The sequence below is a fragment of the Brachyspira pulli genome (assembly GCF_036997785.1).
In the GTDB taxonomy this organism is placed as follows: Bacteria; Spirochaetota; Brachyspiria; order Brachyspirales; family Brachyspiraceae; genus Brachyspira; species Brachyspira pulli.
In genome coordinates this window covers 57,672-109,380 of record NZ_JAWLQI010000003.1, presented here as the reverse complement: position 1 = coordinate 109,380, position 51,709 = coordinate 57,672, and the positions used below count along the sequence as shown (strand labels likewise).

Sequence of the window (51,709 nt, the reverse complement as noted above, 5' to 3'; positions counted from 1 at the left end):
GACAGAAGAAGACAAAGCTATGTACGAAGGCTATTTGGATAAAATAGACAGTTCATCAGAAGCAGAATTATCCGAAGAAGAAAAAGAAATGTACAATAGCTATTTGAATACCTCTTCAAGTGATACATCAGTAGAAGAACCAAAAGAAGAAGTATCTCAGCAACCATCAGAGTTATCTACAGAAGAATCTGTAGCAAATATTACAGATAAGGAATTAGAGGATTTAGTAGAAATAAAAGATTCCGATCTTAATATATTAGAAAATATTATGAAAGGTCAAAATGACGATGATGATGGTGAAGAACTTATGCATATAGATAATGTTCTTAACAAAGAAAATATAAATAATGAAGAAGAAACTAAAGTTAAATCCGTTGAAAATTTTGATTCTATGGAAGAACTTTTAAATAAGGAGACTAATATGTCTGAAGAAAAAGAATTAGAAACTATTGAAAAAGAAAATTTAGATGGTAATGTAGCAGTTGAAGATGAGTTCAAATTGGGTGATGATGATGACGATGAGCCTATCTTGATAGAAGAAGAAAACAAAATTCCAGATGATGATGATTTTGATGGAGAAATAACTCAATCTGATTTGGATTATGCTATAAAATTATTTGAATCAGAAGAATCAAATGGAAATACTAATGAATTTAGTTCAAAACAAGATATATTACTTTCAGAAAGTGAAGCTAATAAATTCAAGAAGTTATTCGGATACTTTAAGAATATTGTAGAAAAGATGTCTCCTGAAGATTTGGGTGATTTCTCAAAAACAGAGTTTTATGATATGTATTCATCACTATTTAGAAAATTTGGTGATTAAACAATAAAAAAAGGGGCTTAATTTTAAGCCCCTTTTTTATTATATTATTTTACTTTATTTTTCAAAATATTAATTTTTATCTTTTAATAATACTAAATCTTCACCTTCTAATTCTTTAACTCTTACAGATACATATTGATCTTGAGGAACATTTAAAGCAAGCCCTACATAATTAGCAGATACAGGCAATTCTCTGCCGAATCTATCAACTAATACCAATAATGCTACTTTTTTAGGTCTTCCATAGTCAAATAAAGCATTTAAAGCCGCTCTAATAGTTCTGCCGGTATAAAGCACATCATCTACAAGCAGTATAGTTTTTCCAGTAATATCAAAAGGTATATCAGTTTCTTTAATTTCAGGAAATTCAGAAAGAGAAGATAAATCATCTCTATAAAGATTTATGTCTATTGCTCCGATAGGTATATCAGTTTTAATTTTTTCTTCTAAAAGTTTTTTTAATCTTATGCCTAAAAAATCTCCGCGTCTTCTTATTCCAACTATAGCTAGCTTTTCCATATCTTCTTTTTCTATAATTTCAGCTGCTAATCTAGGAAGCACTTTCTCATATTCTTCAGCTTTTAATAAAACTCTCATATTATACTCCTTATGATGTATTACTTTCTAAAATTATAACGATTAAAGAAAAAAAAGCAACATAATATTTTTTTACTTTTGCATAAAAAATATGTTAAGTGTTTTTTTACTTTACCGATATTATATATAAAGACAGTAAAAAAGATTAAAGTTAACATAAGAGTTGCTAATTTTATTTTACTGTTATATAATTGAAATAAACATATTAATTTAAGTGAGGAAATTATATGGCAGACGAAGAAAACTTAGACTTGGAAGAAGGCGAAGAAGAGGAACAAGCCGAAGCTGCACCAAAGAAAAAATTTGGTTTAAGCCCTATGATTGTCAAAATACTTATGGGAGTTGCTGCCATTTTAGTTGTGGCTTTAATATCTGGGCTTATAGCGTTTTTCGTTTCTAAAAGTGTAGGAAAGGCTGCAGGTGTACAAGGCGGTGTAGTTGATGATATGGTAAAACAGCCACCACCATCAATCTATCGTATCGATCCAGAATTTAATGTAAATACAGCTGATATGGATGTAGCAAGATATGTTAAAGTTAGTATAATATTAACTTATACAACTAATGTTAAACAGCTTGCAGTAGAGCTTCCTGAAAGATTTTACATGATAAGGGATAGAATTACTACAATACTTAGTTCTTATACTTATGATCAATTACGAACTAATGAAGGTAGGGAGCAGTTAAAAGCTGATATTAAACGAGAGATTAATAGTATGCTTAGAAATGGTCAAATAGATGGTATATTATTTGATAACTTCTTATTAAGCTAATGCTAATGGAAAAAATTTATAAGAGAAGGATACTTGTATGACAGAAGTATTGTCACAAAGCGAAATAGATGCGTTACTAAGTGCTATATCATCTGGAGAAAGTTTAGATAATATTGATACTAAGCGTGTAGAAGTAGAACATAGAAAAATAAAGATATATGACTTCAAACGTCCTGATAAGTTTTCAAAAGACCAAATTAGAACGCTTCAAATGATGCATGAAAACTTCGCACGTGTTACTACAACTTCATTATCAGCACAATTAAGAACATTAGTAGGTATTCACGTAGCAAGCGTAGACCAGCTTACTTATGAAGAGTTTATAAGAAGTGTTAGTAATCCTTCTACTTTGGCTATTGTTAGTATGGACCCTTTAAAAGGTAGTTCTATATTAGAGATTGACCCATCTATCACTTTTACTATTATTGATAGATTATTTGGGGGACCTGGTGAAAGTCCTAAGAACTTAAATAGAGAGTTAACAGATATTGAGTTATCAGTTATGGAAGGTATTATAGTAAGGATACTTGGTAACTTAAGAGAGGCTTGGTCTCAGGTAATAGATTTAAGACCACGTTTAGGTTCTATAGAAACTAACCCTCAGTTTGCTCAGATGGTTAGCCCTAATGACATGGTTGTACTTATTACTTTAGAAACTAAAGTAGCTGATGTTGAAGGTATGATGAACTTTTGTATACCATATATTACTATTGAGCCTATACTTTCTAAATTTTCTGCTCAATATTGGTATGCATCTATTAGAAGAGGAAGCACTAGCGAAAATTTAAAAATTATTAAAGAAAAATTACAAAATATATTTGTTGAAACTTCGGCGGAACTTGGATCTATGCAATTACCGCTATCAGACATTCTCAATCTTCAGAAAGGTGATGTTGTTAAATTTACTGATACGAAGATTACAGATCCTGTCATATTTAAGATAGGAAACAGAAAGAAATTCTTATGTCGTCCTGGTATATCAGGTAGCAGAATGGCTGTACAGCTTACAGGTGTTATGGATGGCGAGGCTGATATAACCGAAGACGATTTATTAAAAGAGGAGGATTAAGGTTATGATGAGTGACGGTGCATTATCTCAAGACGAAATAGAAGCTTTGCTAAAAGGTGCCGATGAAGCTTTTGGAGGAGACAGTGCTCCTAAAGCTAGTAATGGCGGAACTGTAGATAAACAACTTTTTAATGAAGCTGCTAAGTTGATAGCTGAAAATCAAGCTTTTTCACTATCTTCTATTTCTACTAAGACTGTATCCATTACTAATATTACTACTACAGTAGGTGATGTAAATAATTTACATCAAATGTTATCTGGTAAAATGATAGAGGCTAAAGTAGGTTATACTGGTTCTATCAATGGAAATGTATATTATTTCATGGGAGAAAATGAGGCTTTAATAGTTGCTTCTCTTATGATGGGACAAAAAGAAGCTGCTTTAAATGATATGGTAGCTCAAGTATTAAAAGAAGCTTTCTCACAAATGGTTGGAGTTTCTGACAGTGCTTTAAGTTCCAGATTCGGCGGAAGTTTTACTAACTCTCCTATAGAAACTTCTATATTGGAAGATGCTTTTAGTATTAATATACCTGGTTCTTTAGCTATAGTAAGCGGTTCTCTTTCTATTGAAGGCGAAGTAGAAAACGCTCCTTATGTGTTTGCTTTGGAGCTTCCTTTATTACAAAGCCTTTTAAGTTCTGCTTCTAATACAGCTGCAGCACCTACTGCAAGTGCAAATACAAGTAGTAATACTGCTTCTTCTAATAACTCTATGTCTGGACATTCTGATAATCAATCTTTTGATTCAGGTCCTCAATTAGGAGTACAGCATGCAGAATTTAATTCTTTAATGCCTGCTTCAGATGTACAAGGAACTGGAAACATCGGTTTGCTTATGGATGTAACCATGAACATGACTGTAGAACTTGGTAGAGCTACAATGACTATTAGAGATATACTAGGTCTTGGTGAAGGTTCTATCATAGAGCTTCAGAAACTAGCTGGTGAACCTGTAGATTTGCTTGTTAATGGTAAGTTAATAGCTAAAGGTGAGGTTGTAGTAATAGATGAAAACTTCGGTGTTCGTGTTACTGATATTATTAACCCTATGGACAGACTTACTAATAAACCTAGATAATTAAATTAAAAATTAGCTATAAATAAAAGCGGGGAATATTAATTTCCTCGCTTTTTTATTTTAAATTATCAATAAAATTTTTTTTAATAACTCAATTGAAATTATATCATAAACATATATAATATAGTCAAAAGATATAATATTTAAGAAGTATAATAAATGAGTGATAAAGTAGAAAATAAAAATCCTAACAATATACCTTCAGGTAATATTGGTTTACTTATGGATGTGACTATCACTGTCACAGTAGAATTAGGCAGAGCACGTTTAAGTATTAAAGAGATATTAAGTCTTGGTGAAGGTTCTATCATAGAGCTTCAGAAACTAGCTGGCGAACCTGTAGATTTGCTTGTTAATGGTAAATTAATAGCTAGAGGTGAAGTAGTTGTAATAGATGAATGTTTCGGTGTTAGAGTTACAGAGATTGTTGATTCTGTAAGTGAGATAGTTGCTGAAAAACCTAAAGAAAAAAATAAAAAATAATTAATTTCACATTCTTATATAAATCATTTTTTATGATATACTGAAAATTTTTAACTTTGTCATCTTTTTAGTCAACTTTTTCCCGCCGCATACGCTCTGCGGACTTCGTCAAAGTTGCAAAAAGTGCAAGGTATAAAATTAGTACTAAATAATACTAAAATTGTTTTACATGTAATATAAACTATTAATTTAAGCTAAAATATAGCCCTTTTGCTTCTTTGGGACAATACCACAGGCACTCCCTACGGTCGCAAAAGAAGTGGGGTGCTGCATAGCACACAGAGTGGTGGGCAAAGCCATGCAGATATTTAAAATTTAAAAAAATTATTTTTGACAAAATATAGTTGTTTAGGTATATATCCTATAAGTAATAAATTATAAATGATTTTTTTATATGTAAAAATAATAAATCTTTAATAAGTACTTATGAAAATTTTATTTATAAATTCTTTATTTTAAATAAAAAAAATTTTATTTGCTGCAACTTTAATTTAATACAATTCTTTACGATAATATAGTTACTATGAACAGCAAGAACCGTTTTATAATTTTTTCAGTAGTTATTATCGTTTTAATAATTGTTTCTTTTTCATCTCTTATAGTTACTGCAAATATGAGAGTGTCTGAGAATATAATAAGAGAAAGTGAAGTTAATAAAATTCCTTCTTCAAGTGAAAAATTTAGTGATATAATAGAAAATAGAAAGGTTAGAATACTTATAGATCCAGGACATAATGCTGCTACTAAAGGTGCATTGGGATATTTAGGTTATGAGTATTATATGAATTTGAGAGTTGCCAGAGAATTGGCAAAAATACTTTCTGAAGATGAGAGATTTGAATATTTTTTGAGCAGAGATGGTGCTTATTACAGCAGACCTATTAAAGAATATATGACTAATAATTATGCTGAGCTTTTGGGAATATATAATACAAAAGTTAAAGGTGAGGAGAGAACTGGAAATTTAACAAGATATCAAACATTAGAGATGTATGCTATAAGACACTATGCTATAGATAATAATTTTGATTTGCTTTTAAGTATACATTTTGATTATATGCCTTATATAAAAAGAAGAGCTAAAACTTCAGGTTTCCATGTTATAGTAAGTCCATATAATAGAGAATTTCCAGCTTCTATGCAGGTTGCTTATAAGTTATCTGAACGCATGCAGGAAAAATATAATATTTCTCCTGTAATAGGGCATGACAGAGTTCTTCCTAATACAGTATGGAAATTTTATGATAAAGAAGAATTGATTAAAGAAGGAATATCTTTGAGAGGACTTATTGTTATAGGCGATGCTTTTGAAAATGCTTATAATAAACAAGAAATAAAAAAAGATGTGCCTTCAGTTTTGATTGAAGCAGGATTTATACATGAATGGCGGTTTGGAAGCAATAAAGCTGTAAAAGAATTAGCTTATCAAATGTACGAAGCTTTGGTTGATGTATATACTACAAAATAAACTATTAAACTGTTATTTATATTGATTAAATATTAATATTTTGTTAAAATAGTTTTCAAATTAGGTAGTAATTGGATTATGCATAAAAGAAAAAATAAAGTTAAATATATTAATAAAAAACCTTCTGCAATTTATTTGTTTTTTAGAAAAATAATTAGATTCTTCACTCATAGAATCTATTTTATGTTTATACCGCATTCTAAAAAGAAAACAAAAACTTTATCAATACCAGTTTATGCATTAATTTTTATTGTATTAATAATAATTGGTGCTTTGCTTTCTACTTTTTCTTTTCTTACAAAAAATACTGTACTTGCAAGTAAAACAGAAGTGTTAAGCGGAAGTTATCAGGATAAATTAGCTGAAATAAACTCATTGGAAAATATTTTTAATTCTGTAGCTACTAATGATTATTATAGAAATGATATGTCCAATATGGTTAATCTATTAAAAATAGATGATGAGAGTATGAAGCTTTCTACCAATCATTATATAGATAATATTTTGCTTCTTAATTCAAGAGCAGAGGAACTAGAAAAGTTAAGATTATATTTAGATGAATTAAAAGCTAATATCACTTCAAAGAATAATGCTTTAGAGCCTATACCTTCAATACTTCCTATAGATTCAAGATATGCAGTTATATCTATGCCTTATCAAAAAGGTTCTATAGTATCAAAAGGTGTAGGATTTGAAACTATTGCGGGAACTTTAATAAGGGCTACTGCTTCAGGTACTGTAAATGATGTTTCTTATGATAAAGATACTGGATTTACCATTACTATATATCATAGATTTGGGGTTGTTACTAAATATACAGGTTTAGCCACTTCTTTAGTTTCTGAAAAAATGACTGTTAAAAAAGGTGAGATCATTGGAAACGCCAAGACGGGTATTTTTGAATATGAATTAAAAATAGCGTCTTCTTATGTTAATCCTTTATTATTTACTACTGTAGAAAATGAAGATAGAGAATAAAAATTTGAAAAATGGCATAAAGTATGCAGCACTTGGTGTTGAATTTGGAAGTATGGTTCTAGGTTTAGCTTTTGTAGGACATTATGTTGATAAACATTTTGAAAGTAAGCCATTATTTACTATAGTAGGAATATTTATTGGATTTGTCTCGGGAATATATAGACTTTACCAAATATCTAAAACTTTTGACAAATTGAATAAGAAATAGAGGAGAGATTATTTATGGAACCTATAATTACTAGCTTATTAGATACAGATTTATATAAATTTACCATGCAGCAATGTGCTTTAAGGCAGTTTTCGGATGTTTGGGTGCGCTATGTATTCAAAAGCAGAAATATTTTAGAATGGACTTCCGATATGCATGAGGAGTTTTTGAAGCAGATAAAATATTTTTGTAATTTAACTTTTCAGAAAGAAGAGCTTGAATATTTATCTTCTCTAAGATTCATAAAAAAAGATTATATAGAATTTTTAAAATTATACAGACCATTGGAAGAACATATAAGAGCTTTATTTGATAATAATAAATTAACTGTAGAAATAGAAGGTCCTTGGTATCAGACAATTCTTTGGGAAATTCCAATTCTTGCTATGATTAGTGAAATTTACTATACATATACAGTTTGTAAAGATGATGATGGAAAAAGAGCTTATGAACAAGCTGAAATTAATTTGATAAAAAAGATAGATGAAAAATTAATTCCAATGCATAAAGAGGATAATGGATTTAAGCTTTCAGAATTTGGTACTAGAAGAAGATTTTCTTTTAAATGGCAGGATAAAGTTGTTGATATACTAAAGAAAAAATTACCCCCTTCTTGTTTGGTTGGAACAAGCAATGTTTATTTTGCTAAGAAGTATGATTTACTTGCTGTTGGAACTAATGCTCATGAATATTATCAAATTGGTCAGGCTTTAGATAAGGTAAGACTTGCTGAGAGTCAGAAATTTATGCTTCAATCTTGGGTTAATGAGTACAGAGGAGATTTAGGTATAGCATTATCAGATACATTAGGAACTGATAAATTCTTAAAAGATTTTGATTTATATTTTGCTAAACTTTATGATGGAATAAGGCATGATTCTGGAGATCCTATTACTTGGGGTTATAAGGTTATAAATCATTATAAAAGTCTTAGAGTAGATCCTAAAACAAAAACTCTACTTTTCAGCGATAGTCTTAATTTTGACAAGGCTTATGTAATATATAAAGAATTCAAAGATGAAGCAAAAGTAACATTTGGAATAGGTACTTATATTACTAATGATTTTGAACCTGTTGCTAAGCCTTTAAATATAGTTATGAAGCTTCAAAGTGTTAATGGTAAGCCTGTTGCTAAATTATCTGATGATGATGGAAAAACTATTTGTGAGGATATGAATTTCCTTAATTATTTGAAAATTGTTGCTAAAGAATAAAAATAATAATATATAAAATTTATTTATAAAAATACAGGGCGGGAATTAAGTTTTTGAATTTCATTACATTTGCCCGCCCTTTATCTTTATTATTTTTTATGATATTTTTGTATTATTTTCTTTAAAAAGTTAAACAGTTATTTTAGCTGCCCGCCCAAGATTTTTTAAATTTGTTACTTATTAACCGCACTCAGAATGAAGCTAAAAATATAAATTTATTTGAAATACAATATTTTTTATATTATGAATTTGATTCACCGTGCGTTAAATAAATTCTAAATTTAATCAACACTTGGGTGGGTGCTAAAAAATCTGATTAAGTTATAAAGATGATTAATATTAAAATTCAAAATTTATTAATAAAGAATAAAGGGTGGGGTGTGTCAATAAATTTTCTAATACTAAATATGATTAGAAATATATTTAGTATTAGAAAGTAATCAGTTACATATATAATATATTTTTATTCATGTTCTAATAATCTTTTATAGAAAAATTCTATACCAAAAGCTCCTAAAGGTGCGGTTATTAATATGGCAAGCACCGCTATTGTGAGTATGATTTCGCCTGATGCAAAACCTAATGATAAAGGAATTGAACCTATAGCAGCCTGCACTGTTGCTTTAGGACAATATGCTATCATAGAAAATATTCTTTCTTTTTTGTTGAGTTTAGTTTTTATTAATGAAACAATCACTCCTAACATTCTAAATATTAAAGCTCCGAATATTAAAATAATACCTGTAAGTCCAGTATTTAAAGCATAATTTATATTTACAGCGGCACCTACTAATACAAAAAGCATAATTTCAGCAGCTACCCATAGTTTTGAATATTTTAATGAAAGTCTTTTTGCTAGTTCTGCTTTTTTACTTTTTAAATATGCTCCTGTACTCATAACAACCAAGAGTCCTGAAAAGCCTATTATTCCTCCAAATAATTTTGAAATGGAATTTTCTATTGTTACAAGTATGAATGATATACTCAATATTATAACCACTTTGGCACTGTCTCTTATATGAAATCTTGTAAAGAATTTTGCCAATACAAATGCAATCAATATCCCTGCTAAAAGTCCAAAGATAATAGAAGTTGGTATTTTTATGAAGTCAAGTGCAGAAACAGTTCGCCTTTAACAAGAGAAGTAAAAGAAGCGAATAATACTATTACAAAAATATCATCAACTGAAGCACCTGCCATAAGTAATTGAGGTATGCTTTTATTAGTACCGTATTTTTCTTCCATAAGTTTTAACATTTTTGGAACAAGTACTGCAGGAGAAACAGCAGCAACTACAGAACCCATTAAAGCAGCTTCAAGTAAAGTGATATCAAATAGTTTAGGAGCTATTAAAACCATTCCTATTATTTCAAAACTTGCAGGTACAAAGCACATTAATACTGCAGGGCGTCCTACTTTTTTTAAATCTTCTATATCAAGATTAAGTCCTGCACGAGTAAGTATTATAATTAGTGCCAATTCTCTTAAATCTGCTGATATTGAAAGTATTGAATTATCTAATAGATTCAAACAATATGGTCCAAGTATAATTCCTGTTATAATAAGCCCTAAAAGTGAAGGAAGTTTTAAAAGTGAAAATATTTTTCCTAAAATCATTCCGCATAAAAATATTAATGCCAAGCTAAGAAGCATAAAAGTAAATCCTTTTTTAATTGTATTTGATTTTTTATTATGAATAAGAGATTTTAGAAAATATAAAAACTACTATCTGCAAATTCATAAATACTTAAATTATCATTTTTTATCAATTATAATTTAAGTTTATAAAAATCATAAAATTTGCAGAAGTCATCAGCTTTTATATTTTATTGAAATTAAATATCAAGCGGTTTGATTATTTAAAAGAAAAATAATCTAAGGAGACCTCATTCCTTATTTGTGAAAAGCATTTTATCATAAATATTTTTTATTTCAAGTTTTTATTCTTTTTTAGAATTAATAATTTATGCTGCCGCACGTTAAGAGAATCTTTTTTAATAATTCAATTTTTTTATTATTGATATTTTTTTATTTTTGTATTGTTAAACGTGCGGTTGTAAAAAATCATAAAGTTAAAAAAATTAGGGTGGGTGTTATATTTTTTATTTATGTATTAAAGGAATTATGTTATTAGAATATTTAAAAAATTAATAAAGTAATAGGGTGGGCATTCGTAATTAATTTTCTAAGAAATTTAATAAAAAAACCCGCCCTTTTTCTTTTTTATATAATTTTGTATTTATTAATAAAAATTTCTTTTTTACTAAATTTGAAACGGCATTACCCACCCAAGTTTAAATTAGATTTAGAATTTATATTACCGCACGATATATAGAATCTTTTTTAAGAGTTTGTTTTTGAATTATAATAATTTTTTTATTTTTGTGTTATTAAGCGTGCGGAAAATGTTTTTTTACTGAAATTTCAAGTTAAAAATACAAATTAACATTAATATTTTTGAATATATCTAAAATGTTATATTTAAGTAAATTTTTTTGATGTATAAATTTTTTTTATTGTACTTGATATTTATTTATTATCTAATATACTTATAATTATTACTTAATTTCTAAGATTGGAGTATAAAAAGTGAAACATATCAAATTATTAGCTATTTTCTTGATTTTTAGTTGTTCTATATTCGCATTAACTGCTGGTGAAACAGATTTATTTAATGCTATTAATGAAAAAAATGCAGATAATGTATCGAATATACTTTCTAATTCTATGGATATTGATATAAATGTGTTGGATGCAGAAGGATATACTCCTTTACATAGAGCTATTTATAATAAAGATTTAGATACAGTAAATATACTTTTAGAAAATGAAAATATAGATATTAATTCTAAATTGGATATAAAAGTTAGTATAGACGGTTGGTATTTAGGAGGAGCTACTCCTTTAATATTAGCTTCATATATAGGAGCTTCAGATATAGTAACAGTTTTGCTTGATAATAATGCTGATATCAAAGCAAAAGACGATGTTGACGGCAGTATGGCTATACATATGGCATCAGCTAATGGAAATGATGAAGTAGTAAAAGTACTTTTAGAAAAAGACCCAACTACAATAAATGATGTAGATAATAGAGGAAATACTCCATTACATTGGGCAGCTATGAAAGATAGACCTGAAACTGTTAAATTATTAATGGAAAATGGTGCTGATATAGAATCACAAGATGCTGACGGCTGGACTCCTTTGCATTATGCTGCTGCTTTCTCTTCACTTCAAACAGTTCAAACACTTGTAGAATTAGGTGCTGATAAGACAAGTAAAACTAAAGATGGAAATGAGCCTGTATATTATGCTAGACGCGATGATGTTAAGAATTATTTGACAGGAAATGTTGCTATGGCAGAAGGAGAGGAAACTACAGATGAAGAAACTCTAAACGAAGAAACTTCAGATGAGGAAATGGCAGTAGCTGATAATGAACAAACAGATGAAGAAACAATGTCAGAAGAAGTTGTTACAGATGAATCTACAACAGAAGAAGGCCCAACTCAGTATGTTAATAATACAGAATTAGATGTTAAACAGCTTGAACTTTTAGTAGCTATAAAAAATAATGATATAATAGCAGTAAATACTTTAATGAAAGAGGGAGTTAATCCTAATTTTGTAGATGAAAACGGATATTCTCCTTTACATTTAGCTGTTATGAACAATAGTTTAGATTCAGTTGAGGCTTTGCTTGCTTATAAAGATATAGATAAAGAAATCAGACTTCCTTATGAAGCTACTTTAGATAATTGGTATTTAGGCGGAGCTACTCCTTTAATAGTTGCTTCTTATATAGGAAATGCAGATATAATGTATGCACTTATCAATGCTGATTGTAATATAAGAGCTAGAGATGATATAGACGGTGCTATGCCTATACATGTTGCTTCAGCTAATGGAAATGATGATGCAGTAATATTATTATTAGAAAAAGATAAAACTTTAGTAAATGAAACAGACAATAATGGAAATGACACACCATTACATTGGGCAGCTATGAAAGATAAACCTTCTACAGTAAATGTACTTTTGAAATATGGTGCTGATACAAAAATACAAAATACAGACGGAAATACACCTTTACATTATGCTTCTATGTATGCAGGTTCTGAAGTTATAAAAAATATAGTTGCTTCAGATCAATCTAGCGTAAATATGGCAAATAATGAAAATATGTATCCTATACACTATGCTGCTTTAGAGAATAATGTTGATGCTTTAGTAACATTAGTAAATGAAGGTAATGCTGATGTTAATATGAAAGATTCAACAGGAGATACAGCTTTACATTATGCTGCTGCTTATGGCAATATAGACAGTGTTATGGCATTAGTAGAAAAATGTAATGCTGATAAAACATTAAAAGACAATGAAGGTTATACAGCTGCTGATTTAGCTTCAGATAATGGTTATGATAATATAGCTAGTTATTTGAGAGGCGATTCTAAGTATATACCAGAAAATAATGACAAAAATACTGATGAAAATATAGATAAGAATACTGACAGTAAAGAATTAATACTTCCAGAATATAAGAAAAGACCAGATTTGAATAAGAAATGGTGGTAATTAATTTTTTATTTATTATAATTGTGTGATTAAAATAATAGGCTTGGAATTTATTATTAAATTTCAAGCCTTTATTTTTTATATTTGTAAATAAATTTTGTTATATAAGTGATTTGGTATCTAATGAATTATGTATGTAACTAATTGTACGTATAATACATTATTTATGATTTTTTTGATATTTTATTATAAATATAGTAAATTATTTCATTATTGTGAATTTTATAAAATAAATTTTATTGGTAATCATAAAAAAATATGTATAATAAATTTGCATTAGAAACAAATATATAATACAATATAAGATAATATATTAATTGAGAGGAATGAAGAATATGTTTAAAGGCACTACAATATGTGCAGTATGCAGAGACGGCGTTACTGCAATAGCAGGAGATGGACAGGTAACATTAGGCGAAACAGTAATGAAGCCTAATGCAGTAAAATTAAGAAAATTATACGGCGGTAAAGTTATATCAGGTTTTGCTGGTTCTACTGCTGATGCTTTTACATTATTTGAAAAATTTGAAAAAAGATTACAGGAGTTTTCAGGTGATTTGACTAGAGCTGCTGTTGAACTTGCACGTGAATGGAGAACAGATAAGATGCTTAGAAATTTACAGGCTCTTATCATAGTTGCCAGTAAAGATAAAATGCTTTTACTTTCAGGTAATGGAGATGTTATAGAAAGTGAGAATAATATATTAGCTATAGGTAGCGGTGGGCAGTATGCTAAAGCAGCTGCTATGGCATTATGTGAAAATACAGATCTTTCAGCTAAAGAAATAGCAAGAAAGGCACTTGAAATAGCTTCACAGATATGTATATACACTAATAGCAATATTTCTTTGGAGGTTATAGAATAAATATGTCATTTGATGCGAAATTAGAAAGTGAACTTACACCTAGAAGAATAGTAGAATCATTAGATCAATATATAATAGGTCAAACAGAGGCTAAGCGTTCAGTTGCTATAGCTTTAAGAAATAGATATAGAAGACGTCATTTACCAGAAGAATTAAAAGATGAAGTTGCTCCAAAAAATATTATCCTTATAGGGCCTACTGGAGTTGGTAAGACAGAAATAGCTAGAAGATTAGCAAAATTAGTAAATGCTCCTTTCATCAAAGTAGAAGCTACTAAATATACAGAAGTAGGATATGTAGGACGCGATGTTGAGAGTATGGTAAGGGATTTGGTTAATGTTGCTATATTCGATTTAAAAACAGCTATGATGAAAGAAGTAGAAAAAGAAGCTACTGAAATAGCTTTGGATAAATTGGCAAAACTTTTACTTCCATCTGTTAAAAAAGAAGATGAGGCAAATATTTCTAGTGAAGAAATGGAAAAGAAGAAAAATGCCAAAGAACAGATGAAAAAACGCATAGCTAATGGTGATTTTGATGAAAGTTATGTTGAATTAAAGATAACAGGCGGTGGAAATAGAATGTTTGGTATAATTCCAGGCATGGGATTTGAAGAAAGTGATATGATTCAATCTATGGTTGGAAGTATTATGCCTCCTAATAAGAAACATAAACGTTTAAGAGTAAAAGAAGCTAAAAAATATCTTATAAATGAGGCTTCAGAATCTCTTATAGATATGGATAAAATCACTTCAGATGCTTTGAGCCTTACTGAAAATATGGGTATAATATTTTTAGATGAGATAGATAAAATAGCCAGCGGCAATAAAACAGACAGTGCTGATGTTGCAAGACATGGAGTACAGAGAGATTTGCTTCCAATAGTTGAAGGAACAACAGTTAATACAAGATATGGCCCTATAAAAACAGATCATATATTGTTTATTGCGGCAGGTGCATTCCATGTTAATAAACCTTCTGATTTGATTCCAGAACTTCAGGGAAGATTCCCTATAAGAGTGGAATTAAAGGCTTTATCTAAAGAAGATTTTAAAGATATTCTTGTAAATCCTAAGAATGCTATAACTAAACAATATCAGGAACTTCTTAAAACAGAAGGAGTAACTATAGAGTTTGAAGATGCTGCTTTAGAGGCAATAGCAGATATGGCTTATAATATTAATACTAATGTTGAAAATATAGGAGCAAGAAGACTTTACACTATTATGGAAAAAGTTTTTGAGGAAATTTCCTTTACAGCTGATGAACATAAAGGTGAATTTATTAAGATTAATGCCGACAATATTAAAGATGCTATGAAGGATATAGAGGATAATAGAGATATTAGCAGATATATTTTATAATAGTGTTTTGATTTACAGTATAGATTTTTTGTTTTTTTTTTATAAAATTATATAGTGTATAGTTAAAAATATAATTGGAGTTTATAATATGGATAATAACAATAATAATGAACAACAAGATAGTACTGTATTTATTAAGTGGGTGCCTTTGTATGAAACTAGACATAAACTGATAGACAGTCAGCATAAGGAATTAGTTAATATAGTTAATGAACTTTATATGGCTACAGTTGATAATAGTGCCAATACAAATGAGGCTTTCATTAAAGCTATTAAAAAATGTATTGATTATACTCAATATCATTTCAAAACAGAAGAAAAAATAATGGATCTTATTAATTATTCTGATGCTGAAAACCATAAGGCTATGCATAAGAGTTTTTATTTAGAAATAGTTGATCAAATCAGGAAATATGAAGAAGGTCAGCCATTCGTAGCAAATAAATTTATTAAATTCTTAAAAGATTGGCTTTTAGAGCATATCGGTTTCCAAGATAAGAAATTTGTAAATGAAATCAAGGAAGCTTTAAAGAAAAAAGAAGGTAATCAATAAATTTGCTTGATATTTAAGATTTATAACATTATTATTCTTTATAATAAATAATAAAAATGGAACATAGGAAAATTTATAAGTGTCAAAAAGTAATTCATATACCGTTGGGGTAATCATATTAAGTATTATTAGTGCTATACTTTTATCTTTGGCTTTTCCACCATTAAATTTATTTCCTATATCTTTTATTGCTTTTGTTCCGCTTAACATTATTATATATAAATCAGATAAAATTAGATATTATATAATAGCAGCATCCATATTTGTATTCCTATTTTTCGGATACCTGCTTATGTGGGTAACTTCCTTTATGCTTAAGGAAACAGAGGCTATAGTTTCTTTTCTGACATTATTTACTATACTGTTTTTAATAATATTCTTATTTTATTTCCCAGCTATGCTTTTAAGCGGATTTTTATCTAAGAAATTACCTCAGTTTAGATTTTTAGCTATACCGCTTGTATTTACATTTATGGAATATATGAGAAATGTAGGATATCTTGGTTTTCCTTGGGGAATTATAGGATATTCTCAATGGAATTTCTCTTTATTTATACAGTCAGCAGATATATTTGGTGTATTAGGTGTTAGTTTCTTTGTGTATTTTTCTAATGCTGTCATAGCTCATTACCTAGTATTATTTGTAGAAAAAAATGATAATAAGAAAAAAAATAAAAGAGCTTATATACCAGCTTTAGTATTTGTAGTATCATTTGCAGTTGTAATGATATATGGTGCTATAAGGATTAATGTAGAAGAATCAAAAAGAGTATTGCAGCCTAAAACTAAAATAGCTTTGATACAGAAATCTTTTGATCCAAATATATATTGGAATAATATTTATACTGGAGAACCATTTAGGAAGAATTCTAAAGGCATACAAGGTTTTGCTGAAAAGTTTCTTTTAAAACCTGAAAAATTTGTTAGTGAGGAAAAACCTGATGGAGTAACACAGAATGGTACTGTATCAGTGAAACGTGTAGCTAATTTGGCAAGAGATGCGGCACTTTCTAAACCTTCTTTGATAGTATATCCTGAATCTGTTACATTAGATTCTTATGGTTTTTATATATCTGAATATAAAGAAATTTTTGATTATGGACTAGCTTCAAATTCTATGTATCCCGGAGTATATAATACTTATCTTTTATATGATATGATTAGATATACTCAAACTTATCATTTATTAGGAACCACAATTATAAAAGAAGATACCAATAAAGATGCTTATAATCCTTATAAGTATTATAATGGTATGGAGTTTATTAATGATAGGGGTAATGTAATAGGTGAATATTCTAAGATTAAACTTGTACCTGGAGGAGAATCATATCCTTTTCAAGATAATGAATTCTTACTTAATACTTTCCCTTTCAAAAATATAATAAATTTCATGTATGCTCAATTTGATAAAGCAGGTGCAAATAGATGGGATAGAGGTAAAAGTATTACAGTATTTAATCACCCTAATGGTTATACTTTTTCAGGCATTATATGTTTTGAAAGTGCATTCGGTGATTTTGTTAGAAAATTTGTATATGATGGGGCACAAACTTTAGCTGTTATAACAGAAGATGCTTGGTCTTATAGCGATGAGTCTTTACTTCAGCATTTTTATATGTCCATATTTAGGGCTATAGAAAATAGACGCGATATAGTTCATAATGGTAATTCTGGCGTTACTGGACATATATCAAGTACTGGTAAAATCATAGCTACACTTCCTTTCTGGAAGCCTGATTATATGGTGGCTAATGTTGCTCTTAATAGTGCTACAACAATATATACTAAATTCGGTGAATGGTTTGTTGCTCTTTGTTTCATAGGAATTTGTGTACTTTTATTTTTTGCTACTACAAAAACTTTAATTGAATTAAAAGAAATAATTAAAAAACGCTTCTTTGCTAAAACATTAGAAACAGTACCAGTTGCTCCGGCAGCTCCTTCAGCTAAAAAAGTTGATGAATATATTAACAATGATTCTAATAATGATTTACCTAGTTTAGATGATATAGAAGAATTAGTTAAAAAAGATATAGTAGCAGAGAAAAATAATGTTATTGAAAAAGATAATGCAGTTCAAAAAGATAATATAATTAAAAAAGACAATACTATTGAAAAAGATGTTAAAAATAACATAAATGAAAACATTATTGATAAAAAAGAAAATCAGCAAGTTAAAGAAACTCAAAAATCTATAAAAGCAGAAAATAAGGCTATTACTGTTGATAAGCCTTTAGTGAAAGCGGAGAAAGAAGCTGATAAAAAAATAGATATTTTTTCTGATAAAAAGTATATGGCTGATGATACTACCAAAAGCTATAGTATATTTGATGATACTAAATACACATCAGATATTTCATCTACTTTGAGTACAATTATTGAAGAAAATGAAAAAGTTTTTGATAAAGGTAAGGTTATGAAGAAAAATAATAAAATGAAAAAAGATGATAAATAGAGGAAAAGCATGTTAGGGGCTATTAGAGTACTTATAGCGACAGATTCCAAAAATATTTCTGGACTGCTTAATAACATTTTAGCGAATTACTATAGAATAAATGTTGTTGGAGTAGTTTATAATGGTATAGAGGCCTATAAGTCTATAGTATCTCTCAAGCCTGATTTTGCTGTTATGGATGCAGATCTTCCTTTGATGGGCGGTTTAGAAATTCTAAAATTATTAAAAAAGGAAAATATAAAGATTAATATTTTAATAATGAGTTCTTTAGCACATAATCAAGATGCATCTATGAGAGGTTTTGATTTAGGTGTTTTGGAATTTATTCAAAAGACTAGAAATATTTCCGCCGAATTTATTAAAGATAATATTCTTAGCAGGATAATAGAAATATCTAAAAAACAATCAGATGATTTAGAATATGTACCGGAATCTAATATAGATTATAATTTTAATTTTCTTAACAATACGCCATCGCCAACTACTACTACCACTATTGCTTCAAATACTAATAAAACAACAGTTGATGACAATGAACAAACATATCTTAATAAATTTGATGATAATGTTAGAATAATACCTTTTAATCAAAAACAGGTTGCATCAGCTATATCTAAAATTCTTAAATTTGATTTAAAGCCTCCAAAGTTGGTCGCAATAGGAATATCTACAGGAGGCCCTAGAGCTTTGAGGATTATGCTTCCTAGTTTGCCTAGTGATTTTCCGCTTCCTATACTTATATCGCAGCATATACCTAAAGAATTTTCTTCATCTTTAATATCTAGTTTACAGGATATATGTAAGATAAGAATTAAAGAGGCAACTGTTGATGAAGAATTAGCTCCTTCAATAGTTTATATATCTCCCGGTGATAAGAATATGGGAGTGTATATGGACTCTAAAGGAAAAATAAGAATTAAATTTTATCCGGATACAGAGCATAAATTTATTTATACTCCTTGTGTTAATTATTTATTTGAAACCATTGATAATGTATTGGTTGATAAAGCTGTAGCTATTGTTATGACAGGTATGGGTAATGATGGTACAAATGGTATGATTAGCTTATACAAGCATGGTAATTTATGTATAGCACAAGATAGAGAAAGTTCTACTGTATTTGGAATGCCTAGAAGTGTTATAGAAAATAAAGCTGTGCATGTGGTTTTATCTCTTTATGATATTGCAGAGTTTTTAATACAATATATGAGGTTGAAAAGAGTATGAAAAATATTTTAATAATATTTTGTTTTATGACATTGATGCTTTTTACTTCTTGTAAAAAAGAGTATGAGGCTAATAGTGAATATAGTATTTATGAGTATGAAAATTATATTTCTAAATTGATTTCAAATAAGGATACATTGGAATTTACTTCTAATTTTGTTTTGAATTTAGATGAGAATGTTGTTAAGACTTTAAATGAAATGTCTTTAATATATGAGCTTACTCCAGTTAATATTATAGAATCTATAAAAAATATGGGAGCTTTATATCAGAGAATATTTTCAAATAATGATGATGCTCTTTGTAATTATTTGCCTAAAGAAGGCGGTTATTATGATGTAAGCATAACTTATAAAAAATATAAAGATGTTGTAATAGCACAATTTGAATATCCTTCTTTTAATGAGATATCTGAAAATTCTATTGAATTTGTTGCTATTTATTTGAATGATAAATGGAATTTACTTACTATTAATTTTTTAAATATTTAAGGATTCTTCTCAATGAAAAAAATTTTTATTGCATTAATAATGATTGTATCGCTTCTATTTGTTTCTTGTTTGGAAGATTTGGATAGTACTAAGAAAAAATCTTTATTTGTTTTTTATGATGAAATGAAAAATGAAATATTAAAAGATAATATAAATTGGATAGAAAAAAATTCTAATATAGACAATATAGAAAATATTAAAGATATTTTAATAGATAATAATGATTCTGTAAAAAAATTGATATCATCTTCAAATGGAGAATACTCTGTTACTATTAATTATACAATAGGTGATAATACAAGTCCTTATAAAGGTTATTATATTATTAGAAATTCAGAGTTTTCACCTACTTATTATTATATAAGAGTTGTAAATGAATCAAATAAATGGAAAATAGAATCTATTGATAAATTGCCTTTAAAATAATAAAACTATTTTTTATTCTTGCAGCGAAGTACATTTTATGAAGCGTCAGTCTTTAATTATCAAATAAATTAATTTGCAGCTATTACCAATGTTGTGCGGCTCAATATTTATTTTATATAAAAAATATTAATAGTTAAAAATAATAGTGATATTTACAAAAAATATTAAATATACTAAAATAAAAATAACTATTTAATATTTTTTTAAAATAAATAAGGAAAATAATATGTATACGATAAAAGCCCCATGTAAAATAAATCTTTCTCTTGATATAACTTCAAAAAGAGAAGACGGATATCATTTGATTGAATCTTTATTTCATACAGTTAATTTATATGATATTATAAATATTGAAAAATCAGATGAATATAAAATATCAACTTCAGGTAAATTTGCTTTGAAAGATGAAAGCGAAGATAATATAGTAACAAAAATATTTAAATATTTCAAAAATGACATGGGACTTAAAGATAATTATAATATACATATAGAAAAAAACATACCTACAGGTGCAGGACTTGGAGGAGGTTCTTCAGATGCTGCTAATGTTATTAAGTTTTTTTTAAATGAATTAAATATTAAAGCTGATAATAGTTTGATAGAATCCTTTTCAAAATTCGGTGCTGATATTCCTTTCTTTATAAAAGGAGGCTGTGCTTGGGTTTCAGGAATAGGTGAAAAAATAATAAATTATGATTTTACTTTGCCTTATGATATAATATTAATTTTTCCTAATATTCATGTTTCTACAAAATTGGCTTATTCAAAATTTGTAAAAGAAGATTTTAATAAATCAGATATATTTGCCATAAAGAATATGTTTGATAATAAAAATATTGATTTTAAAAGTATAGTTTCTCATACATATAATATATTTGAAAAAAATGTATTTAATTTGGAAAATAAAATAGAATCTATAAAAATACAAGCAGAAAATATATTAAATAGAAAAGTATCAATGAGCGGTTCTGGTTCTTCACTTTTTGCTTTATATGAAAGAGATGATAAAAATATAGACAGTGATTTAGAAAAATTAAAATCTCAAATGAATATAGACATTTATAAATTGAGTTTGATTTAATTGTATTTACTTTTTTTTATGTTATAATTGGGCTTTATTATAAAAAAAATTAAAGAAATAAGATTTATAAAATGATAAAAAGAATATTTGTTATATTATTGATATATGCTTCTTTAACTTATGCAGCATCTACATCTTCAAAGCATTCATTGTCTATTTTGGACACAACAAGCACAAGATCAAAAGGTATGATGAAGTCAGGATTTTTAATTGGTAATGATTCTTCATCTATATTTATGAATGCTGCTTCCTTGATGGGAGTATTAAGAGACAGCGTTAATTTAAATTATACTGTTACATCAGATCCAAAAAATGAATATATATTCAATGCTTCCTATGCTCATATAGGGGCTTCTTATGCAGTGGGCGTTGGTTTTGCTTCCGAGATTAATAAAATATATTCTTATGATAATTCTGGAATAAAAAAGAATGATATATACAGCGGATTATATTTGATAAATGTTGGTGCCGCTTATGCTATTAATGATAATGCTTTTATAGGCGGAAATATAAAAACAGTAATTAATAATAGCGAAAAAGATAATAACTTTGGTATGTTTTTTGATGTATCATATATGCAGTCATTATTTACTCCTAGTTTGAAGCTTGGTATTGGAGTGAGAAATTTTGGTTTTTATGATAATGTTTTTGCAAAAGTTGATACAGATATAGTAGCTTCATTAGCTTACAGTAAAAGCGATAATAGTTTTTCTATAACAGCACAATATACTATATCAGTACCTTCTGTTACACATAATGTATCAGTTGGTCTTGAAGCTATGATTATAGATTTTAATAAATTAGGTTTATTTAAAGAAAAAGGCACTTGGTATGATGATTTGCCTGAAACTATATTAGATGCTCCTAGTGCTATACAAAAGAGATTTGCAACTAAATTGCCTAGCGGTATTTTAGCTAGAGTAGGAGTAGGCAATAAAGGTGCTTCTTTGGGTTTATCTATTTATGTGAAATTATTCAGACTTGATTATGCTATTTGTTTTGATAATTTTAGTAAAGATAATATTTCACATGATATAGGTATGAGTTTTATGTTTTAATTAAGTAATTGATTTATTATGGCTATTTGTAAACAAAAAATATCTAGTACAGAAAATTGCGACAGAGAAGAATATAAAGATGGTTTATGCATTATTCATCATGATAGTGATGATAAACCAGAGGGACTTTTCAGACGTATTATAAGAGATGATATTTATAGAGGATATTATAATTTCTCTTATATGATTAGTTATGATGGATTTAGTTTTGAGGGATTAAAAATATTAAAAGATGCCAATTTATTATTTAGAAATTCTTCATTTTACGGCCCATTTCATATAAGAAATTATGATTTAAAAGCTTCTTTGGATTTTACAGATTCTGATTTTGACAGCGGTATTTTTATAGTTATGTCTAATGTTCATAAAGAAATAATTATTAAAAATTCTAAAATAAATATGGATTTTAATATGTCTTTATCAAATCTTTATTCGCTTGATATTGATAATATAACTGTTGATTGTAACTGCAGTATTTCTAATTCGGATATAATGGATAAATTAAAATTTAACCATATATATTTTAAGAATAATTTTAGTTTGCTTAATTCTAGTTTGATAGGCGATGCTAGTTTTGAAAATATTGTTATAGAAGGCGACGCTGACTTTAGGAATATTAAATTTTATAAATCATTGAAATTTGAAAATGTACAGATAAAAGGCAATACTATACCTGTTGAAATTACAGAAAATAAGAATATAGAATTTAAAAATGTAGTTATAAACGGAAAACTTATAGAAGATAATCAAAAAGAGAAAAAAGAAAAAGAAAAGAAGAAAAAAGAATTAGAACAAATTAAAGAAGCTAAAGATAAAATGTATAAAGAAACTTTGCTTAATAATAAGTATTCTAATAGAAAAAATAACAATTAGAATACTTATTATTAATAATATTTAAAGTAAATGTCTTTTATCTTTTAAATCTTCATTTTCTCTTATGTCTTTTAATATATCTTTGATTTTTGAATCTCTGTTATTAGGATATATTAAAAGTACACCATTAGATTTTACTATAGTTAAATCTTTTACGCCATCTATTGCTATGAAAGTTTCTTTATCATCATTAATTATAATATTATCATGTGATTCTTTAGCATATACATTTCCAACAATTACATTATTATTGTTATCTTTATCATGTATTCTTCCCAAAGCAGAAAAAGCACCTAAATCGTCCCAGAAGAAATGAGCCTTAATACATATAATATTTTCTAACTTTTCCATTATACCAAAGTCGAATGATACTTTGTCTATAGTTTTGAATATTTCTTCTTTTTCATTATCATCTTTTGCTTTTAAAGTTGCCATTACTTTATTATATGTATCAGGCATAAATTCATTAACAGAATTCAATATATTATCAGCAGACCATATAAACATTCCGCTATTCCATAAATAATTGCCGTCTTCCAAAAATTTGCATGCATTTTCATAATTAGGCTTTTCTACAAATCTGTCAACATTATATTCATTATCTTTAATTTTATCTTTAAGTTTTATATATCCATAACCAGTTTCAGCTCTGTTTGGATTTATTCCTATAATTACAATATGATTTGTAGTTTTGGTTACTTCAATGGAATCTTCTATAGATTTTATAAATAATTTTTCATCTTTTATGATAGGGTCAGCAGGAAGTATTGCTACAATTGCTTCTCCTATTCTTTCTTTTATTACAGATACACCTAATGCTATAGCTGCTGTAGTATCTCTGCCTAATGGTTCATATATTATATTTTCTTTTTTGAATGACGGAATATATTTTGCAAACGCTTCTTCATACCTTTTTCCAGTAACTATAAATATATTATCTTCTGTAGTTATTTTTAATGCCCTATTGATCGTTTGCTCTATTAATGATTTGTCTTCTATAATGTTTAAAAATTGCTTTGGCTTATTCTCTCTGCTTAGAGGCCATAGTCTTTCTCCTATTCCTCCGGCTATAATAAGTATAGCTTTTTTCATTATTTATATCCTTTTTTATTATTTTATATTATTAATTATAGTTAAAAAAGAGATAAAAAACAAGGATTATAGTATTTTTATTATCATAAAATTGTGTCATAAAAGATATTTTTTAATCTAAACTCTATTTACATTTTATACATTAGTTTAAAAAAAAATCATTTTTATGTAAAAAATGTAGTTATAATATGAATAAATAAATATAAATCTATGAATATTAATTATAATTTAAATATTTTTTATTTGACAAAAATTTCATTATGTATTAATCTTTATACTATAATGGGGAGAGTTTTTTATTAATTTTATTTTGAGAGGTTATATGAACAATACTGAGCAACTAATATATGACGATGATGACATGCTATCACCTATTGACGCAGCAAAAATAGTCGGGGTTTCAAGAACTACAGTTAATTATTGGGTTAGACATTATGGTCTAAAAGCGGATATCACTCCTGGAAAAAGATATAAAATACGTTATGCTGATTTGAAAGCTTTTTTAGCCTTTAACAAAAAAGACAAAAGAATGAAATTAAAAAGAAAACATTCTAAATACAAAATAGCCCTCATAGAACCTATGGAGATTACAAGAAAAAACTATCTTGAATGGTTAAGTGATGATTATGATATAGTTTGCATATCTAATCTTACTAATCCGCTTAAAGAACTAAAAAAAATTTCTCCTGATATAATTTTGATGGATATTAATTTATCAGAAGATAAGGATTATTTCTATTTATTAGATGAAATAAAAAAAGAAATATCTTTAAGAACAGCATTAATAATAATCATTACTAAAAGATACAATGAAGATGATGTAGTTAATGGTTTAGAGAAAGGTGCTTGCGACTATGTTAAAAAACCTGTAGGTCAAAATGAACTTAAAGCTAGAATAAAAAATGCTATAAGATTTTATGTTGATGTATGATCATAGCATATTGATAGGATCTATATCTATTTCTACATAATTGCCTTTTTGAGCTGTAAAACTGTCATTAAGTTTTTTGAAGAATCCTTTTAATAGGGAATGAGATGGAGTTTTTATTAATATATTCCATCTATAATATTTATTTAATTTACTTATTGTGCAGGCTACAGCTCCTAATATGATAATTTTATCAGAATCATTATAAGTTTCCATTCTAAGCATATCGGCTATCATATTGGCATCACTTTCAACCTTTTTCTCGTCTAATCCTCTTATAACCAATCTTACCAATCTTGAAAATGGAGGGTAATTTAAAGGAGCTTTTCTGTTTTCTATTTCTCTATTATAGAATGATATATAATCATGATTTTTGGCACATTCAATACTGTAATTATTAGGCGAATAAGTTTGTATATATACAACACCTTTTTTTTCACCCCTTCCGCTTCTTCCCGCAACTTGAGTTATTAAATTGAATGTTCTTTCAGCACTTCTAAAATCTGGAATATGAAGCGACATATCTGCAAATAAAACACCAACCAAAGTAACATTAGGAAAATCAAGTCCTTTAGCTATCATTTGTGTTCCTATAAGTATATCTATTTCTCCGTCAGAAAATCTTTTGAATATTTTTTCGTAATTTTTAGTTCCGCCTACGGTATCCTGATCCATTCTTTCTATTACAGCTTTTGGAAATAGTATATTTAAATGTTCTTCAACTTTTTCTGTACCGCTTCCTATTCTTTCAAAATGTCCTATCTTACATTCATCACAAAGTTCATCTAAAAATTGTGTATATCCGCAGTAATGGCACATAACCACATTTTTCTTTTTATGATATGTTAAAGAAACAGAACAATTAGGACATTCTAATACCCTTTGACAATATGAACAAGTAACAACAGGGGCATATCCTTTTCTATTTAAAAATAATATAATCTGTTCTTTCTTTTCTAATTTGTTATTGATTTCTTCTACCAATTTTTGAGTTATCATTGGAAATGCTTCTGCTCTTTTTTCTTTTTTCAAATCTAATATTTTTACTTCAGGCATATTCACAGAAGCAGCTCTTTTATTTAGAGTAAGAAGTTCTATTTTACCAGTTGTAGCATGATAAAAACTTTCTATAGATGGAGTAGCACTTCCTAATAGCAATGTAGCATTTTCTTTACTTTTTCTATAGAATGCAACTTGCCTTGCATGGTACCTTGGAGTATCTCCTGCCTTATAACTGGTTTCATGTTCTTCGTCTATTACTATGATTCCTAAATTAGGAGTAGGGGAGAATATAGCACTTCTTGCACCTATAACAATTTTTATCTCATCTTTTTTTATCATTTGCCAGTATCTGTATTTAGAATTTGGAGATAATTTACTATGAAGTACAGCTATTTTACCTTCAAATCTTTCAGCAAATCTTTTGATAGTTTGAGGTGTCAAAGATATTTCAGGAAGTATAACAATAGCCTGCTTTCCCATATCTACGACTTTTTTAATAGCCTGCAGATAAACTTCTGTTTTACCGCTTCCAGTTACACCATGAAGTAAAAAAGTTTTTGGATTATTAGATTCTATACTTTCATTGATTCTTTTTAGTACAGTTTCTTGTTCATCATTAAGTTTTAAATATGGTTTTTGTTTTGCAGGTATTGGTTTAGCTTTTTTTTCTTTTTTTGCGGGTGTTCCTACAGGCAATGCAGCGAAAAGTGCTTCTCCGAAAGATGAATGGTAATAATTACTCATCCATTTAGCTAATTGAAATTCTTTATCTGAACAGATAGGTTCAAGATCAATTCTAGCTTTGATAGGATATACTTTATAGTCACCATCTAAAGTTTCGATTTCTTCAATAACGATGCCTTTGTTGTTTTTTCCTTTAATAGGGGCAACAACCCTACATCCTACCAAGCTATCATTAATCTCATCTGGTTTTTTGTATGTAAGTATTTTATCTATTGGTAAATTAAAAATGACTTTGACATACATTATTAATTACATTTTTTCACGGCGTTTTTTATCTTCGTATTTAGCCATACAATTTACGCATCTTAAAGTATAAGGTAAAGCAGTTAATCTTTCTTCATTGATTTCTTCTTTACAATCTATACATTTACCATAAGATCCGTCTTCTATTCTTTTAAGAGCATTATTAAGCATTTCTAACTTATCTTTTTCTTTTTGAGAAAAATTAACTAAATTTTGTTTTTCATAAGCCTGAAATGCTATATCTGCCATATCTCCATATGAATCTTCTTTAAGAGCTTCATAAGTTTCGTTACCGCTTAAAAGCTCATCTAAAGTTTTCTTCTTTTCTTCTAGTAATAAATCTTTAAACTTCTTTAATTTCTTAGCAGTCATTTATATAAACCTTTTATCTAAAAATATAATTGCTAGGATAAAAACTTAACGTTTAGAGAATTGGAAGCGTTTTCTAGCACCAGATCTACCATATTTCTTACGTTCAACAACACGGGAATCTCTTGTAAGAAAACCATTTCTTTTTAAAGTAGTTCTGAAATCCTGACTTTCGCTAACTAAAGCTTTAGCAATACCATGTCTAACAGCATCAGCCTGAGCAGAAACTCCGCCGCCATGTACATTAGCTAATACATCATATTTACCAAAATTACCTGTTACTTTTAAAGCATCTTCTACAACTTTGATAAGAGCTGCTCTATTGCAGAAATAATCAGTGTAATTTTTACCATTTATTAATATTTTACCGCTTCCTAAAGTTATACGTACTCTAGCATTAGCTGTTTTTCTTTTACCAGTAAAAATAGTTAATTGTTTAGCTGCCATTGTTATCTCCTAATTATATATTTACTACAGTAGGTTTGTTAGCTTCATGCGGATGCTCACTTCCAGCATACACTTTTAATTTTTTAAGATGAAGTCTGCCTAATGGGTTATGAGAAAGCATGCCTTTTACAGCTATTTTTACCATTCTTTCAGGGTTTTTCTCAAGTAGTTCGCCATAAGTTATAGCTTTTATACCACCAGGATAACCAGTATGTCTATAGTGAATTTTTCCTTTCTTTTTATTTCCTGTTAAAACTATGTCTTTAGCATTGATTATAATAACATAATCACCATTATCTAAATTGTATGCATAGTCAACTTTGTGTTTACCTTTAAGCATATAAGCTGCTCTGCTAGCAACTCTTCCCAATGACTTACCTTTAGCATCAATAATTAACCAATTTTGTTTGATATCTTTTTGTGATAAAACGTAAGTACTATTTTTTGTTTTCAATGTTTTTTTATCCATAAAATACACACCTTGATTTAACGTTTTAAAAAATTTGGTAGTTTTTAATCTAAAAATGTAACGGTGCGTAATTATAACATCAAAATAGTGTAAAGTCAAATTTTAATGCTGTATATTTTATTATTAATTATTGAAAATTATTGAAATTTGAGTATAAGTACGAATTTTTATTTTATGCTTTTTATGATGAGATAGGTATTTTTTAATCCTATTAAGCTGATTATTTTACTAGCTTTTTTTATGCCTAAAATATGAATAAAGTCTACAATTCCATTTGCTTTTATTAGTTTTGGTATATTTTTGATTCCGATTAGTTTTATTATGGTTTGTATTTTTTTGAAACCCACTATTTTTACTATTTTAGATATTGTTTTTATATTTTTCATAATTATACATATTATACAATAAATAAATATTCTTTCTTTCTATTATTAGTATAGAATATTTATCTTCATTTTTAAATATGTTTTTAAACTTTTTTAATTGTATATATTTACAGTTAGAATTATTAGTGTATACTGAAAATTTTTAAGTTTGTCATTTTTTTAGGCAACTTTTTCCCGCCGCACACGCTCTGCGGACTTCGTCAAAGTTGCTTATATCCTCGACAGGCTTGGATACGCTTCGCGAAAGTGCAATGATGAAATTAGTACTAAATCATACTAAAATTGTCTTACATGTAAAATAATTTATTACATTTAAGTTCAAATATAGCCTTTTTGCTTCTTTGTGGCAACACCGAGTAGGTGCCTTGCCTACGGCACGCAGAGCGTCGGCAAAAGAAGTGGGGTTTGGGGCAAAGCCCCATATATAAAAACAAAAATATAAATTGATTTTTGACAAAATATAATTGTTTAGGTATATATTAAGTGTAGTATATAACCTAGATTTGGACTAAAAATGCAGTCTTTCGCGAAGCGTATCCGAGTTTATCGAGGATATAAGGTTCTTGCTGAAGGGGGCTGTGCCCTGTGCCAATACCACCCTAAAGGACTTCCTATGGTCGCAGGCACTTTTTTCAGTCGCAAAAGAACTGGGGGGTTACGAAGTACGCAGAGCTGCACGCTGTGTGCTTCGCAGTGGGCAAAGCCCCATATATAAAAACAAAAATAAAATTATTTTTTTATATTTTTAATTATTTCTATAATATCATTAATACCAATTATATGTACAATTTTTATAATTCTATTAAGATCATTTTTATCGATTTTTTTTATAGAATCAATGTATTTTTTGTCTTTTATGAGATTATTTATATCAACTATTTTAGATATATCTTTTATTTGAAAAATCTTTATAATTTCTATTAGTTTATCTTTTCCGATTATATTAACGATATTTATTATTGTTTGAATGTCATTTTTTTTAATCATAGTTGTATAGCTTATATATTTTTTTGTAGTTTATTATTTCAAATGTATATTATCCAATAATCTTGTTGAACCGCAGTAGCATGATATCAATATTATAGAATTTTTTGTAGCAGTTGGCATGCTTTCAAGGGTATCTTTATCAACAATATCAATAAATTCTAATTTCAGCATTTTATGAGCACGCAAATTGTTTTTTATTATATCTATTAAATATGATGATTTTGTACTAGCTTTTTTGAATTCTTCTCTGGCTTCTTTTAATAGTTTATATATTATAGTAGCTTCTTCTTTTTCTCTATCGCTTAATAAACTATTTAAACTGCTTAATGCAAGCATACTTTTATCTCTTGTTATAGGTATTGTTTTTACAGAGATATTATATCCCAAATCTTTTATCATTTTTTTTATTATAAATACTTTTTGATAATCATGTTCTGTAAAATATACTGAATTAGGAGATATTATATTAAAAAGTTTAGCCATTATAGTGACAAGTCCCTTATAGTATAAAGGTCTGCTAATACCATGAGATTTACCGTATATATTATCCATATTTATATAAGTGCCATAATCATTAGGTATCATTTCTTCTACTGAAGGTATGAATAGGGCATCAGCTTCACTTTTTTCTAACATTAATTTGTCATTATCTAAATCTTGAGGATATTTTTCTATATCTTCTGCTTTAGTAAATTGAAGCGGATTCAAAAATATACTTACAACAACTATTTCACATTCTTTTTTTGCTTTTTTTATTAATGCAGTATGTCCTTCATGCAAAGCTCCCATTGTAGGTATAAGAGCTATAGATTTGTTTTTATTTTCATTTATAAATTTATATGTTCCTTTTATACTTTTTAATATAGTAAAAGCCATATACTTAATCCATTTTCTTTATTATTTTATCCTGATTAGTTGCAGGTTCATAAAAATATAATGCAAGTATTGTTTGTAAAGGAAACATTATAATAGCCTCAATAAACATACTGAAACGTCTTATAGTAAATATAATTTCTTTTTTTAATACAAATACATTTAATATATAAAGTACTTTAGTAGCAGCAAATGCCAAAAATAATAATATTATTAGAAAATAAGGCAATGTATTTGGTGCCGGAAGCAAAGTAATATATTTTGGTGTTTCATTATTATTAGAATTAACAATAAAAAGATATATTCCAAATAAATATACAAAAGTAAATATAGCATCTAATACAATAGTAACAATAGCGGCATTTTTATATGAAATTTCAGGATAAAGCAAAGTACCGCAAGAACGGCATTGTTTAGCGTATTTATCATTTACTGTTTTACAAGATTTACATTTAATAGTCTTAGGCATTTGTACAAAAAGCTCCTCTTAATTTAATCAACTCATCATATTTATATTATTAATTTTAAAAACAATAATATTTTTAAATAATAAAATTGTCAACTATTATTTATAAAATAAAAGAAGTTAACAGAATTATTTCTATTAACTTCTTTCAATTCATTAAGTACAAGTTATGATTAATTAATGTCCTGTAGTAGTTATAGTTGTAGTAATTTCCTCTGAAGGATTTGTTGTAGAAGGAATTTTTATAAGTCTTAAGTCAAACATAATCATAAACATACAAGGTAAGAATATGAGTGTAAGCAAAGAAGCAAATAAAAGTCCGTAAGCTAATGCCATAACTATAGGAATAATAATATCTGCTCTACCGCCTATACCATAAGCAGTAGGTAAAAGTCCAACAACTGTAGTAACAGTAGTTAAGAATACAGGACGAAGACGCTGTTTAGCACCATCAACAATGGCTTTAGCAACACCTTTTTTACCGCCTTCTACACCTTCATCTATGATTTTGTTAATTAAGTCAACAAGTATAATACCATTGTTTACAACAACACCAGCCAAACCAATGATACCTACAACCCCCATGAATGATAAAGGCATTTTATGAATAGCAAATCCTAATAATACACCAATCAAACCGAATGGAATGATTATCATTATCATAATAGGCTGTATAAATCTGTTTAACTGAAGTAATAATACAATATATACGAATATGAATGCCATAGCAAAACTGAAAGCTAATTGTTTTATGGCTTTCATAGTTTCTTTAGCTTCACCGCCGAATTCTAATTTTAAACCTCTATATTGTCTGTTGAAATCTTTAAATCTTTCACTTACTGCAGCCATAACCTGCTGAGAAGTATTTTTACCATATTCTATTCCAGCAGTGATTGTTATTGTTCTTTGACCATTATAGTGTTTTAATGTAGCAAGTCCGTCAGCTTTTTCTATTGTAGCAAGATTTTTAAGATAAATTAATCTTCCTTGAGAGTTAGGTATTAAAAGATTTTCTAAATACTTAGTATCATAAGTAAACTCATCATCAAATACAACTCTGAAATCTAATTTATTTTCAAGTTCCTGTATATATGTAGCTTCTGTACCATAATATGCAGTTCTTACTTCATTAGCTACAGTTGCTACATTAACACCAAGTTCAGCTATTTTATCATAATCGAACATAACTCTTAATTCTTCTTTACCAACTTTATCATCATCATCTATATTGATAACACCAGGTACAGTAGCTAAGAATTCTTTTATTTCATCTTTAGCCTTTTTAGCAAGTTCAGTATTGTTTCCTACTATTTTAATATCTACAGGATCTCCTGGGTCAATATTTCCTTTTGTGTTCATACTGAATATAGGAACAGTTTGTCTTATATCTGTTTTATCTATTTCCTGATTGATTAAAGCAACAAGTTCATCGGCTGTTCTGTCTCTTTCAGCAGCAGGTACTAAATAAACCATAATACCGGCTAAACTTCCTTTTTCTTCAGAAACAACTTCTTGGTCAACTTGTTTTCCTACAAGTGAGTATAAAGCAACAAGTTCTTCTGGTTTAACTACGCTTGCTACAACATCTTCTATTTTAGCAATTTCTTTAGTTGTAACTTCTTTAGTTGTACCAGTAGGCATTTCTATATTAATAACTATAGTATCAGCACTTGTATCATATATAAGTACAAAGTTTTTGAAACTGTTTTGTGCTAAGAATACTGAAGCTATTAATAAAGCAACGAATGCACCTATAACAATATATCTGACACTTATTAATTTCTCCAATATTGCTCCGAAAGGTATTTTCATTTTATCGAATAAAGCATCTTTATCGAAATCAAGAGGATTTTTAAATTTGCCTTTCTTTTTAGGTTTATAAGATTTATATTTATCTTCTTTATCTTGTAATTGGTTAGGTAAAAGCAAAGTAGCTTGAAGCATACTTACAACAAGAGTAAATATAACGATTTTTGGGAAAAGATTTAATATTTTACCCATCATACCGCTGATTGTAAGCATAGGGAAGAATGCAGCAACAGTTGTAAGTGTTGAAGCCACAATAGGCATTACAACATCGGAAACGGCAAGTCTTGTAGCTTCAAGTCCTTTATATCCTGCCTGTTTAAAGTTGAATATATTTTCAGATACTACTATCGAGTTGTCTACTATCATACCAAGTACTGTAATAATAGCAGCTAATGACATAGTGTTGAATGTAATACCTGCTATCTGCATGTATATAAAACACGAGAACATTGTAATAACCATTCCCAAGCTTGTAAACATAGCACTTTTGAAATCCAAGAATATAATCAAAGTTATGAAGATGATTATAAATCCTTGAATAAGGTTTGAAGCTACAATACTTAAAAGAGATTTAATTGTTCTTGAGTTATCACCCATAACAGATACTTGAATATTATCAGGTATTAAATCAGCATTATCTTTTAAATACTGATTTACTACATCAATAGTTTTAAGAATGTCAGCATTTTCATTTTTTACAATGGAAAGAGAATATCCGGAAGCTCTATTAACTCTCATCAATGTAGTTTTATCTTCAAATCCAGATACAACACGTGCTATATCGCTTACTCTTACTCTTTGACCATTAAATGTAGAACGTATAATAACATTGCTTGCTTCCATAGGGTATTGGAATTCACCATAAGTAACTACTGTTTGTTCCTTACCGCCTGTTTCTATATCTCCTCCAGTAGCTCTAACGTTTCTTATACTAAGAGCATTAACAACATCGCTTAAAGCTATATAATTTTTTTGCATTTTTACAGGATCCATATATACTTTAATTTCAGGATCTGTTCTTCCTTCTATTCTTACTTCACCTACACCGTCAAGTCTTACAAGCTCATTTTCGAGCATTTGGCTTACATCGAATAATTCTCTTTCATCACCTTCCATTCCCTCTTTAAAGTGTACAGCTAAAGTATATATGGACATTTTATTAGGATTCAAGTCATAAGTTGTAACTTCTTCAACATCTTCTGATAAGTCTGGAACGTTCTGCATCTGTCTAAATATTTCATCTTTTACCGGCTGTCTGTCTGGCAGAGTTTCATCTAATGTTACTATAATTATAGCAACGTTTTCAATTATTGTTGTTTCATATTCATCTATACCAGATATACCTTGTAATTCTTCTTCTATAGGTATAACAGCGTTTTGCTCTACGTCAAGCGGAGTAGCACCAGGATATGTTACAGCAATAAGCATCATATCCAAATCTGTAGATGGAATAGATTCTTTTCTTAAATTAAAATAGTAATAACCACCTACAAATAATACGGCCATTACTATTATATTTACAAGCATCGTTTTTTTGGCAAAAAATACTATAATTCTTTCCATATATTGCTTAATCTCCTATTATATTTTGTGTATGTAATTAAAGATTTTTTCATTAAGGAGGCTAATTTGTAATAAATAATTAACCTCCCAATGAATATTTATAGTCCTCTAAATCCTTATGAAAATCACTAAATCAAAAATTTATTTATTCGTAGTCTATAGCAAGTAAAGCCCTATAATCAAATATAGTCGTTATGAACTCATATTGAAGATTTAATAGTTCTGTTTGTGTTGCTGTAAGCTCTAGTCTTGAAGTAAGCAAATCATCAACTTCTAAACGTCCCTGATCTAATTTTTGAAGCTGGGTAGCTATTCTTGAATTGATTGCTCTTATTTGCATTTGCTTGCTTGCTATTAAATTTTTATAAGCATTGAATCTTGAAATATATGTTTGTAATTGTGTATTGAAATCCTTTTCTAATTGATCGTATTGAGCTATTATTCCATATAATGAATTTTCAGCCATTTTATATTGTGCTTTATTTGCTCTGTTTCCTATAGGGTAGGAGAATTGTACACCGGCAAAAAATTCGACATTTGTCATACTTCCAAAAGATTGGAAATAACCATCACTGTTAGGGCTAAGTCCATTTAAACTAACACTTCCAACTAAATCTAAATTAGGCAAAGTACCATTTTTCATAGCATCAAGAGTGTATTCAGCTCTTATTTTTGATTGATAAGCTATTTGTCCGTTTACACTGTCAGCAAAAGGAACGGATTCCATTTGCATATTGCTTCCTAAATCTAAGTAAGCGTCCCAAGTTGTATGATCAGGCTTTAAATTAGTTACAGGCATAAAGAAACTTACTGTAGTTAAAAGGCTGTCTAAATAAACTTGGTTTTGTGCATAATAGTCACTGTAAACCATAGTTTGTGTTCTTGCATTTTGATAAGAGTCATTATCTATAAGTCCGTTATTATATCTGTCTCTCATCTGATTTTCAAAACGTCTTGCTGTGATATACATGTTTCTATAGTAAGCAAGAAGTTTTTCATACATTATCCATTGATAATAAATTTTCTGATATGAAACTATTACGCTTGCATCATCTAATTTTCTTTGAAGCTTAGCTATAGCAAGAGCATATTCAGCATCTTTTATAGGGTATTTATCTAAAGTACCGAAAAAGTTTCTTAATAAAGGCTGAGTAACTTCTATTGTTAATGAAGGCTGATAATTATTAAAGTCAACTCCATGAACACCATCAGGATATAAAGTACCGCCTAAGAAAGAGTTATGAGTTAAATTAACAGACCATTTAGTTCCTGAATATGGTATTAAAGAACCAACACCAATACCAGCTTGTATACCAGCGGCTTCTACAGTAGGACTTGTTGTTGTAGTTGTAGTGCTTGATGATAAACTTCCGTATTTACCTACAGCACCAAGCTGAGCAGATAAATTAACATCTCCGGAACTTTTAGCACTAAGTAAATTCATTTCAGCATTAGTTTCTGTTACAGCATTTATTTTTAATTCAGGTATTTGATCTCTTATACTTTCCATATATGCTGCATAAGTTAAAGTGTTTGTTTGACCATATAACATATTGATGAATATTATGAAACTTACTACTATTATTTTTATACTTACTCTCATTTACGCTCCTTATTACAATCAATATAATAGTTCAAATAATAATTATTTGAATTAAGTTAATTTTTGAAACTATATTTATTTACATTGTTACTTCCAAGTAAAAGTAATAATGTTTTATATAGCGTATCTATTAAATTATCTAAATTCACATCTAAATCTTTTTTTTCTTTTTTTCCTGTTGAATCTCCTTTGTAGTAGGACAGTTTTATGTTTAGATCATAATATTTATTTAATATTAGTTCATTTCCTATTCCAGAAACTGCAACTATCATTTGCATATAAATGTCATGAGGATCTAATATAGGATTAAAGTATTTTTCCTCAATTTTTCTGTCTATAAATACAAATAATTCAGTAAGCCAAAAATGTAAATTAAGGTCTTGGTTTATATTTTTTTTTAATTTTTCAAAACGTTCCTTATCATTAAAGAATATTGGCTGTAATTCAAACATTATTTTACCAAATTCTTTTGCAGTTACAAAAAAAAACTTTTTAAATGATTCAAATAATTCAAATATAGCTTTTTCAGGTTCATCATAATATTTATTTATGATTGATTTTGGGCTTACATCTATTTTATTGCTATTTAGCAAAGAAACTACTATTTCATCTATATTTGAAAAATATTTATAAACGCCCCCTTGACTTAATTTAGACTCTTTTACAATATCCTTCATTGTAACACTGTAGGCAGGTTTTCTTAAAAATACTTTCATAGCTGCCTCTAGTATTATCTTACGCTTATTCTCAAAATACTCTTCGTTTACTTTAGGCATTGCTTTTTGGTATTCACCTCATGTTTGAAATTTTAATATGAAAATAAAAACGATACGAGTGTCATTTTTATTTGTGAAGTACATAATATTACAATTGCTTTTTATTGTCAATAGACACTATATAAGAAATTTGTAAATTTTTTATATAATTAATTAGGTATTTGTATATAAATAAACATTATTATACATTTTATACATGTTAAAAAATTATAATTAACTATTGTAAAAAATATGATTTAGTTTAATATTAACTTATAAAATTGTGTAATAGAATGAAATGGAGTTTATTTATGGAAGTTTCTTTTAAAGAACTTGAAAATAATACAGTTGTCATAAAATTAGATGGAGATATAGATGTTTATACTTCATCAGATTTAAAAGATGCTATTTTTTCACAAATAGATTTAGGTGCTAAGAAAATGGTAATCGATATGGAAGATGTATACTATATAGACAGCAGCGGAATAGGAGTTTTTATTTCTGCTCTTGGTGCTTTCAAAAAAGTGAATGGTAAGATATGTTTTGTAAAGGTAACAGACCCTGTAAAAAAAGTGTTTGAACTTACTAAAATTACTAGCTTTTTTCCTATATTTACAACAGAAACAGAAGCATTAGAAAAATTCTAATTATTTTTTATTTTTGCATCGAATTTAAATAAAAAATAATAGTTGATTTTTTATTTAATAGTTATACAATTAATTTTAAATTATTTTTTATTTTTTAGTTGATAGAATTTTTTCTTATTATAAGGTAGTAATTGTTTATTATGTTTAAAGAAGTAATTTTAATGAAAAAAATTTTTGTGTTAATATTAATATTTTTCACTATATTTAGTACAAATATGGTTTACGGAGCTGAAAGTATTAATGATTACATTATGGAGGAAATAGGAGATAATACAGAACACCCATTTTACACTTTTCCAATAAGATTCGGACATTATCTCAATTTTGACTTCAAAGTAACAAAACATATAATATTAGTAACTATAGCAGGTGTTTTATCAGTTTTAAGTATGAAATATCTTGCTCATAAATTAAAATGCCCATTTAAAAGACCAACATATTTACAAAGTATATTAGAAGGCTTAATTGATTATATGAATAAAGATGTTATAGGGGCCACATTGGGTGAGGAAGGCAAAAGATACGTGCCTTTTTGTCTCACGGTCTTTTTATTCGTATTATTTTCTAATATATTAGGTCTTATCCCAGCATTAATAAAAGTAACAACAGAAGGCGGCGGTCATGCCTATTTAGCAGGCGGTATCGGAGCAAATATAGGCTTTACAGGTGCAATAGCTATAATAGTATTTATAGTTTATGTATTTGCTGGTATAAGAAAGAAAGGCATAATAAAATATTGGACAGGTTTAGTTCCAAAAGGATTACCTTTGCCTTTAATACCTATAATATGGGTTTTGGAGTTTATTACATTATTTAATAGGGCATTTGCTTTAGCAATACGTTTATTTGCAAACATAACAGGCGGGCATATAATGATGATGGTAATACCTTATTTGATAATTATGTCTGGTACTGTATTGGTGGCGCCATTTGCGGTATTATTTTTGAGTTTTATATATGTGCTTGAAATGTTTGTGGCAGTTTTACAGGCTTATATATTCTCATTATTATCAGCGGTTTATATTGAAATTGCTATTAGTGATGAGCATTAAATAAATATTTAAAATAAAATTTAAATAAAAAGGAGAATAAAAAAATGGAACTTTCTATATTAGGAGCAGCAATTGGTGCAGGACTTGCAGCTATAGGAGTTGGTTTAGGAATAGGTTTTATAGGTTCTAGAGCAGTTGAAGGTGTTGCCAGACAGCCTGAAGTTTCTGGAAAGATACAAGCTGTTATGCTTATAGCAGCAGCATTAATAGAAGGGGTAGGTTTATTTGCTTTAGTTATTTGTATTCTTGCATTATTTACAAAATAATTAAAAAAAATATTTGGAGGTATATGTATGGCGCTTTTAAAAATAGATCCCGGTATTATTATTTGGACTTGGATCACATTTTTACTAGTTCTTGCTATATTAGGTGCTTCTACTTGGAAAATAATTTTGAAAGGCTTGAATGCTAGAGCAGATAAAATTCAAGAAGATTTGGAAGAAGCAGAAAAAACTAGAGAAAATGCTAAAAAATCTTTGGCAGCATACAGAGAGCAGATTGATAATGCTAAAGCTGAAGCCAGTGCTATTATAGAAAATGCAAGGGTTGAAGCTAATAGAATTAGAGATAAAATTATTAATAATGCTAGAGAAGAAGCAGAAGTTAATAAAAACAAAATTATGTCTGAAATAGACAGGTCTAAAGAAGAGGCTATGAATAGTGTGAAAAAACAGGCACTTGATATTGCTGTTGTTATGGCGGAGACTATTCTTAAAAGAAATATCAATAAAGATGACAATCAGGCTTTAATTAATGAGTTTATTAATAATGCTAATAAAGAAAATAGTGAGCAGTAATTTTTAATAAACTTTTAAATTACGGAGCATAAGTATTTAGGAAGTGATGTTTTATGAAAGAAAGTGAAAAATTAGAAATACTAAAGCCTACAGCAACTGCTATATTTGATGTAGCTAAACAGCTTGGCATGATAAAAGAAATATATAATGAACTTACTGAATGTTCTAAATTATTTCAAGATATTGATATAAAAAAGTATTTTTTTGATAGATTTGTCTCTAAAAGAGAAAAAAAAGAATTAATAGATAAAAGATTAAAACCTATACTTTCTAAAGAAACTTATGCTTTTGTATCTATATTGGCAGAACATGATAGTATGGACGTTTTGCCTGATATAGTTAATTTATATAAAGATATAGTAGACGATTATAATAATATAGTTAGAGTACGTATTATTACAGCTTATGCTATTGATGATAAAACCATAAAAGATATTATTCAAACAGTAAAATGTTTTTCCAATAATGAAATATCTTATGAAACAGTGGTAGATGATAGTATTATAGGCGGCATAATAGTTTATATTGGTTCTACAGTTTATGATTATAGTATAAAAAACCAAATAGGTTTATTACAAAATAAATTTACTTATGGAAATAATCAAACATTGTAGGAGTATATACTTATGGATGAGTCTATTGCTGAAGGCATTTTAAAAGATTTAAAAAAAGAGGTTCTTAAAGAAACCACAAGAGAAAAGGCAAGCAGATTTACTCGTATCACAAAAAATGAATCTAGTGCCAAAAATTATGCTAAGGCAATGTTCGATGTTGCTACTGATGTTGGAAAAATAGAAGAAATAAAAAATGATTTGAATGTTGTTTATTCATCTTTGTTGGTTGATAAAGATATATTTGATTTTTTTAAATCAAGTTTCATAGATGGTAATTTAAGAATGCGTATATTAAAAAAAATATATGCTAATAATATATCTGAAGAAACTTTTAATCTTATTGCTATTTTAATAGAAAGAGATTTAATTCATACTTTATTTGCTATAATAGTGGAGTATGAAAATTTATGTAATGAATATTATAATATTGTAGTTGCTAAAATTACAACTGCATCTGATATAACCAATATTAACGATATGGATAACTTAAAAGAATGTATTAGCGGTATGGTTAAAGATAAAGATGTTCATTTTACATTTAATATAGATGAAAAGATTTTGGGTGGAGTTGTAATAGAAATAGAAGATGTTGTTTATGATTATAGTATTAGAAAATTACTTGTAGAATTAAAAACTTCTATTTCTGAAAATAATTGATATTTTATATTTGAGGAATTACTTATGAATATAAAAGCTAGTGAAATTGCAGCGGTTCTTAAAGAAGAAATTAAGAATTATAAGGCTGATTTTACTCCTAATGAAGTGGGAGTAGTTGTTGAGGTAGGAGATGGTATTGCAAGAGTAATTGGACTTCCACATGTTATGGCCAATGAAATGATACTTTTTGAAAGCGGTGCCGTTGGTCTTGCTTTTAACTTGGAAGAAGAAACTATAGGTGTTATAGTTTTAGGTGATTATTACGGTATTAAAGAAGGAAGTAAGGTTAGCAGATTAAAAAGAATATTAGAGGTTCCTGTTGGTGAAGCATTATTAGGAAGAGTTGTTAACCCTTTAGGGGCACCTATAGATGGTCATGGTGAAATAACAACTGATAAAAGAAGAGTTATAGAATTCCCAGCTCCTGGTATTGCTGACAGACAAGCGGTAAAACAGCCTCTTCAAACTGGTATTAAAGCTATTGACTCTATGACTCCAATAGGCAGAGGTCAAAGACAGCTTATAATCGGCGACAGAGGTACAGGAAAAACTTCCATTGCTCTTGATGCTATAATCAATCAAAAAGGTACTGGCGTTATATGTGTATACGTAGCAGTAGGTCAAAAGGCATCAACTGTTGCTGGTGTTGTTGAAACTTTAAGACAGCATGGTGCTTTAGAATATACTATAGTAGTGGCTGCAACTGCTGCTGATTCAGCTCCTTTGCTTTATATAGCTCCTTATGCTGGCTGTGCTATGGCTGAATATTTTATGTATGAACAAAAGAAAGATACATTAATTATATATGATGACTTAACTAAACAGGCTAATGCTTACAGACAGATATCATTACTTTTAAGAAGACCTCCTGGAAGGGAAGCTTTTCCTGGCGACGTTTTCTATTTGCATTCAAGATTACTTGAAAGAGCTGCAAAACTTAGCGATGAATTAGGCGGCGGTTCTTTAACTGCACTTCCTATAATAGAAACTCAGGATAATGAGGTATCTGCTTATATTCCTACAAACGTTATTTCTATTACTGACGGTCAGATATACTTGCTTACAAGTTTATTTATGAGCGGTGTGCGTCCTGCTATAGATGTTGGTATATCTGTTTCACGTGTTGGAGGTAATGCTCAAACTAAAGCGATGAAAAAAGTTGCTGGTACTTTAAGACTTGACCTTGCTTCTTATAGATCTTTAGAGGCATTCTCTCAGTTGGGTATTGGTCTTGATAAAGCTACTTTGGCACAATTAGACAGAGGTGCTAAAATGGTTGAATTATTAAAACAAAAACAATACAGTCCTATACCTTTTGAAGAACAGGTTGTAGTTATATTTGCTGCTACTAAAGGTTTCTTGGATAATATTGAAGTTGATAGAGTTCATGAGTTTGAATGGAGACTTCTTCAATATATGAGAGCTGATAAGCAGAATATACTTGATGATATAAGAGAGAAAAAAGATATAGCTGACATAGACGGACTTTATAAAATTATAGAAGAGTTCAAAGCTAAATTCTAATTACTAGAATTTGTTTTTTGATATTATTAGCACATAAAAATCATAGTCAATTTATGAGATAATTAATCATCTCAAAAAAGATTTTGATTTTATGTGCATATTGATAAAAATCTAAATTAGATATTAAAAGTTTTAAAATCTATTATGTTAGTGTAAGTCAAATATTGGTACTTTATTTTTAATAGCATATAAGTTATTAAAAAATTGGGGTTTTGATTATGGCAGAGAAACTTAATGTATTAAAAGCAAGAATTAAAGCAGTAACAAGCATACATAAAATAACAAAAACTATGGATATGATAGCACGTTCAAGAACTGCTAAAATATTAACAGTAGAGCAGGGCATGCGTCCTTTTACTCAGAAATTAAACAGAATAGTAGAAGACCTTTCTCATTCAGATATGGATCATGTACACCCTTTACTTGCCCCTAAAAAGAAAATAAAAAATATTATACTTTTTGTTGTAACTTCTACAAGAGGTTTATGCGGTTCATATAATACAAAAATTTTTGATGAGGCAATGGAAAGGATCAGACACCATCATAGACATGGTAGAGATGTTGAGCTTCATGTTCTTGGAAAGAAAGGTGAATCATATTTTGAAAAACAAGGTATTCCTATAGCACGTAAATATCCTCGTATAGATGAAGAATCTACTTTTGATGACTGTGCTACTGTAGTTCAGCGTTTCATGCATGAATATGCAGTTGATAATGCTTCAAGGGTAGAAGTTATATATACAAGATATTATACAAGAGTTGTACATATACCAAAAATTAAAAGTTTGATTCCTATGATTCCCGATGAAGAAGATATTGAAGGTCATAAAATTAAAAAGAAATTGGATTATGTTATTGAGCCTAATATAGAAGATGTATTAAAAGAAGTTGTTCCAATGGCTATTAAAACATATTTTTATTTTATGCTTACAAGTTCTTTCTTGTCTGAAAATGCTGAAAGAGCTATAGCTATGAGAAATGCTACTGATAATGCTGAAAGATTATTAACAGATCTTAAAAATAAAGCTAACAGAGCAAGACAAGAACATATTACTAATGAACTTCTTGATATTATAGGCGGTTCTGAGGCTTTATAATTTATTTTGTATATAAAAAATTAAATACCATTCATATATTTATTTTATGAATGGTATTTTTTTATTTTAAATTCTTTAAAGTATTGTGCTTTATAAAAATTACTAATTTTATAGTATAATATTTTATATTATTGACTACTATTTGACTGTATTATGAAAAAATTATTATTAATTTCTTTTATTTTAATTATTGTTTTAGTAATTTCATGCGGTAAAAAAGAAGAGGCTAGTATAAATAATAATTCTATGTATGTAAGTAATACGGATAATATATATCATAAAACCTACACTAATGTTGTAAAGGTTCAGGGTAAATTTGTTAATATGAATTCTGATTTTTCTTATGCTGATAGAGAAGAAGGAGAATACAGCGAGGAGTATGATATATTTGAAGCTATAAAAAATCATAGTTTAAAAAGAGTAATTGAACTAATAGAAAAATGAAATAATATTAACCAAATTCATAACAGCAACAGTATATACAATGAGTTTACAGATTATACTTATCCTGTAGAAAATGCTATACCTTTGATGTTTGCTGTATTTTATAGAGATTTGGGTATAATGAAATATTTACTTGATAATGGTGCTGATCCTTATATTAAAGATAGTAATGGGTGGAATTCTTTTTTATGGGCTTGCGGTTCTGGAAATGTTGATGTAATAAAAATGCTTGCAGAGTTTGATTCTAATTTAGTCTATTCCAAAAATAATTATGATGTAAACGGACTTCATTGTGCTGCTATGTATGAAAATGTAGAAGTATTTGAATATTTAGTAAATACTTTTGATATAAACAGTAAAGATAAATACGGCAACGGAGTTGTAGATTATGCCAATAAAGATGCAGCAATAGAAAAATTAAAAGAACTTGGTGCCAAATAATATAAATTGTGTAATACATTAATATTTTAAAGATGAATAAACTATAAAATAGCTATAGCCTTAAAGCGAGATTTTTTAATTATTAATAAATCAATTTTTATTAGCAACAACAAATAATAAATTGTGAGCGTCTAGCAAATTTATTTGCTAGACCAAATTAGCGAACAATTTTTATTAGCAATAATAGAAAATAATTCGTTTTTATTGTATAATACTTCAGAAATTATTAATTACTAGATGGCGGTATATATGAAAAAATTGTTATTGATTTCTTTTGTTTTAGTGATTACTTTTATTGTTTCTTGCGGTAAAAAAGAAGAGGCTAGTGTAAGTATAAGTAATAATTCTGTGTATGTAAGTGATCCAAATAATATATATCATAAAACTTATACTAATGTTGTAAAGGTTCAGGGTAAATTTGTTAATATGAATTCTGATTTTTCTTATGCTGATAGAGAAGAAGGAGAATACAGCGAGGAGTATGATATATTTGAGGCTATACAAAATCATAGCTTAAAGAGAGTGCAGGAATTAATAGAAGAAGGCGAAGATATAGATCAAACTTATTTCGGAGATGGTTTATATAGCGATTTTTTAGAAAGCAGCTATTCTGCAGATGGTACTACACCTTTAATATTTGCTATATTTTATAGAGATTTGGGTATAATGAAATATTTGCTTGATAAAGGCGCTGATCCTTATATTAAAGATAATGACGGATGGAATTCATTTTTATGGGCTTGCGGAAGTGGAAATGTTAATGTAATAAAAATGCTTGTACAGTCAGATTCTGATTTAGTTGATTCTAAAAATATTTTTGAGGCAAACGGACTTCATTGTGCTGCTATGTATGAAAATGTAGAAGTATTTGAATATTTAGTAAATACTCTAGGTTTTGATATAAATAGTACAGATGGGGACGGTGATGGAGTTTTGTATTATGCTGAAAAAGATGAGGCAATAGAAAAGCTAAAAGAACTTGGTGCCGAAGAATAAAAATTGCGAGAGTTTCAAGATAAATGGATTAAAAAATCCAGCATCTATGGAATAAGAGTATATTGCTAGAGTCTTAAAGCTAGATTTTTTCATTATTTAATAAAGCAATTTTTATTAATAATACTATAAAATAATTTATTTTTATAGTATAATATCCAAAATTATTAATTACTATACGGTGGTGTTTATGAAAAGCATAAAATTGTCAAAAAGTGTATTATTGATTTCTTTATTATCAATTATTTTAATTGTGTCATGCGGTAAAAAAGAAGGAACTAGTGTAAGTATAAGTAATAATTCTGTTTATGTAAGTGATCCTAATAATATATATCATAAAACTTATACTAATGTTGTAAAGGTTCAGGGTAAATATGTTAATATGAACTCTGCTTTTTCTTACGGCAATAGAAAAGAAGGCGAATACAGTGAGGAGTATGATATATTTGAGGCTATACAAAATCATAGTTTAAAGAGAGTACAAGAATTAATAGAAGAAGGCGAAGATATAGATCAAACTTATTTTGGAGATACTTTATATAGTGAATTTATGAACGATAGTTATGCGGTAGATGGTGCTACTCCTTTAATATTTGCTATATTTTATAGAGATTTGGGTATAATGAAATATTTACTTGATAATGGTGCCGATCCTTATATTAAAGATGATGACGGTTGGAATACATTTTTATGGGCATGCGGTACTGGAAATGTTGATGTAATAAAAATGCTTGTACAGTCTAATCCTGATTTAGTTGATACTCAAAATATATATGATGCAAATGGACTTCATATGGCTGCTTTAAATAATAATGTTGAAGTATTTGAATATTTAGTTAAAGATTTGGGTATAGATATAAACAGTACAGATGAGGACGGTGATGGAGTTTTATATTATGCTGATGAAGATGAAGCAATAGAAAAGCTTAAGGAATTAGGTGCCGAATAATAAATAGAATAAAAATTATATTAATATAATAATAGCTTATAACTTACAGAAGAAGTTATAAGCTATTTTTTATAATTTTTTAATATATTAAAAAAATTATTCAATATAAATATTTTTGTTTCTTCCAGTTATATTTTCTGTTTTCAATAAATATACAGCACCGTCTTTTGTTTCGTCTTCAGCGGAAGTTATTAATATTTCATCTAAATTTATTCCCGCAAAACAACAAGATGTAATATTTTTTCTGTCAAAATTATATTCGTAAATTGAATCGAATGTTTTTGTATCAATGCATACAATTTTTCCTTCGCCGTATTGTGCTATCCATAATCTGTCTTTATTATCAATGGACATACCATCTGGAGAAATATTTTCTAATTTATAAACTGTTTTTGGATTTTTAAACTCCGAATTTACATAATCAAATTCTTGTACTGATTTTGTTAATGAATCTATGAAATAAACTTTATTGCCTTTAGAATGCCAAGCTATTCCATTAGAGATTCCAACATTTTTTAATATTTCCTTTTGAGTGCCGTTTTTGATTAGCAGTAACTTTCCGTCATATTCAGGTTCTTTTTCATGATAATTGTATAAATTATTCATTCTTCCTATAAATAATTCACCGTTTGGAGAAATACCTCCGTCATTGCATCTGAATCCGTCATTTTGAAAAGTTATATAGCTTTTTATTTTATTATATTTATTATCTAAAACATAAATTCCATCTTCAAAAGCAGCACAAAGTTGATTTTTATTATTTTTGAATATGAAGCTTATATATGTATCATATTCTTTATAATCAATAGTATTATTTTTAAAAGAAAATAAACGCTTTTTTAAAATATCAACCCAATAGTAAATATTATTTTGATTATCCCAAAAAGGAGATTCAGCTAATTCCATACCATTTGCTATTTCTTTAATCATAGTAAATCCAATTTTAATAAATTAGTTTCTATAAATGCTGGATAGAATTTCTTTCATTTTGTTCATAGCTAATGCTCTGTGACTCATAGAATTTTTTTCTTCTAAACTCATCTCAGCATAAGTAACATTATATCCGTCAGGCTGAAATATTGGATCATAACCGAAACCGTCAAAGCCTCTAGGAGATTCTATTATTTTTCCATTAACTCTGCCTTCCAATGCTATATAATAATTATCATCTAATACGCATACAGCAGAAGTAATAAAGTATGCACTTCTGTCATCTTTGTTTTTTAATTTATCTAAAATTAATTGCATTTTTTCTTTATAGCCTAAATTTTCTCCGCCGTATCTTGCAGAATATATTCCGGGTTCTCCATTTAAAGCATTAACACATATTCCTGAATCATCAGCTAAAGAGGGCAGTTTAGTATAGTTGTACACTGCTTTTGCTTTTATAAGTGAGTTTTCTATAAAAGTTGTACCATTTTCTATTATTTCTCCTATATCTGAAGGTATTGGTAATATTTCTTTTATTACTGTGCCTTTGAATATATTTTCTATTTCTTTTAATTTATGTTGATTTGAAGTTGCTATTACTAATTTATCAAGCATATTTAATTTTTCCTTTTGTTGTTTATAATTATTTTACTATTACTTTATTATTATTTTATTACATTGAAAAATAAATAAAAATCTTTGCTGTTTGGTATATAATATTCCATTACATTTCCTATTATAGTGTAACCATTCTTAGGTGCATAATTTTCTACAACATTATTAAATATTGTACTGTAATTTTCTATATTGCATTTAACTTTAAGAAATGTACCGCCTTTTATATGCCATTTTATCCAGCCATGAGGAGCTTCTGAATTTTCTTTTACTTCAACACCAGCCATATATTTACCCATTTCGCCCCAAGGAGCAAAAGTTTCATCTATATCATTCATTATTCCCCATATACCAGCAAGATTATTATTTTCATCAACCTTTACTAAGTTAATTATTTCTTTGACATTTTTATTAAAGTTCTGCCATAAAGGTAAAACCCACTCAGAATGATTTTCACTTTCTCCAACATCTACCTTTCCAATTACTTCAAAATCTTCTTTTTCAACTACTTCTATATTCATAATATTTTATAACTCCGATTTTATTTTTTTAAATTTTTTACTGCTTCAGCTATATTGTTCATAGCTTTTTCAACATAGTATTTTTGTGTAGCTAAATTAAAACGCATAAATCCTATTCCAGCATTTCCAAAAGCATCTCCGTCATCTAATGATAAATTGCATGAATCATAATAGAAATTTTTTAAATCTTCCTGACTCATATTAAATTCTTTCATCAAGTTTTTATTGTCAGCAAACATTAAATAAGAGCCTTCTAATGGAACAGCTTTTATATAATCTTTTAATATACTATTATCTATATAATCTTTAATATAATTATAATTGTCCCAAACATATTTTTTCATTTCATCAACCCAATAAGCACATTTTGAATAAGCTGTTTTACAAGCTGCTAATGAGAATGTTGAAACTGATACGCAAAATCTTTCCATTTGGAATTTATATGCTCTGTTTATTTCTTCATTTTGAATTATAACATTTGATACTTTTGCACCTGCTAAATTGAATGTTTTTGAAGGAGCATTCATTGAAATTATATGATTAGCGTATTTTTCTATAGATGCCAAAGGAGTATATTTTTTTGAAGGATCAACTATTATATCGCAGTGAATATCATCGCAAATAATTTTAACATTGTTTTCTATTAGAATATCAGCCAATTTTGATAATTCTTCTACAGAATAAAGTCTTCCAGTAGGGTTATGAGGGTTTCCTATCAAAGCAACTGTAAGATTTGGATTTTTTGCCTTTTTTGCTACATCTTCATAATCTATAGTATATCTGCAAGTTTTATCATCATATATTAAATTTGATTCTACTATTTGACAGCCTTGATTTTTTATTCCGGCAAACATAGGGTAGTAAGTAGGTGTTAAAACTAAAATACTTTCTCCAACTTTTGCCAAAGTAGATATTGCTATATTAAATCCTTGTACCAATCCTTGAGTAAAATTTAACCATTCTTTTTTTATATTCCAATTATATCTTTCTTTATGCCACTCTATAACAGAGTCATAATATCCGTCATAAGTGAAATATCCGAATATGCCATGATCTGCTGTTTTTTTTATTGATTCTATAATTTCAGGGGCAACTTTAAAATCCATATCAGCAACCCACATAGGTATTTGATCTTCTTTTAAAGGTTTTTCTCCGAATGCTTTAGTCCATTTTGTACTATTAGTTTTTCTTCTGTCTACTAATTCGTCAAAGTTTATCATTAAATATTCCTTTTATAAAAGTTATAATATTATAAAGATAGTATTTTATAATATTATAAGAAATAAATCTATTGTTAAATAAAATATTATTTATATCTAAATAATTATATTTTTTATATCTAGTGTACCAAAAAAAACAAGAAAAAATTTATAAACTTCAAAATGTTTAGTATATACTGAAAATTTTTAAGTTTGTCAACTGATGCACTTTATATAAATGTTGTCTACTTTTTTGCCGCACAAAAAAGTAGCAAAAAACGCAATTGTTAGAACTTTATATTTTAAGAATATGTATCAAATATGGTATAATACCCTGATTTTAGGTTAAAAATGCAGTTCTTTTGGTTCTTTTATACCAATAAAAGAACTGGGGTTCGGGGCAAAGCCCTGAAAATATTTTAAATTAAAAAAATTATTTTGACAAAATATAATTGTTTAGGTATATACTGAAAATTTTGAAGTTTGTCAACCGCGAGCTCTACCTCAACAAGCTCGGTACGCTTCGCAGGCACCTTCCCGCACTGTACTGTTTCATCTTATCAAATGCCCACTATATGCGACCGAAGGAAGTACTGTAAGTATGCGGTTGATTACTTATTATTGTACAATAATAAGTAATTTATATTACATATAAAACATATTTGATCAATATGAAATAATATTTTATATTATAAAAAATATTATTTACATTCATAAAAAATAAAAATTGACAAAATATATTTGTTTAGGTATATATTAATAACAAAAAAGGGACTTTATTAAAAAGCCCCTTATTATTTTATTAAATGATTATTAAGCTATTGCTTTATTCATTTTCTTTCTTGATATTATTTGTATTATAACTAATATTGCTATTACAGCTATTCCTATAATATCAGTATATAATTCCGGATATATAGAAAGAAGTCCTGCTATAATGAATAATATTCTTTCATAAGGTTTACATTTTCTAAATACATATCCTTCCAAACCAGCAGATACACCGAACATACCAATAAGTGAAGTTATAAGTATTGGTATAATTTGTGCAATTGTAGTATTAATCATAAGTATTTGAGGATTGAATATAAACATATAAGGAATAATGAATGCACCTATAGAAAGTTTAGTTGCTTCTATTCCAGTTTTTAAAGGATCTGATTTAGCGATAGCAGCACCAGCCATAGCAGCTAAAGCAACAGGAGGAGTAACATCGGCTATAATACCAAAGTAGAATACAAACATATGAGCAGAAAGAGGTTCATAACCTAAACCTATTATAGCACTGGCAGCTATTGTTGAAGTTATAAGGTAATTAGCTGTAGTTGGAACGCCCATACCTAATATTATAGAACTTATCATAGTTAAGAATAATAGTAATAAAGGTATTCCTCCGGATATAGATATTAAACCAGCACCTATTTTTAAACCTAAACCAGTTAAAGTAATAATACCTATTATGATACCAGCCATAGCACAGGCAATAGCTACACTGATTATATTTCTAGCTGCATTAACAAAAACATCTATTAAATCATTAAACCCAAAACTTATTTTTCTTTTCATTACTATATCAACTATAGAGTTAACTACAGCAACTAATCCGGCAGCTATTATACCCATTAAACCAGCATATATTGCAGTTTTACCAAGTACAAAGAAATATATTATAGTAGCAAGAGGAATAACTAAATAACCTTTCTTCATTAAAAGATCACCGATTTTTGGAAGTGAATCTTTTGATAAACCTTTAAGACCTGTTTTTTTAGCCTCTAAATGAACCATTATAAATATACCAGTGAAATAAAGTATAGCAGG

At 28.0% G+C, this 51,709-nt stretch carries 48 protein-coding genes and 3 pseudogenes (1 of these 51 running past the window's edge); 32 read left to right on the top strand and 19 right to left on the bottom strand.

Annotated features, from left to right (window positions below):
• Positions 1 to 826: pseudogene (locus R4K56_RS01795) on the top strand (hypothetical protein); the annotation flags it as partial.
• Positions 827 to 895: 69 nt separating this feature from the next.
• On the opposite strand, the gene pyrR reads toward R4K56_RS01795, so the two are convergent.
• Entirely contained in the window at positions 896 to 1,423 is a 528-nt protein-coding gene (gene pyrR / locus R4K56_RS01790; RefSeq protein WP_335757878.1) for a bifunctional pyr operon transcriptional regulator/uracil phosphoribosyltransferase PyrR, read from the bottom strand.
• 227 nt (positions 1,424 to 1,650) lie between these two features.
• Here pyrR and R4K56_RS01785 point away from each other — a divergent pair, with 227 nt between their 5' ends.
• The 8 genes from R4K56_RS01785 (at position 1,651) to pncB (ending at position 8,697) form a co-directional block, all read left to right on the top strand.
• Positions 1,651 to 2,196, top strand: a complete 546-nt coding sequence (locus R4K56_RS01785) for a flagellar basal body-associated FliL family protein (protein WP_335757877.1) — start codon at positions 1,651 to 1,653, stop codon at positions 2,194 to 2,196.
• A gap of 37 nt (positions 2,197 to 2,233) precedes the next feature.
• Positions 2,234 to 3,265, top strand: coding sequence for a flagellar motor switch protein FliM (fliM, locus tag R4K56_RS01780; protein WP_008722421.1), 1,032 nt, complete (start codon positions 2,234 to 2,236; stop codon positions 3,263 to 3,265).
• 4 nt (positions 3,266 to 3,269) lie between these two features.
• On the top strand, positions 3,270 to 4,346 hold the full coding sequence (fliN, locus tag R4K56_RS01775; protein ID WP_335771776.1) for a flagellar motor switch protein FliN: 1,077 nt from the start codon (positions 3,270 to 3,272) through the stop codon (positions 4,344 to 4,346).
• A 159-nt stretch (positions 4,347 to 4,505) separates the two neighbouring features.
• Positions 4,506 to 4,829 carry a flagellar motor switch protein FliN gene (gene fliN, locus R4K56_RS01770; protein ID WP_335771775.1) on the top strand — a complete coding sequence of 108 codons (324 nt, stop codon included), beginning with the start codon at positions 4,506 to 4,508 and terminating at the stop codon, positions 4,827 to 4,829.
• A gap of 523 nt (positions 4,830 to 5,352) precedes the next feature.
• Positions 5,353 to 6,297, top strand: coding sequence for an N-acetylmuramoyl-L-alanine amidase family protein (locus tag R4K56_RS01765; protein WP_335771774.1), 945 nt, complete (start codon positions 5,353 to 5,355; stop codon positions 6,295 to 6,297).
• 78 nt (positions 6,298 to 6,375) lie between these two features.
• Positions 6,376 to 7,275: a M23 family metallopeptidase gene (locus R4K56_RS01760; protein ID WP_335771773.1), complete on the top strand. Its 900-nt coding sequence runs from the start codon at positions 6,376 to 6,378 to the stop codon at positions 7,273 to 7,275.
• Positions 7,259 to 7,483, top strand: coding sequence for an AtpZ/AtpI family protein (locus tag R4K56_RS01755; RefSeq protein ID WP_335757873.1), 225 nt, complete (start codon positions 7,259 to 7,261; stop codon positions 7,481 to 7,483). Before R4K56_RS01760 ends, R4K56_RS01755 begins: the two co-directional genes overlap by 17 nt.
• A 14-nt stretch (positions 7,484 to 7,497) precedes the next feature.
• Positions 7,498 to 8,697 carry a nicotinate phosphoribosyltransferase gene (gene pncB / locus R4K56_RS01750; RefSeq protein ID WP_335771772.1) on the top strand — a complete coding sequence of 400 codons (1,200 nt, stop codon included), beginning with the start codon at positions 7,498 to 7,500 and terminating at the stop codon, positions 8,695 to 8,697.
• Positions 8,698 to 9,160: 463 nt separating this feature from the next.
• Here pncB and R4K56_RS01745 read toward each other — a convergent pair.
• Positions 9,161 to 10,350 (bottom strand): annotated as a pseudogene (locus tag R4K56_RS01745) (cation:proton antiporter).
• Positions 10,351 to 11,286: 936 nt separating this feature from the next.
• Between R4K56_RS01745 and R4K56_RS01740 the strand changes: the two are divergent.
• The 11 genes from R4K56_RS01740 to R4K56_RS01690 all read left to right on the top strand — a co-directional run bounded on the left by R4K56_RS01740 (position 11,287) and on the right by R4K56_RS01690 (position 23,675).
• On the top strand, positions 11,287 to 13,278 hold the full coding sequence (locus tag R4K56_RS01740; RefSeq protein ID WP_335771771.1) for an ankyrin repeat domain-containing protein: 1,992 nt from the start codon (positions 11,287 to 11,289) through the stop codon (positions 13,276 to 13,278).
• A gap of 335 nt (positions 13,279 to 13,613) precedes the next feature.
• The gene (gene hslV, locus R4K56_RS01735) at positions 13,614 to 14,144 is read left to right on the top strand and encodes an ATP-dependent protease subunit HslV (RefSeq protein WP_335757869.1); all 531 of its coding nucleotides are present in this window, start codon (positions 13,614 to 13,616) and stop codon (positions 14,142 to 14,144) included.
• 2 nt (positions 14,145 to 14,146) lie between these two features.
• Complete coding sequence (gene hslU, locus R4K56_RS01730) at positions 14,147 to 15,508, top strand: ATP-dependent protease ATPase subunit HslU (RefSeq protein ID WP_335757868.1); 1,362 nt, start codon at positions 14,147 to 14,149, stop codon at positions 15,506 to 15,508.
• A gap of 88 nt (positions 15,509 to 15,596) precedes the next feature.
• Complete coding sequence (locus tag R4K56_RS01725) at positions 15,597 to 16,061, top strand: bacteriohemerythrin (protein ID WP_335757867.1); 465 nt, start codon at positions 15,597 to 15,599, stop codon at positions 16,059 to 16,061.
• Between the two features lie 79 nt (positions 16,062 to 16,140).
• Positions 16,141 to 18,519, top strand: a complete 2,379-nt coding sequence (gene lnt / locus R4K56_RS01720; RefSeq protein WP_335771770.1) for an apolipoprotein N-acyltransferase — start codon at positions 16,141 to 16,143, stop codon at positions 18,517 to 18,519.
• 9 nt (positions 18,520 to 18,528) lie between these two features.
• Positions 18,529 to 19,746, top strand: a complete 1,218-nt coding sequence (locus R4K56_RS01715) for a chemotaxis protein CheB (protein WP_335771769.1) — start codon at positions 18,529 to 18,531, stop codon at positions 19,744 to 19,746.
• Positions 19,743 to 20,237 (top strand): hypothetical protein, encoded by a 495-nt coding sequence (locus R4K56_RS01710; protein ID WP_297298839.1) that lies wholly within the window; start codon positions 19,743 to 19,745, stop codon positions 20,235 to 20,237. The genes R4K56_RS01715 and R4K56_RS01710 overlap by 4 nt, the downstream gene beginning before the upstream one ends.
• 12 nt (positions 20,238 to 20,249) lie before the next feature.
• Positions 20,250 to 20,663 carry a hypothetical protein gene (locus R4K56_RS01705; protein WP_335771768.1) on the top strand — a complete coding sequence of 138 codons (414 nt, stop codon included), beginning with the start codon at positions 20,250 to 20,252 and terminating at the stop codon, positions 20,661 to 20,663.
• 226 nt (positions 20,664 to 20,889) lie between these two features.
• A complete protein-coding gene (ispE, locus tag R4K56_RS01700) occupies positions 20,890 to 21,744 on the top strand; it encodes a 4-(cytidine 5'-diphospho)-2-C-methyl-D-erythritol kinase (RefSeq protein WP_335771767.1) in 855 nt (284 codons plus the stop codon).
• A 71-nt stretch (positions 21,745 to 21,815) separates the two neighbouring features.
• Positions 21,816 to 22,802, top strand: coding sequence for a hypothetical protein (locus tag R4K56_RS01695; protein WP_335769952.1), 987 nt, complete (start codon positions 21,816 to 21,818; stop codon positions 22,800 to 22,802).
• Positions 22,803 to 22,820: 18 nt separating this feature from the next.
• Positions 22,821 to 23,675, top strand: a complete 855-nt coding sequence (locus R4K56_RS01690) for a hypothetical protein (protein WP_335757726.1) — start codon at positions 22,821 to 22,823, stop codon at positions 23,673 to 23,675.
• A 21-nt stretch (positions 23,676 to 23,696) separates the two neighbouring features.
• Here the strand turns inward: R4K56_RS01690 and R4K56_RS01685 are convergent, their stop codons facing one another.
• Positions 23,697 to 24,767, bottom strand: coding sequence for a mannose-1-phosphate guanylyltransferase (locus tag R4K56_RS01685; protein WP_335771766.1), 1,071 nt, complete (start codon positions 24,765 to 24,767; stop codon positions 23,697 to 23,699).
• 322 nt (positions 24,768 to 25,089) lie between these two features.
• Here R4K56_RS01685 and R4K56_RS01680 point away from each other — a divergent pair, with 322 nt between their 5' ends.
• Positions 25,090 to 25,698 (top strand): response regulator, encoded by a 609-nt coding sequence (locus R4K56_RS01680; RefSeq protein WP_297300531.1) that lies wholly within the window; start codon positions 25,090 to 25,092, stop codon positions 25,696 to 25,698.
• On the opposite strand, the gene priA is transcribed toward R4K56_RS01680, so the two are convergent.
• The 11 genes from priA to R4K56_RS01625 form a co-directional block, all read right to left on the bottom strand.
• Positions 25,699 to 27,684: a replication restart helicase PriA gene (priA, locus tag R4K56_RS01675; protein WP_297300530.1), complete on the bottom strand. Its 1,986-nt coding sequence runs from the start codon at positions 27,682 to 27,684 to the stop codon at positions 25,699 to 25,701.
• A 6-nt stretch (positions 27,685 to 27,690) separates the two neighbouring features.
• Entirely contained in the window at positions 27,691 to 28,056 is a 366-nt protein-coding gene (locus R4K56_RS01670) for a TraR/DksA family transcriptional regulator (protein ID WP_335771765.1), read from the bottom strand.
• A gap of 45 nt (positions 28,057 to 28,101) precedes the next feature.
• Complete coding sequence (gene rpsI / locus R4K56_RS01665; protein ID WP_297300528.1) at positions 28,102 to 28,500, bottom strand: 30S ribosomal protein S9; 399 nt, start codon at positions 28,498 to 28,500, stop codon at positions 28,102 to 28,104.
• Positions 28,501 to 28,513: 13 nt separating this feature from the next.
• Positions 28,514 to 28,969, bottom strand: coding sequence for a 50S ribosomal protein L13 (rplM, locus tag R4K56_RS01660; protein WP_335757724.1), 456 nt, complete (start codon positions 28,967 to 28,969; stop codon positions 28,514 to 28,516).
• A gap of 167 nt (positions 28,970 to 29,136) precedes the next feature.
• Entirely contained in the window at positions 29,137 to 29,355 is a 219-nt protein-coding gene (locus R4K56_RS01655) for a hypothetical protein (RefSeq protein ID WP_335771764.1), read from the bottom strand.
• A 729-nt stretch (positions 29,356 to 30,084) separates the two neighbouring features.
• Entirely contained in the window at positions 30,085 to 30,342 is a 258-nt protein-coding gene (locus R4K56_RS01650; protein ID WP_335760143.1) for a hypothetical protein, read from the bottom strand.
• A gap of 33 nt (positions 30,343 to 30,375) precedes the next feature.
• Positions 30,376 to 31,218, bottom strand: coding sequence for a pantoate--beta-alanine ligase (gene panC / locus R4K56_RS01645; RefSeq protein ID WP_335771763.1), 843 nt, complete (start codon positions 31,216 to 31,218; stop codon positions 30,376 to 30,378).
• Positions 31,219 to 31,222: 4 nt separating this feature from the next.
• Complete coding sequence (locus tag R4K56_RS01640) at positions 31,223 to 31,684, bottom strand: hypothetical protein (protein ID WP_335757720.1); 462 nt, start codon at positions 31,682 to 31,684, stop codon at positions 31,223 to 31,225.
• A gap of 174 nt (positions 31,685 to 31,858) precedes the next feature.
• Complete coding sequence (locus tag R4K56_RS01635) at positions 31,859 to 35,053, bottom strand: efflux RND transporter permease subunit (protein WP_335771762.1); 3,195 nt, start codon at positions 35,051 to 35,053, stop codon at positions 31,859 to 31,861.
• A gap of 145 nt (positions 35,054 to 35,198) precedes the next feature.
• Positions 35,199 to 36,656, bottom strand: coding sequence for a TolC family protein (locus R4K56_RS01630; RefSeq protein ID WP_335771761.1), 1,458 nt, complete (start codon positions 36,654 to 36,656; stop codon positions 35,199 to 35,201).
• 56 nt (positions 36,657 to 36,712) lie between these two features.
• Positions 36,713 to 37,432 carry a TetR/AcrR family transcriptional regulator gene (locus R4K56_RS01625; RefSeq protein WP_335760140.1) on the bottom strand — a complete coding sequence of 240 codons (720 nt, stop codon included), beginning with the start codon at positions 37,430 to 37,432 and terminating at the stop codon, positions 36,713 to 36,715.
• Between the two features lie 290 nt (positions 37,433 to 37,722).
• Between R4K56_RS01625 and R4K56_RS01620 the strand changes: the two genes are divergently transcribed.
• The 11 genes and pseudogenes from R4K56_RS01620 (at position 37,723) to R4K56_RS01570 (ending at position 46,626) form a co-directional block, all read left to right on the top strand.
• Complete coding sequence (locus R4K56_RS01620; protein WP_335757717.1) at positions 37,723 to 38,058, top strand: STAS domain-containing protein; 336 nt, start codon at positions 37,723 to 37,725, stop codon at positions 38,056 to 38,058.
• Between the two features lie 140 nt (positions 38,059 to 38,198).
• Entirely contained in the window at positions 38,199 to 39,110 is a 912-nt protein-coding gene (gene atpB, locus R4K56_RS01615) for a F0F1 ATP synthase subunit A (RefSeq protein WP_335771760.1), read from the top strand.
• A 44-nt stretch (positions 39,111 to 39,154) separates the two neighbouring features.
• Positions 39,155 to 39,376 (top strand): ATP synthase F0 subunit C, encoded by a 222-nt coding sequence (atpE, locus tag R4K56_RS01610; protein ID WP_335771759.1) that lies wholly within the window; start codon positions 39,155 to 39,157, stop codon positions 39,374 to 39,376.
• Between the two features lie 27 nt (positions 39,377 to 39,403).
• Positions 39,404 to 39,907, top strand: coding sequence for a F0F1 ATP synthase subunit B (atpF, locus tag R4K56_RS01605; RefSeq protein ID WP_335771758.1), 504 nt, complete (start codon positions 39,404 to 39,406; stop codon positions 39,905 to 39,907).
• Between the two features lie 53 nt (positions 39,908 to 39,960).
• The gene (gene atpH, locus R4K56_RS01600; RefSeq protein ID WP_335769628.1) at positions 39,961 to 40,521 is read left to right on the top strand and encodes an ATP synthase F1 subunit delta; all 561 of its coding nucleotides are present in this window, start codon (positions 39,961 to 39,963) and stop codon (positions 40,519 to 40,521) included.
• A gap of 12 nt (positions 40,522 to 40,533) precedes the next feature.
• Positions 40,534 to 41,178 carry an ATP synthase F1 subunit delta gene (gene atpH / locus R4K56_RS01595; protein WP_335771757.1) on the top strand — a complete coding sequence of 215 codons (645 nt, stop codon included), beginning with the start codon at positions 40,534 to 40,536 and terminating at the stop codon, positions 41,176 to 41,178.
• Between the two features lie 24 nt (positions 41,179 to 41,202).
• Positions 41,203 to 42,702, top strand: coding sequence for a F0F1 ATP synthase subunit alpha (gene atpA, locus R4K56_RS01590; protein WP_297298777.1), 1,500 nt, complete (start codon positions 41,203 to 41,205; stop codon positions 42,700 to 42,702).
• A 218-nt stretch (positions 42,703 to 42,920) separates the two neighbouring features.
• A complete protein-coding gene (atpG, locus tag R4K56_RS01585; protein ID WP_335757713.1) occupies positions 42,921 to 43,799 on the top strand; it encodes an ATP synthase F1 subunit gamma in 879 nt (292 codons plus the stop codon).
• A 153-nt stretch (positions 43,800 to 43,952) separates the two neighbouring features.
• A pseudogene (locus tag R4K56_RS01580) lies at positions 43,953 to 44,684 on the top strand (ankyrin repeat domain-containing protein).
• Between the two features lie 249 nt (positions 44,685 to 44,933).
• Positions 44,934 to 45,680, top strand: coding sequence for an ankyrin repeat domain-containing protein (locus R4K56_RS01575; RefSeq protein WP_335771756.1), 747 nt, complete (start codon positions 44,934 to 44,936; stop codon positions 45,678 to 45,680).
• A 187-nt stretch (positions 45,681 to 45,867) separates the two neighbouring features.
• Positions 45,868 to 46,626 carry an ankyrin repeat domain-containing protein gene (locus tag R4K56_RS01570; RefSeq protein WP_335771755.1) on the top strand — a complete coding sequence of 253 codons (759 nt, stop codon included), beginning with the start codon at positions 45,868 to 45,870 and terminating at the stop codon, positions 46,624 to 46,626.
• A gap of 96 nt (positions 46,627 to 46,722) precedes the next feature.
• Here R4K56_RS01570 and R4K56_RS01565 read toward each other — a convergent pair whose 3' ends face one another.
• The 5 genes from R4K56_RS01565 to R4K56_RS01545 all read right to left on the bottom strand — a co-directional run.
• Positions 46,723 to 47,556 (bottom strand): SMP-30/gluconolactonase/LRE family protein, encoded by an 834-nt coding sequence (locus tag R4K56_RS01565; RefSeq protein ID WP_335771754.1) that lies wholly within the window; start codon positions 47,554 to 47,556, stop codon positions 46,723 to 46,725.
• A 21-nt stretch (positions 47,557 to 47,577) separates the two neighbouring features.
• On the bottom strand, positions 47,578 to 48,171 hold the full coding sequence (rdgB, locus tag R4K56_RS01560; protein ID WP_335771753.1) for an RdgB/HAM1 family non-canonical purine NTP pyrophosphatase: 594 nt from the start codon (positions 48,169 to 48,171) through the stop codon (positions 47,578 to 47,580).
• 50 nt (positions 48,172 to 48,221) lie between these two features.
• On the bottom strand, positions 48,222 to 48,692 hold the full coding sequence (locus R4K56_RS01555; protein ID WP_335758787.1) for a GyrI-like domain-containing protein: 471 nt from the start codon (positions 48,690 to 48,692) through the stop codon (positions 48,222 to 48,224).
• Positions 48,693 to 48,712: 20 nt separating this feature from the next.
• Positions 48,713 to 49,912 carry a MalY/PatB family protein gene (locus tag R4K56_RS01550; RefSeq protein WP_335771752.1) on the bottom strand — a complete coding sequence of 400 codons (1,200 nt, stop codon included), beginning with the start codon at positions 49,910 to 49,912 and terminating at the stop codon, positions 48,713 to 48,715.
• Positions 49,913 to 50,704: 792 nt separating this feature from the next.
• A protein-coding gene (locus tag R4K56_RS01545) for a TRAP transporter permease (protein WP_335758293.1) crosses the window boundary here: on the bottom strand, positions 50,705 to 51,709 show its 3' portion. Its footprint extends 969 nt past the window's final position; the window shows 1,005 of its 1,974 coding nt (coding positions 970–1,974); its start codon lies off the right edge, out of view — the gene reads right to left on this strand; the stop codon is at positions 50,705 to 50,707.

Excerpts from the sequence above, each read along its gene's own strand:
- pyrR (WP_335757878.1), bottom strand. The coding sequence starts at position 1,423 with ATGAGAGTTTTATTAAAAGCTGAAGAATATGAGAAAGTGCTTCCTAGA.
- R4K56_RS01785 (WP_335757877.1), top strand. The coding sequence starts at position 1,651 with ATGGCAGACGAAGAAAACTTAGACTTGGAAGAAGGCGAAGAAGAGGAA.
- fliM (WP_008722421.1), top strand. The coding sequence starts at position 2,234 with ATGACAGAAGTATTGTCACAAAGCGAAATAGATGCGTTACTAAGTGCT.
- fliN (WP_335771776.1), top strand. The coding sequence starts at position 3,270 with ATGATGAGTGACGGTGCATTATCTCAAGACGAAATAGAAGCTTTGCTA.
- fliN (WP_335771775.1), top strand. The coding sequence starts at position 4,506 with ATGAGTGATAAAGTAGAAAATAAAAATCCTAACAATATACCTTCAGGT.
- R4K56_RS01765 (WP_335771774.1), top strand. The coding sequence starts at position 5,353 with ATGAACAGCAAGAACCGTTTTATAATTTTTTCAGTAGTTATTATCGTT.
- R4K56_RS01760 (WP_335771773.1), top strand. The coding sequence starts at position 6,376 with ATGCATAAAAGAAAAAATAAAGTTAAATATATTAATAAAAAACCTTCT.
- R4K56_RS01755 (WP_335757873.1), top strand. The coding sequence starts at position 7,259 with ATGAAGATAGAGAATAAAAATTTGAAAAATGGCATAAAGTATGCAGCA.
- pncB (WP_335771772.1), top strand. The coding sequence starts at position 7,498 with ATGGAACCTATAATTACTAGCTTATTAGATACAGATTTATATAAATTT.
- hslV (WP_335757869.1), top strand. The coding sequence starts at position 13,614 with ATGTTTAAAGGCACTACAATATGTGCAGTATGCAGAGACGGCGTTACT.
- hslU (WP_335757868.1), top strand. The coding sequence starts at position 14,147 with ATGTCATTTGATGCGAAATTAGAAAGTGAACTTACACCTAGAAGAATA.
- R4K56_RS01725 (WP_335757867.1), top strand. The coding sequence starts at position 15,597 with ATGGATAATAACAATAATAATGAACAACAAGATAGTACTGTATTTATT.
- R4K56_RS01715 (WP_335771769.1), top strand. The coding sequence starts at position 18,529 with ATGTTAGGGGCTATTAGAGTACTTATAGCGACAGATTCCAAAAATATT.
- R4K56_RS01710 (WP_297298839.1), top strand. The coding sequence starts at position 19,743 with ATGAAAAATATTTTAATAATATTTTGTTTTATGACATTGATGCTTTTT.
- R4K56_RS01705 (WP_335771768.1), top strand. The coding sequence starts at position 20,250 with ATGAAAAAAATTTTTATTGCATTAATAATGATTGTATCGCTTCTATTT.
- ispE (WP_335771767.1), top strand. The coding sequence starts at position 20,890 with ATGTATACGATAAAAGCCCCATGTAAAATAAATCTTTCTCTTGATATA.
- R4K56_RS01695 (WP_335769952.1), top strand. The coding sequence starts at position 21,816 with ATGATAAAAAGAATATTTGTTATATTATTGATATATGCTTCTTTAACT.
- R4K56_RS01690 (WP_335757726.1), top strand. The coding sequence starts at position 22,821 with ATGGCTATTTGTAAACAAAAAATATCTAGTACAGAAAATTGCGACAGA.
- R4K56_RS01685 (WP_335771766.1), bottom strand. The coding sequence starts at position 24,767 with ATGAAAAAAGCTATACTTATTATAGCCGGAGGAATAGGAGAAAGACTA.
- R4K56_RS01680 (WP_297300531.1), top strand. The coding sequence starts at position 25,090 with ATGAACAATACTGAGCAACTAATATATGACGATGATGACATGCTATCA.
- priA (WP_297300530.1), bottom strand. The coding sequence starts at position 27,684 with ATGTATGTCAAAGTCATTTTTAATTTACCAATAGATAAAATACTTACA.
- R4K56_RS01670 (WP_335771765.1), bottom strand. The coding sequence starts at position 28,056 with ATGACTGCTAAGAAATTAAAGAAGTTTAAAGATTTATTACTAGAAGAA.
- rpsI (WP_297300528.1), bottom strand. The coding sequence starts at position 28,500 with ATGGCAGCTAAACAATTAACTATTTTTACTGGTAAAAGAAAAACAGCT.
- rplM (WP_335757724.1), bottom strand. The coding sequence starts at position 28,969 with ATGGATAAAAAAACATTGAAAACAAAAAATAGTACTTACGTTTTATCA.
- R4K56_RS01655 (WP_335771764.1), bottom strand. The coding sequence starts at position 29,355 with ATGAAAAATATAAAAACAATATCTAAAATAGTAAAAATAGTGGGTTTC.
- R4K56_RS01650 (WP_335760143.1), bottom strand. The coding sequence starts at position 30,342 with ATGATTAAAAAAAATGACATTCAAACAATAATAAATATCGTTAATATA.
- panC (WP_335771763.1), bottom strand. The coding sequence starts at position 31,218 with ATGGCTTTTACTATATTAAAAAGTATAAAAGGAACATATAAATTTATA.
- R4K56_RS01640 (WP_335757720.1), bottom strand. The coding sequence starts at position 31,684 with ATGCCTAAGACTATTAAATGTAAATCTTGTAAAACAGTAAATGATAAA.
- R4K56_RS01635 (WP_335771762.1), bottom strand. The coding sequence starts at position 35,053 with ATGGAAAGAATTATAGTATTTTTTGCCAAAAAAACGATGCTTGTAAAT.
- R4K56_RS01630 (WP_335771761.1), bottom strand. The coding sequence starts at position 36,656 with ATGAGAGTAAGTATAAAAATAATAGTAGTAAGTTTCATAATATTCATC.
- R4K56_RS01625 (WP_335760140.1), bottom strand. The coding sequence starts at position 37,432 with ATGCCTAAAGTAAACGAAGAGTATTTTGAGAATAAGCGTAAGATAATA.
- R4K56_RS01620 (WP_335757717.1), top strand. The coding sequence starts at position 37,723 with ATGGAAGTTTCTTTTAAAGAACTTGAAAATAATACAGTTGTCATAAAA.
- atpB (WP_335771760.1), top strand. The coding sequence starts at position 38,199 with ATGTTTAAAGAAGTAATTTTAATGAAAAAAATTTTTGTGTTAATATTA.
- atpE (WP_335771759.1), top strand. The coding sequence starts at position 39,155 with ATGGAACTTTCTATATTAGGAGCAGCAATTGGTGCAGGACTTGCAGCT.
- atpF (WP_335771758.1), top strand. The coding sequence starts at position 39,404 with ATGGCGCTTTTAAAAATAGATCCCGGTATTATTATTTGGACTTGGATC.
- atpH (WP_335769628.1), top strand. The coding sequence starts at position 39,961 with ATGAAAGAAAGTGAAAAATTAGAAATACTAAAGCCTACAGCAACTGCT.
- atpH (WP_335771757.1), top strand. The coding sequence starts at position 40,534 with ATGGATGAGTCTATTGCTGAAGGCATTTTAAAAGATTTAAAAAAAGAG.
- atpA (WP_297298777.1), top strand. The coding sequence starts at position 41,203 with ATGAATATAAAAGCTAGTGAAATTGCAGCGGTTCTTAAAGAAGAAATT.
- atpG (WP_335757713.1), top strand. The coding sequence starts at position 42,921 with ATGGCAGAGAAACTTAATGTATTAAAAGCAAGAATTAAAGCAGTAACA.
- R4K56_RS01575 (WP_335771756.1), top strand. The coding sequence starts at position 44,934 with ATGAAAAAATTGTTATTGATTTCTTTTGTTTTAGTGATTACTTTTATT.
- R4K56_RS01570 (WP_335771755.1), top strand. The coding sequence starts at position 45,868 with ATGAAAAGCATAAAATTGTCAAAAAGTGTATTATTGATTTCTTTATTA.
- R4K56_RS01565 (WP_335771754.1), bottom strand. The coding sequence starts at position 47,556 with ATGATTAAAGAAATAGCAAATGGTATGGAATTAGCTGAATCTCCTTTT.
- rdgB (WP_335771753.1), bottom strand. The coding sequence starts at position 48,171 with ATGCTTGATAAATTAGTAATAGCAACTTCAAATCAACATAAATTAAAA.
- R4K56_RS01555 (WP_335758787.1), bottom strand. The coding sequence starts at position 48,692 with ATGAATATAGAAGTAGTTGAAAAAGAAGATTTTGAAGTAATTGGAAAG.
- R4K56_RS01550 (WP_335771752.1), bottom strand. The coding sequence starts at position 49,912 with ATGATAAACTTTGACGAATTAGTAGACAGAAGAAAAACTAATAGTACA.